71 protein-coding genes and 1 pseudogene (2 of these 72 cut by a window edge) are annotated in these 51,440 nt (G+C 69.1%); 41 read left to right on the forward strand and 31 right to left on the reverse strand.

The window, feature by feature from the left end; genetic code table 11:
- Positions 1 to 667 carry the 3' portion of a threonine ammonia-lyase gene (ilvA, locus tag GB932_RS03460; RefSeq protein WP_156759318.1) on the forward strand. Its footprint begins 569 nt before the window's first position, so 667 of the gene's 1,236 nt are visible here — the last part of the coding sequence; its start codon lies beyond the left edge, outside the window; its stop codon occupies positions 665 to 667.
- Between the two features lie 58 nt (positions 668 to 725).
- On the opposite strand, the gene greA is transcribed toward ilvA, so the two are convergent.
- Entirely contained in the window at positions 726 to 1,217 is a 492-nt protein-coding gene (gene greA, locus GB932_RS03465; RefSeq protein WP_156759319.1) for a transcription elongation factor GreA, read from the reverse strand.
- A gap of 49 nt (positions 1,218 to 1,266) precedes the next feature.
- Positions 1,267 to 1,659: a DUF4307 domain-containing protein gene (locus tag GB932_RS03470; RefSeq protein WP_156759320.1), complete on the reverse strand. Its 393-nt coding sequence runs from the start codon at positions 1,657 to 1,659 to the stop codon at positions 1,267 to 1,269.
- A 74-nt stretch (positions 1,660 to 1,733) separates the two neighbouring features.
- On the opposite strand from GB932_RS03470, the gene GB932_RS03475 reads away from it, so the two are divergent.
- On the forward strand, positions 1,734 to 2,036 hold the full coding sequence (locus GB932_RS03475) for a hypothetical protein (RefSeq protein WP_156759321.1): 303 nt from the start codon (positions 1,734 to 1,736) through the stop codon (positions 2,034 to 2,036).
- Here the strand turns inward: GB932_RS03475 and trhA are convergent.
- Positions 2,020 to 2,712, reverse strand: a complete 693-nt coding sequence (gene trhA, locus GB932_RS03480; protein WP_156759775.1) for a PAQR family membrane homeostasis protein TrhA — start codon at positions 2,710 to 2,712, stop codon at positions 2,020 to 2,022. The genes GB932_RS03475 and trhA overlap by 17 nt on opposite strands.
- A gap of 81 nt (positions 2,713 to 2,793) precedes the next feature.
- Here trhA and GB932_RS03485 point away from each other — a divergent pair, with 81 nt between their 5' ends.
- Together GB932_RS03485 and phoH2 are read left to right on the forward strand one after the other, a co-directional pair.
- Complete coding sequence (locus GB932_RS03485; RefSeq protein WP_156759322.1) at positions 2,794 to 3,633, forward strand: isoprenyl transferase; 840 nt, start codon at positions 2,794 to 2,796, stop codon at positions 3,631 to 3,633.
- A gap of 248 nt (positions 3,634 to 3,881) precedes the next feature.
- Positions 3,882 to 5,171: an RNA 5'-3' helicase PhoH2 gene (phoH2, locus tag GB932_RS03490; protein ID WP_231916021.1), complete on the forward strand. Its 1,290-nt coding sequence runs from the start codon at positions 3,882 to 3,884 to the stop codon at positions 5,169 to 5,171.
- A gap of 130 nt (positions 5,172 to 5,301) precedes the next feature.
- Here the strand turns inward: phoH2 and GB932_RS03495 are convergent, their stop codons facing one another.
- The 5 genes from GB932_RS03495 to xseA are packed head-to-tail and all read right to left on the reverse strand — an operon-like array spanning position 5,302 to position 9,554.
- Positions 5,302 to 6,690, reverse strand: a complete 1,389-nt coding sequence (locus GB932_RS03495) for a class II fumarate hydratase (RefSeq protein WP_156759324.1) — start codon at positions 6,688 to 6,690, stop codon at positions 5,302 to 5,304.
- 15 nt (positions 6,691 to 6,705) lie between these two features.
- Positions 6,706 to 7,365 (reverse strand): carbonic anhydrase, encoded by a 660-nt coding sequence (locus GB932_RS03500; RefSeq protein WP_231915982.1) that lies wholly within the window; start codon positions 7,363 to 7,365, stop codon positions 6,706 to 6,708.
- Positions 7,362 to 8,012 (reverse strand): DUF4245 family protein, encoded by a 651-nt coding sequence (locus tag GB932_RS03505; RefSeq protein WP_156759325.1) that lies wholly within the window; start codon positions 8,010 to 8,012, stop codon positions 7,362 to 7,364. The genes GB932_RS03500 and GB932_RS03505 overlap by 4 nt, the downstream gene beginning before the upstream one ends.
- Positions 8,012 to 8,260: an exodeoxyribonuclease VII small subunit gene (locus GB932_RS03510; RefSeq protein ID WP_197517280.1), complete on the reverse strand. Its 249-nt coding sequence runs from the start codon at positions 8,258 to 8,260 to the stop codon at positions 8,012 to 8,014. The genes GB932_RS03505 and GB932_RS03510 overlap by 1 nt, the downstream gene beginning before the upstream one ends.
- Position 8,261: 1 nt before the next feature.
- Positions 8,262 to 9,554 carry an exodeoxyribonuclease VII large subunit gene (xseA, locus tag GB932_RS03515; RefSeq protein WP_231915983.1) on the reverse strand — a complete coding sequence of 431 codons (1,293 nt, stop codon included), beginning with the start codon at positions 9,552 to 9,554 and terminating at the stop codon, positions 8,262 to 8,264.
- A gap of 52 nt (positions 9,555 to 9,606) precedes the next feature.
- On the opposite strand from xseA, the gene GB932_RS03520 reads away from it, so the two are divergent.
- The 3 genes from GB932_RS03520 to GB932_RS03525 all read left to right on the forward strand — a co-directional run bounded on the left by GB932_RS03520 (position 9,607) and on the right by GB932_RS03525 (position 12,229).
- On the forward strand, positions 9,607 to 10,650 hold the full coding sequence (locus tag GB932_RS03520; protein WP_156759328.1) for a 4-hydroxy-3-methylbut-2-enyl diphosphate reductase: 1,044 nt from the start codon (positions 9,607 to 9,609) through the stop codon (positions 10,648 to 10,650).
- Positions 10,647 to 11,186, forward strand: a complete 540-nt coding sequence (locus GB932_RS19135; protein ID WP_197517281.1) for a DUF6264 family protein — start codon at positions 10,647 to 10,649, stop codon at positions 11,184 to 11,186. The genes GB932_RS03520 and GB932_RS19135 overlap by 4 nt, the downstream gene beginning before the upstream one ends.
- Positions 11,187 to 11,257: 71 nt before the next feature.
- Complete coding sequence (locus tag GB932_RS03525) at positions 11,258 to 12,229, forward strand: D-alanyl-D-alanine carboxypeptidase family protein (protein ID WP_197517282.1); 972 nt, start codon at positions 11,258 to 11,260, stop codon at positions 12,227 to 12,229.
- 65 nt (positions 12,230 to 12,294) lie between these two features.
- Here the strand turns inward: GB932_RS03525 and fbaA are convergent, their stop codons facing one another.
- The 3 genes from fbaA to GB932_RS03540 form a co-directional block, all read right to left on the reverse strand.
- Complete coding sequence (fbaA, locus tag GB932_RS03530; protein ID WP_156759330.1) at positions 12,295 to 13,326, reverse strand: class II fructose-bisphosphate aldolase; 1,032 nt, start codon at positions 13,324 to 13,326, stop codon at positions 12,295 to 12,297.
- A gap of 97 nt (positions 13,327 to 13,423) precedes the next feature.
- Entirely contained in the window at positions 13,424 to 14,356 is a 933-nt protein-coding gene (locus GB932_RS03535; protein ID WP_156759331.1) for an SDR family oxidoreductase, read from the reverse strand.
- Positions 14,357 to 14,405: 49 nt separating this feature from the next.
- Positions 14,406 to 15,245, reverse strand: a complete 840-nt coding sequence (locus GB932_RS03540) for a helix-turn-helix transcriptional regulator (protein ID WP_156759332.1) — start codon at positions 15,243 to 15,245, stop codon at positions 14,406 to 14,408.
- A gap of 238 nt (positions 15,246 to 15,483) precedes the next feature.
- On the opposite strand from GB932_RS03540, the gene glpX reads away from it, so the two are divergent.
- Together glpX and GB932_RS03550 are read left to right on the forward strand one after the other, a co-directional pair.
- A complete protein-coding gene (glpX, locus tag GB932_RS03545) occupies positions 15,484 to 16,485 on the forward strand; it encodes a class II fructose-bisphosphatase (protein WP_156759333.1) in 1,002 nt (333 codons plus the stop codon).
- A 91-nt stretch (positions 16,486 to 16,576) separates the two neighbouring features.
- On the forward strand, positions 16,577 to 16,777 hold the full coding sequence (locus GB932_RS03550; protein ID WP_156759334.1) for a UDP-N-acetylmuramyl pentapeptide phosphotransferase: 201 nt from the start codon (positions 16,577 to 16,579) through the stop codon (positions 16,775 to 16,777).
- Here GB932_RS03550 and GB932_RS03555 read toward each other — a convergent pair.
- A complete protein-coding gene (locus tag GB932_RS03555; protein ID WP_156759335.1) occupies positions 16,758 to 18,014 on the reverse strand; it encodes a DNA recombination protein RmuC in 1,257 nt (418 codons plus the stop codon). The genes GB932_RS03550 and GB932_RS03555 overlap by 20 nt on opposite strands.
- Positions 18,015 to 18,088: 74 nt before the next feature.
- Between GB932_RS03555 and ychF the strand changes: the two genes are divergently transcribed.
- From ychF to GB932_RS03595, 8 genes are all read left to right on the forward strand, one after another.
- Positions 18,089 to 19,162 carry a redox-regulated ATPase YchF gene (gene ychF / locus GB932_RS03560; protein WP_156759336.1) on the forward strand — a complete coding sequence of 358 codons (1,074 nt, stop codon included), beginning with the start codon at positions 18,089 to 18,091 and terminating at the stop codon, positions 19,160 to 19,162.
- A gap of 21 nt (positions 19,163 to 19,183) precedes the next feature.
- Positions 19,184 to 19,513, forward strand: coding sequence for a nucleotidyltransferase family protein (locus tag GB932_RS03565; RefSeq protein ID WP_156759337.1), 330 nt, complete (start codon positions 19,184 to 19,186; stop codon positions 19,511 to 19,513).
- Positions 19,510 to 19,854 carry a HepT-like ribonuclease domain-containing protein gene (locus tag GB932_RS03570; RefSeq protein WP_156759338.1) on the forward strand — a complete coding sequence of 115 codons (345 nt, stop codon included), beginning with the start codon at positions 19,510 to 19,512 and terminating at the stop codon, positions 19,852 to 19,854. The genes GB932_RS03565 and GB932_RS03570 overlap by 4 nt, the downstream gene beginning before the upstream one ends.
- A 50-nt stretch (positions 19,855 to 19,904) precedes the next feature.
- A complete protein-coding gene (locus GB932_RS03575; protein ID WP_231915984.1) occupies positions 19,905 to 20,345 on the forward strand; it encodes an HIT family protein in 441 nt (146 codons plus the stop codon).
- 261 nt (positions 20,346 to 20,606) lie between these two features.
- On the forward strand, positions 20,607 to 21,041 hold the full coding sequence (locus GB932_RS03580; RefSeq protein WP_197517284.1) for a GNAT family N-acetyltransferase: 435 nt from the start codon (positions 20,607 to 20,609) through the stop codon (positions 21,039 to 21,041).
- Positions 21,042 to 21,144: 103 nt separating this feature from the next.
- Positions 21,145 to 21,798, forward strand: a complete 654-nt coding sequence (locus tag GB932_RS03585) for an HAD family hydrolase (protein WP_156759340.1) — start codon at positions 21,145 to 21,147, stop codon at positions 21,796 to 21,798.
- Positions 21,799 to 21,915: 117 nt separating this feature from the next.
- Positions 21,916 to 22,509: a winged helix-turn-helix domain-containing protein gene (locus tag GB932_RS03590; protein WP_156759341.1), complete on the forward strand. Its 594-nt coding sequence runs from the start codon at positions 21,916 to 21,918 to the stop codon at positions 22,507 to 22,509.
- The gene (locus tag GB932_RS03595) at positions 22,502 to 22,942 is read left to right on the forward strand and encodes a HEPN domain-containing protein (RefSeq protein ID WP_156759342.1); all 441 of its coding nucleotides are present in this window, start codon (positions 22,502 to 22,504) and stop codon (positions 22,940 to 22,942) included. The genes GB932_RS03590 and GB932_RS03595 overlap by 8 nt, the downstream gene beginning before the upstream one ends.
- Positions 22,943 to 23,086: 144 nt before the next feature.
- Here GB932_RS03595 and GB932_RS19140 read toward each other — a convergent pair whose 3' ends face one another.
- A complete protein-coding gene (locus GB932_RS19140) occupies positions 23,087 to 23,542 on the reverse strand; it encodes a bacteriocin immunity protein (protein WP_197517285.1) in 456 nt (151 codons plus the stop codon).
- Between the two features lie 276 nt (positions 23,543 to 23,818).
- Between GB932_RS19140 and GB932_RS03605 the strand changes: the two genes are divergently transcribed.
- Genes GB932_RS03605 through GB932_RS03615 form a run of 3 tightly spaced genes read left to right on the forward strand, consistent with a single transcriptional unit; the run spans position 23,819 to position 24,648 of the window.
- Complete coding sequence (locus tag GB932_RS03605; RefSeq protein WP_156759343.1) at positions 23,819 to 24,052, forward strand: FitA-like ribbon-helix-helix domain-containing protein; 234 nt, start codon at positions 23,819 to 23,821, stop codon at positions 24,050 to 24,052.
- Entirely contained in the window at positions 24,049 to 24,474 is a 426-nt protein-coding gene (locus GB932_RS03610; RefSeq protein ID WP_156759344.1) for a type II toxin-antitoxin system VapC family toxin, read from the forward strand. The genes GB932_RS03605 and GB932_RS03610 overlap by 4 nt, the downstream gene beginning before the upstream one ends.
- Before the next feature lie 24 nt (positions 24,475 to 24,498).
- The gene (locus tag GB932_RS03615; protein ID WP_156759345.1) at positions 24,499 to 24,648 is read left to right on the forward strand and encodes a hypothetical protein; all 150 of its coding nucleotides are present in this window, start codon (positions 24,499 to 24,501) and stop codon (positions 24,646 to 24,648) included.
- Between the two features lie 121 nt (positions 24,649 to 24,769).
- Here the strand turns inward: GB932_RS03615 and GB932_RS03620 are convergent, their stop codons facing one another.
- On the reverse strand, positions 24,770 to 25,441 hold the full coding sequence (locus tag GB932_RS03620) for a TetR/AcrR family transcriptional regulator (protein ID WP_156759346.1): 672 nt from the start codon (positions 25,439 to 25,441) through the stop codon (positions 24,770 to 24,772).
- Between the two features lie 48 nt (positions 25,442 to 25,489).
- On the opposite strand from GB932_RS03620, the gene GB932_RS03625 reads away from it, so the two are divergent.
- Positions 25,490 to 27,040 carry an MFS transporter gene (locus tag GB932_RS03625; protein ID WP_197517286.1) on the forward strand — a complete coding sequence of 517 codons (1,551 nt, stop codon included), beginning with the start codon at positions 25,490 to 25,492 and terminating at the stop codon, positions 27,038 to 27,040.
- Between the two features lie 118 nt (positions 27,041 to 27,158).
- On the opposite strand, the gene GB932_RS03630 is transcribed toward GB932_RS03625, so the two are convergent.
- Positions 27,159 to 27,917 carry an SDR family NAD(P)-dependent oxidoreductase gene (locus tag GB932_RS03630; RefSeq protein ID WP_156759348.1) on the reverse strand — a complete coding sequence of 253 codons (759 nt, stop codon included), beginning with the start codon at positions 27,915 to 27,917 and terminating at the stop codon, positions 27,159 to 27,161.
- Positions 27,914 to 28,339 (reverse strand): nitroreductase/quinone reductase family protein, encoded by a 426-nt coding sequence (locus tag GB932_RS03635; protein WP_156759349.1) that lies wholly within the window; start codon positions 28,337 to 28,339, stop codon positions 27,914 to 27,916. The genes GB932_RS03630 and GB932_RS03635 overlap by 4 nt, the downstream gene beginning before the upstream one ends.
- Before the next feature lie 92 nt (positions 28,340 to 28,431).
- Between GB932_RS03635 and GB932_RS03640 the strand changes: the two genes are divergently transcribed.
- Complete coding sequence (locus tag GB932_RS03640) at positions 28,432 to 29,013, forward strand: TetR/AcrR family transcriptional regulator (RefSeq protein WP_197517287.1); 582 nt, start codon at positions 28,432 to 28,434, stop codon at positions 29,011 to 29,013.
- Between the two features lie 432 nt (positions 29,014 to 29,445).
- Here GB932_RS03640 and GB932_RS03645 read toward each other — a convergent pair.
- From GB932_RS03645 to GB932_RS19145, 3 genes and pseudogenes are all read right to left on the reverse strand, one after another.
- Positions 29,446 to 30,417 (reverse strand): annotated as a pseudogene (locus tag GB932_RS03645) (DDE-type integrase/transposase/recombinase).
- A 58-nt stretch (positions 30,418 to 30,475) separates the two neighbouring features.
- Positions 30,476 to 30,826, reverse strand: a complete 351-nt coding sequence (locus tag GB932_RS03650) for a VOC family protein (protein ID WP_156759350.1) — start codon at positions 30,824 to 30,826, stop codon at positions 30,476 to 30,478.
- Positions 30,823 to 31,038, reverse strand: coding sequence for a hypothetical protein (locus GB932_RS19145; protein WP_197517288.1), 216 nt, complete (start codon positions 31,036 to 31,038; stop codon positions 30,823 to 30,825). The genes GB932_RS03650 and GB932_RS19145 overlap by 4 nt, the downstream gene beginning before the upstream one ends.
- Positions 31,039 to 31,177: 139 nt before the next feature.
- Between GB932_RS19145 and GB932_RS20635 the strand changes: the two genes are divergently transcribed.
- Together GB932_RS20635 and GB932_RS03660 are read left to right on the forward strand one after the other, a co-directional pair.
- Positions 31,178 to 31,417, forward strand: coding sequence for a helix-turn-helix domain-containing protein (locus tag GB932_RS20635; protein ID WP_368732396.1), 240 nt, complete (start codon positions 31,178 to 31,180; stop codon positions 31,415 to 31,417).
- Positions 31,353 to 31,970, forward strand: coding sequence for a WYL domain-containing protein (locus GB932_RS03660; protein WP_197517290.1), 618 nt, complete (start codon positions 31,353 to 31,355; stop codon positions 31,968 to 31,970). Before GB932_RS20635 ends, GB932_RS03660 begins: the two co-directional genes overlap by 65 nt.
- Before the next feature lie 72 nt (positions 31,971 to 32,042).
- Here GB932_RS03660 and GB932_RS22580 read toward each other — a convergent pair whose 3' ends face one another.
- A complete protein-coding gene (locus tag GB932_RS22580) occupies positions 32,043 to 32,177 on the reverse strand; it encodes a bacteriocin immunity protein (RefSeq protein ID WP_497755954.1) in 135 nt (44 codons plus the stop codon).
- A 368-nt stretch (positions 32,178 to 32,545) separates the two neighbouring features.
- Here GB932_RS22580 and GB932_RS03665 point away from each other — a divergent pair, with 368 nt between their 5' ends.
- Both GB932_RS03665 and GB932_RS03670 read left to right on the forward strand, forming a co-directional pair.
- Entirely contained in the window at positions 32,546 to 32,842 is a 297-nt protein-coding gene (locus GB932_RS03665; RefSeq protein ID WP_156759351.1) for a hypothetical protein, read from the forward strand.
- A gap of 101 nt (positions 32,843 to 32,943) precedes the next feature.
- Positions 32,944 to 33,414, forward strand: coding sequence for a hemerythrin domain-containing protein (locus GB932_RS03670; RefSeq protein ID WP_156759352.1), 471 nt, complete (start codon positions 32,944 to 32,946; stop codon positions 33,412 to 33,414).
- 147 nt (positions 33,415 to 33,561) lie between these two features.
- On the opposite strand, the gene GB932_RS03675 is transcribed toward GB932_RS03670, so the two are convergent.
- On the reverse strand, positions 33,562 to 33,960 hold the full coding sequence (locus GB932_RS03675) for a DUF4274 domain-containing protein (protein ID WP_197517291.1): 399 nt from the start codon (positions 33,958 to 33,960) through the stop codon (positions 33,562 to 33,564).
- Between the two features lie 263 nt (positions 33,961 to 34,223).
- On the opposite strand from GB932_RS03675, the gene GB932_RS03680 reads away from it, so the two are divergent.
- The 4 genes from GB932_RS03680 (at position 34,224) to GB932_RS03695 (ending at position 36,623) form a co-directional block, all read left to right on the forward strand.
- A complete protein-coding gene (locus tag GB932_RS03680) occupies positions 34,224 to 34,883 on the forward strand; it encodes an AraC family transcriptional regulator (protein ID WP_156759779.1) in 660 nt (219 codons plus the stop codon).
- A 100-nt stretch (positions 34,884 to 34,983) separates the two neighbouring features.
- On the forward strand, positions 34,984 to 35,514 hold the full coding sequence (locus GB932_RS03685) for a VOC family protein (RefSeq protein ID WP_156759353.1): 531 nt from the start codon (positions 34,984 to 34,986) through the stop codon (positions 35,512 to 35,514).
- A gap of 60 nt (positions 35,515 to 35,574) precedes the next feature.
- Positions 35,575 to 35,934, forward strand: a complete 360-nt coding sequence (gene cmtR / locus GB932_RS03690; RefSeq protein ID WP_156759354.1) for a Cd(II)/Pb(II)-sensing metalloregulatory transcriptional regulator CmtR — start codon at positions 35,575 to 35,577, stop codon at positions 35,932 to 35,934.
- Positions 35,931 to 36,623, forward strand: a complete 693-nt coding sequence (locus GB932_RS03695) for a cation efflux transmembrane domain-containing protein (RefSeq protein WP_156759355.1) — start codon at positions 35,931 to 35,933, stop codon at positions 36,621 to 36,623. The genes cmtR and GB932_RS03695 overlap by 4 nt, the downstream gene beginning before the upstream one ends.
- A 43-nt stretch (positions 36,624 to 36,666) precedes the next feature.
- Here the strand turns inward: GB932_RS03695 and GB932_RS03700 are convergent, their stop codons facing one another.
- The 3 genes from GB932_RS03700 to GB932_RS03710 are packed head-to-tail and all read right to left on the reverse strand — an operon-like array spanning position 36,667 to position 38,151.
- Positions 36,667 to 37,512: an alpha/beta fold hydrolase gene (locus GB932_RS03700; protein ID WP_156759356.1), complete on the reverse strand. Its 846-nt coding sequence runs from the start codon at positions 37,510 to 37,512 to the stop codon at positions 36,667 to 36,669.
- A 9-nt stretch (positions 37,513 to 37,521) separates the two neighbouring features.
- Complete coding sequence (locus tag GB932_RS03705) at positions 37,522 to 37,761, reverse strand: hypothetical protein (protein WP_156759357.1); 240 nt, start codon at positions 37,759 to 37,761, stop codon at positions 37,522 to 37,524.
- 15 nt (positions 37,762 to 37,776) lie between these two features.
- Entirely contained in the window at positions 37,777 to 38,151 is a 375-nt protein-coding gene (locus GB932_RS03710; protein WP_156759358.1) for a cupin domain-containing protein, read from the reverse strand.
- 51 nt (positions 38,152 to 38,202) lie between these two features.
- Between GB932_RS03710 and GB932_RS03715 the strand changes: the two genes are divergently transcribed.
- Positions 38,203 to 39,192: a helix-turn-helix domain-containing protein gene (locus GB932_RS03715; RefSeq protein WP_156759359.1), complete on the forward strand. Its 990-nt coding sequence runs from the start codon at positions 38,203 to 38,205 to the stop codon at positions 39,190 to 39,192.
- Positions 39,193 to 39,198: 6 nt separating this feature from the next.
- On the opposite strand, the gene GB932_RS03720 is transcribed toward GB932_RS03715, so the two are convergent.
- Both GB932_RS03720 and GB932_RS03725 read right to left on the reverse strand, forming a co-directional pair.
- Entirely contained in the window at positions 39,199 to 40,110 is a 912-nt protein-coding gene (locus GB932_RS03720) for a DUF808 domain-containing protein (RefSeq protein ID WP_156759360.1), read from the reverse strand.
- A 79-nt stretch (positions 40,111 to 40,189) separates the two neighbouring features.
- Positions 40,190 to 40,426 carry a ferredoxin gene (locus GB932_RS03725; protein WP_156759361.1) on the reverse strand — a complete coding sequence of 79 codons (237 nt, stop codon included), beginning with the start codon at positions 40,424 to 40,426 and terminating at the stop codon, positions 40,190 to 40,192.
- Between the two features lie 146 nt (positions 40,427 to 40,572).
- Here GB932_RS03725 and GB932_RS03730 point away from each other — a divergent pair, with 146 nt between their 5' ends.
- The 9 genes from GB932_RS03730 to GB932_RS03770 all read left to right on the forward strand — a co-directional run bounded on the left by GB932_RS03730 (position 40,573) and on the right by GB932_RS03770 (position 47,639).
- Positions 40,573 to 42,021, forward strand: a complete 1,449-nt coding sequence (locus tag GB932_RS03730) for a dihydrolipoyl dehydrogenase family protein (RefSeq protein ID WP_156759362.1) — start codon at positions 40,573 to 40,575, stop codon at positions 42,019 to 42,021.
- 45 nt (positions 42,022 to 42,066) lie between these two features.
- Positions 42,067 to 42,432 carry a hypothetical protein gene (locus GB932_RS03735; RefSeq protein ID WP_156759363.1) on the forward strand — a complete coding sequence of 122 codons (366 nt, stop codon included), beginning with the start codon at positions 42,067 to 42,069 and terminating at the stop codon, positions 42,430 to 42,432.
- Between the two features lie 197 nt (positions 42,433 to 42,629).
- Positions 42,630 to 43,181, forward strand: a complete 552-nt coding sequence (locus GB932_RS03740; protein WP_156759364.1) for a pyridoxine/pyridoxamine 5'-phosphate oxidase — start codon at positions 42,630 to 42,632, stop codon at positions 43,179 to 43,181.
- A gap of 147 nt (positions 43,182 to 43,328) precedes the next feature.
- Positions 43,329 to 43,712, forward strand: a complete 384-nt coding sequence (locus tag GB932_RS03745; protein ID WP_156759365.1) for a VOC family protein — start codon at positions 43,329 to 43,331, stop codon at positions 43,710 to 43,712.
- A 109-nt stretch (positions 43,713 to 43,821) separates the two neighbouring features.
- Entirely contained in the window at positions 43,822 to 44,487 is a 666-nt protein-coding gene (locus tag GB932_RS03750; protein WP_156759366.1) for a DUF6891 domain-containing protein, read from the forward strand.
- An 11-nt stretch (positions 44,488 to 44,498) separates the two neighbouring features.
- Positions 44,499 to 44,906: an SRPBCC family protein gene (locus GB932_RS03755; protein WP_156759367.1), complete on the forward strand. Its 408-nt coding sequence runs from the start codon at positions 44,499 to 44,501 to the stop codon at positions 44,904 to 44,906.
- A 27-nt stretch (positions 44,907 to 44,933) separates the two neighbouring features.
- Positions 44,934 to 46,220 (forward strand): ATP-binding protein, encoded by a 1,287-nt coding sequence (locus GB932_RS03760; protein ID WP_156759368.1) that lies wholly within the window; start codon positions 44,934 to 44,936, stop codon positions 46,218 to 46,220.
- A gap of 15 nt (positions 46,221 to 46,235) precedes the next feature.
- Positions 46,236 to 47,096, forward strand: a complete 861-nt coding sequence (locus GB932_RS03765) for an alpha/beta fold hydrolase (RefSeq protein WP_156759369.1) — start codon at positions 46,236 to 46,238, stop codon at positions 47,094 to 47,096.
- Between the two features lie 24 nt (positions 47,097 to 47,120).
- Positions 47,121 to 47,639 (forward strand): GNAT family N-acetyltransferase, encoded by a 519-nt coding sequence (locus GB932_RS03770; RefSeq protein WP_156759370.1) that lies wholly within the window; start codon positions 47,121 to 47,123, stop codon positions 47,637 to 47,639.
- A 13-nt stretch (positions 47,640 to 47,652) separates the two neighbouring features.
- On the opposite strand, the gene GB932_RS03775 is transcribed toward GB932_RS03770, so the two are convergent.
- Positions 47,653 to 48,150 carry a MarR family winged helix-turn-helix transcriptional regulator gene (locus tag GB932_RS03775; protein WP_156759371.1) on the reverse strand — a complete coding sequence of 166 codons (498 nt, stop codon included), beginning with the start codon at positions 48,148 to 48,150 and terminating at the stop codon, positions 47,653 to 47,655.
- 99 nt (positions 48,151 to 48,249) lie between these two features.
- Here GB932_RS03775 and GB932_RS03780 point away from each other — a divergent pair, with 99 nt between their 5' ends.
- Complete coding sequence (locus GB932_RS03780) at positions 48,250 to 49,041, forward strand: SDR family NAD(P)-dependent oxidoreductase (RefSeq protein WP_156759372.1); 792 nt, start codon at positions 48,250 to 48,252, stop codon at positions 49,039 to 49,041.
- A 58-nt stretch (positions 49,042 to 49,099) separates the two neighbouring features.
- Here the strand turns inward: GB932_RS03780 and GB932_RS03785 are convergent, their stop codons facing one another.
- The 4 genes from GB932_RS03785 to GB932_RS03800 all read right to left on the reverse strand — a co-directional run.
- A complete protein-coding gene (locus GB932_RS03785; protein WP_156759373.1) occupies positions 49,100 to 49,681 on the reverse strand; it encodes a DUF6990 domain-containing protein in 582 nt (193 codons plus the stop codon).
- Positions 49,682 to 49,771: 90 nt separating this feature from the next.
- A complete protein-coding gene (locus GB932_RS03790; protein WP_156759374.1) occupies positions 49,772 to 49,993 on the reverse strand; it encodes a hypothetical protein in 222 nt (73 codons plus the stop codon).
- A gap of 72 nt (positions 49,994 to 50,065) precedes the next feature.
- Positions 50,066 to 50,743 (reverse strand): response regulator, encoded by a 678-nt coding sequence (locus GB932_RS03795; RefSeq protein ID WP_156759375.1) that lies wholly within the window; start codon positions 50,741 to 50,743, stop codon positions 50,066 to 50,068.
- Positions 50,740 to 51,440 carry the 3' portion of a sensor histidine kinase gene (locus GB932_RS03800; protein ID WP_231915986.1) on the reverse strand. 457 nt of this gene lie beyond the right edge of the window, so 701 of the gene's 1,158 nt are visible here — the last part of the coding sequence; its start codon lies beyond the right edge, outside the window; it ends in the stop codon at positions 50,740 to 50,742. The genes GB932_RS03795 and GB932_RS03800 overlap by 4 nt, the downstream gene beginning before the upstream one ends.

A 51,440-nucleotide genomic window follows, 5' to 3' on the forward strand; every position in this document is an offset into this window, starting at 1 on the left:
CGCGGCGGCCGCGAAGGCGAAGGCTGCGGCCGAGGGGCGTCAGGTGCGCATCATCGGCGTGCAGGCGGAGAACTCCGCCGCGTATCCCGTGTCGCTCGAGGCGGGCGAACCCGTCACGATCACGACGCAGCCGACGATCGCCGACGGCATCTTCGTCTCCCGACCGGGAGACGCGCCGTTCGCCATCATCCGGGAGCTCGTCGACGAGGTCGTCACCGTCAGCGACGACGACATCGCCCGCGCGCTCCTGTCGCTGCTCGAGCGCGCGAAGCAGGTCGTCGAGCCGGCCGGCGCCGTGGGCGTCGCCGCGATCCTCGCCGGGAAGATCCGCGCGCACGGCAAGACGGCCGTCATCCTCTCCGGGGGGAACATCGACCCGCTCCTCATGCAGCGCGTCATCGCCCACGGTCTCGCCGCGGCGGGCCGCTACATGACGATCCGGATCCCGCTCCCGGACCGGCCGGGTCAGCTCGTGCAGGTGTCCGAGCTCCTGGCCCAGACAGGCGCGAACGTCATCGAGGTGCTGCACACCCGCCACGGTCAGGGCATGCAGATCAGCGAGGTCGTCCTGCAGATCTCGGTCGAGACCCGTGGTGAGGAGCATCGCGCGCTCGTACTCGAGGCCCTGCGATCGGGCGGCTTCCGGCCCGACATCGTCCCCGACTGATCGCAGACGCGACGAGGGGCCCATCGCGTGATGGGCCCCTCGTCGCGACTGCGGGGGATCAGCCCGTGAAGGTGTCGACGGCGACGATCTCGACGGGGATGCTCTTGCCGTTCGGCGCCTCGTAGGACCCCTTGTCGCCGACCTTCATGCCGATGATCGACGAGCCGAGCGGGCTCTTCTCGCTGTAGACGTCGAGCTCGGTGCCGCCCGCGATCTCGCGGCTGCCGAGGAGGAACCGCTCCTCATCGCCGAGGATCAGCGCCGTGATGACCGTCCCGGGGCGCACCGTCCCGTCGGCCTCGGGCGCATCGCTGATCTGGGCGTCCTTGAGGATCGCGGCCAGCTGGCGGATCCGCGCCTCCTGCTTGCCCTGTTCGTCCTTGGCGGCGTGATAGCCGCCGTTCTCCTTCAAGTCGCCCTCTTCTCGGGCCGCCTCGATGCGCTTCGCGATCTCCTCGCGCCCGACGGTCGAGAGAGTCTCGAGCTCGGCGGCCAGGCGGTCGTAGGCCTCCTGGGTGAGGAAGGGCACGGTCTCATTCGACACGATCATTCTCCTTACACAGATCCGTGGATCCGAGAGCCAGCGTATCCGGACGAATCTACCGGAGGGAGCAGCTGTTGACGTAACCTGTCGTCGCCGTGTCGACGGTCCGGACAGTGCGCGTGTAGTCGGCGCCGATCGACTCCGTCGCAGGGATCTCGACGACCTGCCACCCGACCACGCCGAAGCTCTCGTCGAGAGCCTCGAGGATGCAGACGACATCGGATCCGCTCGTCGAGGTGATGCGGAATGACACATCGACCGTGCCGTCGCTCGTCACCTCGTACCCGAGATCGTCGGCGTCGACCTCGGCCGCGCTGCTCGCGAACACCATCCAGCCCGCGAGACCCACGATGCAGACGGCGACGATCGCCACGGCGATCCACCAGCCGCGCACGACGCCGCGGCGCGTGCGGCCGTAGCGGTCGTCGAGCTGCTCTCGGGTCGTCACGCGCACCTCTCAGGCGGGGGAGGAATAGGGTGGGGAGGTTCCACATTAACCGCCCTCACCTCGGGAGCAGCTCGATGCCGACCATCTTCGTCGTCCCCACCGGCCTCGAGGAGACTCCCGTGCCCACGCCGACCGTCGACCCCGACAGCGTCACGCCCGGACCGATGGGATTCCTGGTCGTCGCGCTCCTCGTGGTGGTCGTCGTGCTGCTCGTGCTCGACATGCTGCGCCGCGTGCGCAGGGTGCGCTACCGCGCGGAGGTGCAGGAGATGCTCGACGCCGAGGAGGCCGCGGCACAGGCGGACGACGGCGGTGACACGCGGATCGCCGACGAGGACGCCGACGACGCGGATCCGGGGTCTACGACCCCGCGTTGAACGCGGGGTCGAGCGCGATCAGCAGGGACCCCGCCCAGTGGCACAGGAACGCGAGGACCGTGCACACATGGAAGATCTCGTGGAACCCGAAGTGGCTCGGCCATGGGTTGGGGCGCTTGAGCGCGTAGACGACCGCGCCCACCGAGTAGAGCACGCCGCCGACGATGACGAGCACCATCATCGCGAGGTTCGCGGCGAGCAGGTCCGGCATGTACATGACCGCCGCCCAGCCGAGCACGAGGTAGAGCGCGACGTACAGCCAGCGCGGCGCGCCGATCCACAGCACGCGGAAGAGGATGCCGAGTGCGGCTCCCGCCCACACGAGGCAGAGGAGGATCACGCCCTTCTCCGGCGGGAGCGCGAGGACGCCGATCGGCGTGTACGTGCCGGCGATCAGCAGCAGGATGTTGGCGTGATCGATGCGCTTGAGCACGCCCTTGACCCGCGGACCCCAGTGGAACCGGTGATAGACGGCGGAGTTCCCGAACAGCAGCAGCGACGACAGCACGAAGACGGCTGACGCCCACTTGGCCGGGGCGCCCTGCGCGAGGCTGATCAGGACGATGCCTGCCACGAGGGCGACGGGCGCGGTCCCGGCGTGGATCCAGCCGCGCCAACTCGGTTTCACCTCGGCCGGAACGGCCGCGTCGGCCTCGATGAGGGGGAGCCGGGGCATCTGAGCACCGTCGTCGGAGGGCGACGTCTCGGGCGAGGTCATCCGCCGAGCCTACGCGGCCGCGTATTCCAGGAGCGACACATGACGTCGCACGACGCCGCGCGGGCATCGGCCGCGCGGTATCGTCGTCGAGTGGTCAGCAGCTCGCGGTCGAACGAGGGGACGGGTCCCCTCTATCGCGTCTACGCGACGCGCCTGCGTCGACAGATCGACACCGAGCGGGTGCCGCATCACGTCGCGATGATGATCGACGGCAACCGGCGGTGGGCACGGCAGCTCGGATTCGAGACCCCCGCACACGGCCACAGGGCGGGCGCGGACAAGATGGTCGAGTTCCTCGGCTGGTGCGACGAGCTGGGGGTCGACGTCGTCACCCTCTACCTGCTGTCGAACGACAACGTGATCAAGCGCGACAGCGGCGAGCTGCAGGACCTCATCGAGATCATCGCGGGGCTCGCGGGGCGCCTGTCCCGACGCGGTGACTGGCGGGTCCAGCACGTGGGGCGTGAGGACAACCTGCCCGACTTCCTGCTGAGCGCGCTGCGTGACGCCGCCGTGCGCACGAAGGACAACGGCGGCCTTCACGTGAATCTCGCCGTCGGGTACGGCGGGCGTTACGAGATCGTCGACGCCGTGCGCAAGATCATCCAGAAGCACGACTCCCGAGGCGGCACGCTCGAAGAGCTCGCGGCCAGCCTCACGCCGGAGGTCATCGGCGAGCACCTGTACACGGGCGGCCAGCGCGACCCGGATCTCGTGATCCGCACCTCGGGGGAGCAGCGGCTGAGCGACTTCCTGCTCTGGCAGAGCGCCCATAGCGAGTTCTACTTCGTCGAGGCGCTCGGGCCGGACCTGCGCGAGGTCGACTTCCTGCGCGCGATCCGCGACTACGGATCGCGAGACCGACGCTTCGGCAAGTGACCCGCTGTGTGAACGGCGGGTGAAATCCGCGCGGGGTCCTTCCGAATCACACCCATGTGATTTACGTTCGTCCCATCGGGCAGAGTGCCCGGTCGGGTCGGCCTCACGGATCGCGACTCGTGGCCCACAGGTCGACTCGTGAAACCGGGCGACAGCCCGGCTGAGGGGAGTGGGCCGTGACCGCATCCACCACGAAGACCACCCGCAGGCGCGCCGCCGCGCCGACGTCGGCGAAGCAGGATTCGGACCTGCGCACCTACGTTCTCGACACCTCCGTCCTGCTGAGCGACCCACGCGCCCTGTTCCGCTTCGCGGAGCACTCGGTGGTGATCCCCGTCGTCGTCATCACGGAGCTCGAGAACAAGCGACACGATCCCGAGATCGGCTACTTCGCGCGGCAGGCGCTGCGGTACCTCGACGACATGCGCGTCGAGCACGGGCGCCTCGACTTCCCCGTGCCGACCTCGTCGGGCGGCACGGTGCGGGTCGAGCTGAACAACTCGGATCAGTCGGTGCTGCCGAGCGGGATGCGGCAGGGGGACAACGATTCGCGGATCCTCGCGGTCGCCGCGAACATCGCCTCCGACGGTCAGACGGTCACGATCGTCTCGAAGGACATGCCGATGCGGGTCAAGGCGGCGTCGCTCGGCCTCACGGCCGAGGAGTACCTCGCCGAGCAGGCGGTCGACTCGGGATGGACGGGGATCACTTCCCTCGCTGTGTCGGGAGACGACATGTCCGACCTCTACGAAGCCGAGGTCGCCATGCACGAGGACGCGCGCGGGCTGCCGCTGAACACGGGGCTCGTGATCTCGTCCGAACGGGGATCGGCGCTCGGACGCGTGACGGGGACGGACGGTGAGTTCCGGCTCGTGCGCGGCGATCGCGACGTGTTCGGCCTGCACGGCCGATCCGCCGAACAGCGCATCGCGATCGACCTCCTGCTCGACGAGAAGGTCGGCATCGTCTCTCTCGGCGGGCGCGCCGGAACCGGCAAGTCGGCTCTCGCGCTGTGCGCCGGTCTGGAGGCGGTCCTCGAGCGCCAGCAGCAGAAGCGGATCATCGTCTTTCGGCCTCTGTTCGCGGTCGGCGGCCAGGAGCTCGGCTACCTGCCGGGCGACCAGGGCGAGAAGATGACCCCGTGGGGGCAGGCCGTGTTCGACACGCTGGGTTCGGTCGTCTCGGAGAACGTGCTCGACGAGGTCGTCGAGCGGGGCATGCTCGAGGTCCTGCCGCTCACTCACATCCGCGGGCGCTCCCTGCACGACGCCTTCGTGATCGTCGACGAGGCGCAGTCGCTCGAGCGGAACGTGCTCCTGACCGTCCTGAGCCGCATCGGTCAGAACTCGAAGGTCGTCCTCACGCACGACGTGCAGCAGCGCGACAACCTGCGCGTGGGGCGGCACGACGGCGTCGCGAGCGTGATCGAGACGCTCAAGGGTCAGGAGCTGTTCGGTCACGTCACTCTCACCCGCTCCGAGCGCAGCGAGATCGCGGCGCTCGTGACCAGCCTGCTGGAGGGCGACGAGCTCAGCTGATCGACCGACGACGAGGGGCGCATGGCCATCGGCCATGCGCCCCTCGTCGCAGCGGCGAAGTCCGGCGGACGGCGGAGCCGGATCCGCCCATCGGGTCAGGTGAACTTCGTCGCCCCTCTGGCGGCGAAGTTCACCCGGGGTGCGTCATGGAGAGCAGGTCGAGCTTCTCGTCGAGCTGCTCTTCGGTGAGCTCGCCGCGCTCGACGTAGCCGAGGTCGAGGACGGCTTCGCGCACGGTGATGCCCTTCGCGACCGAGTGCTTCGCGATCTTCGCGGCCGCCTCGTAGCCGATGAGCTTGTTGAGCGGTGTGACGATCGATGGGCTCATGCCGGCGAGCGCGGCGACGCGCTCGTAGTTGACCTCGAGGCCGTCGATCGTCTTGTCGGCGAGCACGCGCGTCGCGTTGGCGAGCAGGCGGATCGACTCGAGGAGCGCCGTGCCCATGACGGGGATCGCGACGTTGAGCTCGAACGCACCCGATGCGCCGCCGTAGGCGATCGTCGCGTCGTTGCCGATGACGCGCGCGCAGACCATGAGGGTCGCCTCGGGGATCACCGGATTGACCTTGCCGGGCATGATCGACGAGCCGGGCTGCAGGTCGGGTAGGCGCAGCTCGCCGAGGCCCGTGTTGGGCCCGGACCCCATCCAGCGCAGGTCGTTGTTGATCTTGGTGAGCGAGACGGCGATCGTGCGCAGCGCGCCCGAGGCCTCGACGAGTCCGTCGCGGTTCGCCTGCGCCTCGAAGTGGTCGACGGCCTCGGTCAGCGGCAGGCCCGTCTCAGCGACGAGGTTCGCGATGACCTTCTGCGGGAAGCCCTTGGGCGTGTTGATGCCGGTGCCGGTCGCGGTACCGCCCTGCGGCACCTCGGCGACGCGCGGGAGGGCGGCTTCGACGCGCTCGATGCCGAGCCGCATCTGGCGTGCGTATCCGCCGAACTCCTGGCCGAGCGTGACGGGGGTGGCGTCCATCAGGTGGGTGCGCCCCGCCTTGACGACGTCCTTCCATGCCACGGCCTTCTTCTCGAACGCCTTCGCGATGTGGTCGAGCGCCGGGACGAGGTCGGTGATGAGCGCCTCGGTCACCGCGACGTGCACCGAGGTGGGGAAGACGTCGTTCGACGACTGCGACGCGTTGACGTGGTCGTTCGGGTGCACTTCGGATCCGAGCTTCTCGGTCGCGAGCGACGAGAGCACCTCGTTCATGTTCATGTTCGACGAGGTGCCGGAGCCGGTCTGGTAGGTGTCGACGGGGAACTGGTCGTCGTACTCGCCGGTGACGACCTGGTCGGCGGCCCAGGCGATGGCGTCGGCGACGTCGCCGTCGAGGGTGCCCAGGTCTTTGTTCGCGAGGGCGGCGGCCTTCTTGATGCGGGCGAGCGCTGCGATGTGGCGCGACTCGAGACCCGACCCGGAGATCGGGAAGTTCTCGACGGCGCGCTGCGTCTGGGCGCGGTAGAGCGCGTCGACGGGGACGCGCACCTCACCCATCGTGTCGTGTTCGATGCGGTACTCGGTCACTTGCGTCTCCTCCGATCAATCGGTCGCGGTGTCGTCCGCGACTCCCAGCGTGACGTCGGGCACGGCCGTGCCCTCAGCAAGTCGATAGTTGGCACCCACGAGCCCGAGGCGTCCGCTCGCGACGGCGTCGCTGATGAGCTCGGACGAGTGCAGGATCGCGGTGATCGTGTCGCGCAGGTGCAGCTGGCCGACGCGCCACGAGCTGATCTCGGTCGCATCGTCGCCGCGTTCGACCTGCTCCTGACGGGCCCTGCGCACGGCGGGGACGATCGGGGAGACCTGGCGCCAGATGGCAGGCGCGAGAAGGGGCGCGTCGGGCTGGACGCTGTCGATCGCGGCGCGCACGGCCCCGCACTCGTCGTGCCCGAGGACGACGATGAGGGGCACCTTCAGCACGTCGACGGCGTACTCTAGCGAGCCCATGATCGACTCGCCCGTGACCTGACCGGCGTTGCGCACGACGAACAGGTCGCCGAGGCCCATGTCGAAGATGATCTCGGCGGCGAGTCGAGAGTCGCTGCAGCCGAAGAGGGCGGCGGTCGGGCGCTGGGCGACCGCGATCTTCTGCCGGCGCTGCACGTCCTGGTGCGGATGGCTCGGCTCGCCGGCGACGAAGCGGGCGTTGCCGTCCCGCATGCGCTGCCAGGCCTGTGCGGGGGTCAGGTCGTCGGTCACGGGGTGTCCTCCTTCTGCAGGGTGGCGATGTCGTCAGCGACGGCGGACGCGATGATCGCGGCCGTGTCGGCTTCGGCCGCGCCGTAGATCAGCACATGATCGGGCCCGGCCTGTGCGCCGAGCGCGTATGACACATTGCCCGCCGAGTCGGGATCGCCGATCTCGTACTCGTCCCACTCGACGCCATCGATCGTGACGGCCCCCGTCGGGGCCGCGCCGCGGAGCGTCTGCGCGGCCCACGCGTCGTCGGCATCGAAGGCCTGGGCGAAGCGCAGGAACGATCGCGCGGCGTCGGGTATGTCGTTGAAGTTCACGGTCCACACTGCGGGTGTGCCGGCGTCGATCTCGGCGAGGTTGACTCCCCAGCCGTCTGGCGCGTCGGGCACGATGACGGTGCGATCGAACTGCTCGGACGCCTGCGCCGCGATGCCGCCGACATCGGGCTGGGCGGGCTCGGCGAGGTCGCCGCGCGGCACGACGAAGTAGACGACGGCGACGACCGCGAGGCTGACCACGAGCGCGATGATCAGGTTGCGGAAGCTCTGACTCTGGCGATAGCGACGCGAGTTCTCGGCCTTGCGCGCGGCCGTCTCCTCGGCCGTCTCGGGTCGACCCAGGTGGGCGACGACGCGCGGCGCGCGCGCCATCACGAGTCGGACCCGTCGGCGGCCGCGGCATCGGCGTCGTCCCGCGCCGCGTCGAGGCGCCGCTTGGCGCCGAGCAGCCATTCCTCGCAGCGCGCGGCGAGCGCCTCGCCGCGCTCCCAGAGCGCGAGCGAGTGCTCGAGCGTGGGCGCGCCCTGTTCGAGTTCGGACACGACGCGCACGAGTTCGTCGCGTGCCTGCTCGAACGAGAGCGTGGAGACGTCGGGGGCCTGATCGGTCATCGTGTCCATCCTACTTTTCGGTTCGGGAGGTGACGGACGCGGTCTCGCCGCGCGAGGTCGCGGAGATCGCTCCGCGGTCGAGGACGACGGTGAGGGGCGCGCCTTCGGGCGCCTGGGCGGCGTCTCGAATGACGGATCCGTCCTCGCCCTGCGCGATCGCGTACCCGCGCGCGAGCGTCGCGGCGGGCGACAGGGCGCGCACGGAGGCGCGCAGCTCGGCGGCGCGGCGCTCGGCCCGGTCGATCAGGCGCACCGTGAGGTCGCGGCCTCGCGAGACGGCGAGGTAGATCTCCTGCTGGCGGTCGCGCACGATCGACTCGGGGTCGCGCAGCGACGGGCGCGAGCGCACCTGCTCGAGCTGCTGGATCCCGTGCTGCACCTGCTGCTGCAGGCGCATCGTCAGCCGCGAGCGCAGCTGGTCGACGAGCGCGCGCTGCTCGCCCACATCGGGGACGACGCGCTTCGCCGCGTCGGTGGGGGTCGACGCGCGAACGTCCGCCACCTCGTCGAGCAGCGGGCGGTCGTTCTCGTGGCCGATCGCGCTGATGACGGGTGTCGCAGCGGCCGCGACGGCGCGCACGAGGCGCTCGTCGCTGAAGCCGAGCAGGGTCTGGGGATCGCCGCCCCCGCGGGCGATGATGATGACGTCGACCTCGGGATCCGCATCGAGCGCCGCGAGGGCGTCGAGGATCTCGGGCACGCTGCGCTCGCCCTGCACGGCCGCGTGGATCGTGCGGAACCGCACCTGCGGCCAGCGCAGCTGTGCGTTGCGCAGGACGTCCTTCTCGGCATCGGACTGCGCGCCCGTGATGAGGCCGATGCAGTCGGGGAGGAACGGGGGAGGCGTCTTGCGCGCCTGATCGAACAGCCCTTCCGCGTGCAGCTGGCGGCGCAGCCGCTCGAGCCGCTCGAGTTGGGCGCCGAGGCCGACGTGCTTCATCGAGGTGACCTGGAAGGCGAACGAGCCGCGCTTCGTGAAGTAGTCGGCCTTGAGACATGCGACGACGTGGTCGCCGACGGCGAACTCGTCGCCCATCCGCTGCAGGACGCTCGACCAGATCTGCAGGCTCACCTGGGCGTCGGAGGCGAGATCCTTCAGACCGCCGAACACGTTCCGCCCGCGGCGATTCCACTGCGTGATCTCGCCCTCGACCCACACGGCACCCCACGTGTCGATCGCGGCTTTGATGGTCTGGTTGAGCCGCCCGACCGACGTCGGGCGGTCGGGGCCGGATTCGCGCGGCGCGACCGCGTCGCCGGACGGCGCGTCGTCGGGGCTCGGATTCGGCTGGAAGGAGGTCACGGTTTCAGCGTATTCGGGCGGTCTGACAAACGAAGACACGTACCCTGGTGGGATGAGCGCAACCGCCGTCTCGCTGCCCGTCCCGCGCATCCCCGTGCGACGCGAACCACTCCGCGACCTCCCCGTCGAGGGTCGGAAGAAGGTGCTGCTCGCGGCGCCGCGCGGCTACTGCGCCGGCGTCGATCGCGCCGTGATCACGGTCGAGAAGGCGCTCGAGCGCTACGGCGCACCCGTGTATGTGCGCAAGCAGATCGTGCACAACATCCATGTCGTGCGCGAGCTCGAGGCGGAGGGGGCGATCTTCGTCGAGGAGGTCGACGAGGTGCCCGAGGGCGCCCACGTCGTGTTCAGCGCGCACGGCGTCTCGCCAGCGGTCGTGGACTCGGCCGCCGAGCGCGGCCTGCAGGCGATCGACGCGACGTGCCCGCTCGTGACGAAGGTGCACCGCGAGGCCGTGCGCTTCGCGCGCGACGACTACCAGATCCTGCTCGTCGGCCATGAGGGCCACGAGGAGGTCGAAGGCACCGCCGGCGAGGCCCCCGACAACGTCACCATCGTCAACAGCCCCGACGAGGCCGACTCGGTCGAGGTCGACGACCCCTCGCGGCTCGTGTGGCTGTCGCAGACCACGCTGTCGGTCGACGAGACGATGGAGACGGTCCACCGCCTCCGCGCGCGGTTCCCCGAGCTGCAGGATCCGCCGTCCGACGACATCTGCTACGCGACGCAGAACCGTCAGGTCGCGATCAAGAAGGTCGCCGAGGGGGCGGATCTCGTGATCGTCGTCGGCTCGGCGAACTCGTCCAACAGCGTGCGCCTCGTCGAGGTCGCGCTGCAGTACGGCGCGAAGGCGGCGTACCGGATCGACTACCCCGACGAGGTGCGACAGGAGTGGCTCGACGGCGTGCGGACGGTCGGCATCACGAGCGGCGCCAGCGTTCCCGACGTGCTCGTGCAGGAGCTCATGCGCGAGCTCGCCCGCGCGGGCTACGCGGAGGTCGAGGAGGTGCGCACGGCGGAGGAGGACCTGATGTTCTCGCTGCCGAAGGAGCTCCGCGGCGACCGTCCGCGCGGCGGTCGAGGGGGGCAGCAGTGAACGACGGAGCGCCCGCGGAGCGCCCTCGGCCGCAGTTCGGCGAATACGCTCGCCCCGAGGAGCAGGCGGTGCGCGCGGGGCACCCCGCGCCCGAGATCGACCCGGCGCTCGTCCCGCAGGACGGTCCGCCCGACGTCGACCCGCCGAAGCGCGCCGCGCCGCGCTCGCGCCTCGGCGACCGCGTCGTGACGATCGCCCTGCTCGCGTTCGGCCTGTACAACGTCATCAGCGGGATCGGGCTCTACACGGATCCGTCGGCCCTCCTCGAGGCCATGAGGATCGGCGACGTCGAGTTCGCCGACTACGACGCTCTGCGCTCGGCCGGTGTCGCGGCCATCGTCGTCATGATGGCCGGATGGCTGGCGACCACGTGGTTCGTCTGGCGGCGCGGATCGGCCGGGAAGTCCATGTGGTGGATCGCACTGCTCGCGGGGATCGTGTTCAGCCTCGTGGGCGCGCTGATCGTCGCGATCCCGTTCGCGACGGATCCGAACGTCATGAGCGCGATCCTGGAGATGCAGGGCATCGACCAGTAGGGATCCTCCGCAGGAGGAGATCGGGGATCTCCCGGATGCGGATCGTGCGCCGGATCGGCGAGCATGGGGGAATGGACGTTCCCCCGCGCGGTGCCCCTCGTCGGCGCCGGCTCCGCCCGACGAGGATCCTCGCCGTGGTCGCCCTGGTGGCGGTCGTCGTCGCGGGCGGCACGGCGCTGGCGGTGCAGATCGTCGAGCAGGTCTCGGATCCGCCTGCCGCGTCATCGAGCGCCCCGGCGGCAGGCGGTTCCGCAGAGACGCCGCAGGCCGACTCCGGTGGCGCCGAGATCGCGTGGCCGAGCACCGGCGCGGCCGCCTACGCGGTCGGCGACGCGGATCCCGTCGCGTCGTCGGGCGGGCCGCTCCCGATGGCGTCGGTCAGCAAGGTGATCACGGCGCTCGTCGTGCTCGAGGCGCGCCCCCTCGAGCCAGGGCAGCAGGGCGGCGACTACTGGTTCACGGACCAGTGGCAGCGCGAATACGAGGAGTACCTCGCGCGCGGCGAGTCGGCGCTGAAGGTGCCGGTCGACGGGATGCTCACGCAGTACCAGCTCATGCAGGGCATGCTCCTCGGGTCCGCGTGCAACTACGCCGACATCCTCGTGGAGAGCATCTGGGGCGATCAGGCGTCGTTCGCCGCGGCGGCGGCCGACTACCTCGCTGCGCGCGGGATCGACGGCATCACGATGGCCGAGGCGACGGGGATCGACCCGCGCAACACGGCGACGGCTGCCGCGCTCATCGAGGTCGGCCGGCTGGCGCTCGCGCATCCCGTGGTCGCCGAGATCGTCGCGACGCGGGAGGTCGACCTCCCGGGCGCGGGGCACGTCGAGAACACGAATGATCTCCTCGCGGATCCGGGCGTGGTCGGGGTGAAGACGGGCACGCTCGACGGCAGCAACCTGCTGTCGGCGAAGGACGTCGAGGTGGCAGGGGAGATGATCCGCGTCTTCGTGGTCGTGCTCGGCCAGCCGGACGACGACGCGCGCTTCGCCGCGTCGCGCGCGCTGTATGCGTCGATCGAGCGCGAGCTCGCCGGGTAGGCGGACCCCCAGACGACGAACACCCCGCGGATTCCTCCGCGGGGTGTTCGTCGTGACTGCGTCGGTCAGGCGCTGATCGAGCGGCCGTGCGAGCCGAGCTGGCGCGTCGCCTCGATCACTCGCGTGGCCATGGCTGCCTCGGCGACCTTGCCCCACGCGCGGGGGTCGTACTGCTTCTTGTTGCCGACCTCGCCGTCGACCTTGAGCACGCCCGCGTAGTTCTCGAGCATGTAGCCGGCGACTGAGCGCGTGAACGCGTACTGCGTGTCGGTGTCGATGTTCATCTTGATGACGCCGTTGGCGACCGCGGTCGCGATCTCCTCGTCGGTGGATCCGGATCCACCGTGGAAGACGAGGTCGAGCGGCTTCTCGCCCGTGCCGAACTTCGAGGCGATGCCCTCCTGGATCTCGCCGAGCAGCTCGGGACGCAGCTTGACGTTGCCGGGCTTGTACACGCCGTGCACGTTGCCGAAGGTGAGGGCGGAGATGTACTTGCCCTTCTCGCCGAGACCGAGCGCCTCGACGGCCTTCGTGACGTCGCCGACGGTCGTGTAGAGGGCGTCGTTCGAGCCCTCGTGCTTGACGCCGTCCTCTTCGCCGCCGACGACGCCGACCTCGATCTCGAGGATCGAGCCGATCGCGTGCGTGCGGGGGAGGAGGTCCTGGGCGATGGCGATGTTCTCGTCGAGGGGCACGGCCGAGCCGTCCCACATGTGCGAGTTGAAGATCGGCTCGCCGCCGGCCTTCACCTGCTCCTCGCTCGCGTCGAGGAGGGGGAGGAGGAAGGTGTCGAGCGCGTCCTTCGGGCAGTGGTCGGTGTGGACGGCGACCGTGACGGGGTAGCTCTTCGCGACCTGGCGCACGTACTGCGCCATCGCGATGGCGCCGGTCGCGCGGGCCTTGACGGTGTGGCCGGCGAAGTAGTCGGCGCCGCCCGTCGTGACCTGGATGATGCCGTCGGAACCGGCCTCCGTCAGGCCCTGGAGGACGGCGTTGATCGTCTGCGAGCTCGAGACGTTGAACGCGGGGAAGGCGTAGCCGCCCTCCTTCGCGCGCGTGAACATCTCGGCGTACTGGTCCGGGGTTGCGACCGGCATGGCGCGGCTCCTTCGTGTCGAGTGGTGAGAGCCCTCACAGCCTAGACGCTCTGCGGTCAGGTGCCGAGGCGCGTTCCGGGCCGCGCGGGTCCAGCGGTCAGTCGCCCTGCAGGGAGAAGCGCTCGCCCACCAGGCGTTCCGACATCTGCCAGAGCCGTGTCGCATCGTCCAGATCGGCGAACGTCGACCAGTGCCGCCGCCGTGAGGGAGGGCCTGCCGTGAGCCGGCGCGGCCCGTAGAACTCGTCGCCACGGGCCTCGGGTCCTGTCGAGGCGAGCAGCGCCGGCTGCGCCGCGCCCTCGACTGTGCCGGCGAGGCCGATCCTGGACAGAAGACCGATCATCCGCCGCCCCGATGTCGCTCTGTCTCGGCCCATTCCCGGCTGCGCGGCCAACAGATTGGTGGGGCTCACCCCGGGGTGGGAGATGTTGCTCGTGACGCCCCACCCCTCGGCCCTGCTCCGCGCATCGAGCGCGCGCGCGAACAGAGCGACGGCGATCTTCGACTGCACGTACGCCTTCATTGCGTCGTACTCCCTCTCGGAGTTCAGGTCGTCCCAGTCGATCTCTCCGGAGCGGGCGGCGATGCTCGTCTGGTGGGTCACGCGGGCGCGGCCCGCACGCAGCAAGGGGAGCAGGCCGATCGTCAGGGCGAAGTGCCCGAGGTGGTTGGTCCCGAGCTGGAGCTCGAAGCCATCGCCGGTCGTCTGTCGTGTCGGAGGCTGCATCACACCGGCGTTGTTGACGAGGATGTCGATCGGACGCCCCTCTGCGTCGAGATCGCGGGTCAGCGCCGCGACCGAATCCAACGACGAGAGGTCGAGCGCCCGCGTCGCGACGTCGGCACCGGGCGCCCGCTGGCGGATCCGATCCGCTGCGGCGGCGCCCTTGGCTGGTGAGCGCACGGGCATGATGACATCGGCGCCTGCCATCGCGAGTCGGGTGGCGATCACCTGACCGATCCCGTCGCTCGCTCCGGTGACGATCGCGAGCTTCCCGCGGAGGTCGGGGATGTCGATGGTGCGAGGCATGGTCTGCCCTCTCTTCTGCGGTGGTGTGTGCGGGGGAACGGCTGCGCGGTCAGCGCAGCGACTGCGTGCCGATGACGGAGAGGAGCCGGAGCCTGTCCTGGCTCTCGCTTCCGGGGAGGGCGGTGTAGACGAGCAGTCGATGGGACTGCTCGGGATCGAGCAGCGTCTGGCAGGCCAGTTCGAGCGGCCCGACCTCGGGATGCGTGAAGCGCTTGATGTCCGGCGGTGCGACGCCGACCTCGTGGGCGGCCCACAGCGAACGGAATTCCTCGCTTTCGTCGACGAGGGCGTCGACGAAGTGCGAGGCGCGCGAGTGGGGGCCCCGCATGGCGACGATCTCGCGCAGGCCCGCGACGTATACGCGGGAGAGCACGCGGCGTTCCCGCGGAGGATAGGCATCCTGGGCGGCGGGATCGGTGAACCAGCGATAGCCCGAACTGCGCGCGAGCCCGGTGAAGCGAGATGCGTCGCCCGTGAGCGCGACGCTCATCGGAGTCTGTCGCAGGGTCTCGCCGAGTTCGGTGACGATCTCGGCAGGTGTGTCGTGGAGGCGGTCGAGGATCCGCGCAAGACCCGGGCTGATGTGGTCGCTCGTCGTGCCCCGCGGCGGGGGATTGTGACCGGCGAGGACGAACACATGGTCGCGTTCGTCGAGGGAGAGGCGGAGGCCCTGAGCGATGGACGCCATCATCTCCGGTGATGGGCGTGGGCCAGTTCCGCGTTCCAGGCGCGCGTAGTAGTCGGTGGACATATGGGAGAGGGCGGCGACCTCCTCCCGACGGAGGCCGATCGTGCGTCGGCGTCGATCGCGCGGCAGCGCCAGGTCCTCGGGCTGCAGTGATTCTCTCCGGGCGCGCAGAAAGCGCCCCAACTCGACTCTGTCGATCACGGTGCGGTCCTTCCTCGGCGAGCGTCTCACCTGCATCCGTTCTACGCGAGCCGAACCGTCTGAACCACGACTTGACGATCCACCCCTCGCGGGATCTCGCTCGAATCGGTGGGATCGAGGCAACGATGGACGGGATACGTGCGATCGAATCCGCGAATCGGAAAGAATCGAGATTCCTTCGTGCACATCGGTGCAGATCGCGTGATCCGCGGGCGCCCTCGCCGCTACTGTCGGGAGCATGACCGCCGATCACGAGATCCATGACACCGACGACCTGATCCCGCTGCAGCCGGATCGCAACATCGCCCTCGAGCTCGTGCGTGCGACGGAGGCCGCCGCGATCCGCTCCGTGCCGTTCATCGGGCGGGGTCAGAAGGAGCTCGCCGACGGCGCAGCCGTGGACGGGATGCGCGCCTTCCTCTCGACGGTCGAGTTCGACGGGGTCATCGTCATCGGCGAGGGCGAGAAGGACAACGCGCCGATGCTGTTCAACGGCGAGCACGTCGGCACGGGGCGCGGGCGCTCCTACGACATCGCGGTGGATCCGATCGACGGCACGACGCTGACGGCGGAGGGCCGCAACAACGCCCTGTCGGTGATCGCGATGTCCGATCGCGGCACGATGCTCGACGCGTCGAGCGTGTTCTACATGGACAAGATCGTGACGGGGCCCGCGGGCGTCGGCGTCGTCGACATCCGCAGGCCGGTCCAGGAGAACATCGCGCTGCTCGCGAAGGAGCTCGGGAAGCCGATCGAGGAGATGGTCGTCTCGGTCCTCAACAGGCCGCGGCACGAGCAGCTGATCGCGGACATCCGTGCGACGGGCGCGGGGACGCGGCTCATGAGCGACGGCGATGTCGCGGGCGGGATCAACGCGGCGCGTCATGGCGCACCGACCGACATGTGCGTGGGCGTCGGCGGCAGCCCCGAGGGCATCGTCACGGCGTGTGCGATCAAGGCGCTCGGCGGACACATCCAGGGCCGCATGTGGCCGCGTGATGACGACGAGCACCAGCGGGGCGTCGACGCGGGCCTGCCGATGGGCGAGGTTCTCGAGGCCGAGGACATGGTCACGGGCAGCAACACGATCTTCGTCGCGACGGGTGTGACGGATGGCGCGCTCGTCGCGGGGGTGAAGCGTCAGGGCGGGTATCTCTACACCGAGAGCGTCGTCCTCCGCGGGCATTCGGGCACGCTGCGGCGCATCTCGAGCGACCACCTCGAGTCGAAGTGGCTCTGACGCGGCGGAGCGTTCTGCGCGCCGCGGCGCGCGAGGTTCACGAGTCGATCACGGTCCGGGAACACGCCGCTTGCCGTGACATAATCACCGCATGAGCGAGCAGTCGGAGAAGTCACCGTCGGCAGGAGCGCGCGCCGTCGTCGCCGACGCGCAGGATCCTGCCCGGCGCCCCGATGTGCTCTTCCGTGTACGGCGTCCCGCTGGCACGGAGCCGAGCGTCTGGTGGTCGATCGGCGGCTTCGTCGTCGTGTCCGCGGGCGTGCTCGCCGCTCTCAATCTGCTGCCGGGCTGATCACCTCCTGGTCGACTGCGTTCGCAGTCTCGTCGTTCGGTGATCCGGGCAGCAGTTCGGGCGCGGACACGCGCCGCACGGATGCCTCGATCGGGGCGGGCGCGGCGGTCTGCTCGAGCTTCGAGGCGTCGATCCCGGGGAACTTGCGCGCGGTGACGAGCACACGCGATTCGAGGGATCCGACGAGGCCGTTGTAGGCGTCGACGGTGCGCTCGATCGCCCGTCGCATGCCCTGTGCATGCCCGGCGAGGGCGCCGAGTCGGTCGTAGAGCTGATTTCCGAGGTCGAAGAGGGCCTTCGCCTCCTGAGAGACCTCCTGCTGTGTCCAGGCGTAGGCGACGGTCTTCAGGACCGCCCAGAGGTTGACGGGCGAGGCGAGCGCGACGCGTTTGCCGAACGCGTATTCGAGCAGCGACGGATCCTGGGCGAGGGCGGTCGAGAGGATCGATTCGCTCGGGATGAAGCAGATGACGAACTCGGGGCTCGCATCGAGACCCGACCAGTAGGACTTCTTCGCCAGCGTGTCGACGTGTGCACGGACGGCCTTGACGTGCCTCTGCAGGAGGTCGATGCGCCGCGCGGCGTCGTCGCCGATGGCAGTCTCTGGGATCGCCGAGGCGTCGAGGAACGCCGCCAGCGGCACCTTCGCGTCGATGGCGATGGACGTGCCGCCCGGGAGGTGCACGAGCATGTCGGGGCGGCCGCCGCCGGCGTCCGACGAGATCGACGACTGCTCGTCGAAGTCGACGCGCGCGACGAGCCCCTCCGACTCGACGATGCGCCGCAGCTGCGTCTCGCCCCACACGCCGCGCGCCTGGTTCGACCGGAGCGCGCCCGCGAGCGACTCGGTCGTCGCGCGGAGCTGCTCGTCGAGCGCGTGGGCGCTGCGCAGCTGCTCTGCCACCTGCCCGAACTGCTCCTGACGCTCACGCTGCATCTCGTCGACGCGCTGCTGCATGCGATGCAGCGTCTCGCGCACGGGGGAGAGGGCCTCGAGCACGGCGCTTTCGCGCTGGGCCCGCAGCGCCTGATCCTGGCGCTCGACCCGCTCTCGGTCGATCGCCGCCTGCGTCTGCCGCTCCTGGCGGTCGAGCGCCTCGCGCGCGCCGCGGGCCTCGGCCTCGGCGCGCGCGAGATCGGCGTGCAGGGAGGCACTGCGCGATGCGCGCGCGAACCAGCCGGTCCCCGCCCCGGCTGCGAGGGCGATGATCACGACGACGATCCAGATGAGGTCCATGGATCCAGTCTCGATGGGACCTCTGACATTCGAACATCAGGTCGGGCGAGCTCGCCCGCGTAGACTGCTCTCCCGTGGCTCTGACTATCGGCATCGTGGGACTGCCCAATGTGGGCAAGTCGACCCTCTTCAACGCTCTGACCAAGAACACCGTGCTCGCGGCGAACTATCCGTTCGCGACGATCGAGCCGAACGTCGGCGTCGTCGAGCTGCCGGATCCGCGCCTCGATCGACTCTCGGAGATCTTCGGATCCCAGAAGATCCTCCCGGCGCCCGTGTCCTTCGTCGACATCGCCGGCATCGTGCGCGGCGCGAGCGAGGGCGAGGGCCTCGGCAACCAGTTCCTCGCGAACATCCGCGAGGCGGACGCGATCGCGCAGGTCGTGCGCGGCTTCACGGACGGCGACGTCACGCACGTCGACGGCAAGGTGGATCCCGCCGGCGACATGGACACGATCAACACCGAGCTCATGATCGCCGACATGCAGACGCTCGAGAAGGCGATCCCGCGCGTCGAGAAGGAAGTCAAGGGCAAGAAGGCCGACCCGGCCATCCTCGACGCGGCCAAGGAGGCGCTCGCGATCCTCGAGTCGGGCAGGACGCTGTTCCAGGCGGGCTTCGACACGACGCAGGTGCGCGAGCTCGGGCTGCTCACGGCGAAGCCGACCCTGTTCGTCTTCAACGTCGACGAGGGCGTCCTGACCGACGAGGCGCGCATGGCCGAGCTCGCGGCGCTCGTGGCGCCCGCGAAGGCCGTATTCCTCGACGCGAAGGTCGAGTCGGAGCTCATCGGCCTCGACGCCGATGAGGCGCTCGAGCTGCTGCAGTCGCTCGGCCAGGAGGAGTCGGGCCTCGACCAGCTCGCCCGGATCGGCTTCGAGACCCTGGGCCTGCAGACCTACCTCACGGCGGGGCCGAAGGAGGCGCGCGCCTGGACGATCCGCAAGGGCTGGACCGCGCCGCAGGCCGCAGGCGTGATCCACACGGACTTCGAGCGCGGCTTCATCAAGGCCGAGATCGTGTCATACGCCGACCTCGACCAGTACGGATCCATGGCCGACGCGAAGGCCGCCGGCAAGGTCCGCATGGAGGGCAAGGACTACGTCATGGCCGATGGAGACGTGGTGGAGTTCCGCTTCAACGTGTGACGCTAGTCGTACCCTGGGTACATGGAAGCTCGGGTTGTTACTTCAGAGGCGCGTGCGCTGCGTGCGCTCCTCGACGAGCACGCCGACGAGTTCCATGCGCTGCTCGCGAAGTACGGGGCGGCGAACCCGCGCCTCTTCGGGTCCGTCGCTCGAGGTGATGCGCACGCGGGCAGTGACATCGACATCCTGGTCGAGATGGATCCCGCTGAGGGGAACGTCCTGATGCGAGCGTCGGGGCTCTTGGAAGAGACGCGACAGCTCTTCGGGCGTGATGACGTGGACGTCTTCCCGGTTCAGCTGCTGAAAGAGCCGGTGTCGCGTACCGCACTCGCGGAAGCCGTTGCGCTGTGAGCCGCGAACCGGCGAAGCGTGTTGCGGACATCCTCGGTGCGATCGCGAAGTGCGAGCGGTACGTTCGCGCATTGGATGGCGATCGCGGTCTCGCTGAGATGGCTGAAGACGCCATCGAGCACAACCTTCAGATCATCGGCGAGGCCGCGAATCACCTTCCTGCCCTGATCATCGACGAGCACCCGGAGATCGCCTGGCCGCAGATCCGTGGGTTCCGGAACATCCTCGTGCACCAGTACTTCGGTGTCGACGCTGACGTGGTGCGCGACGTGGTCGACACCCATCTTCCTCCCCTCGCCGAGGCGCTGCGACAATACGCCGACGGGGAATACGGCCGATGACCGATTGGCGTGAGGATCGCGTCGCGGCAGCGTTGGCAGGGGACAACCCCATGGTGCTCGCCGAGCTCGACGCCGCGTTCGCCGTGATCGGCGACGTTCAGTGGCTCCCGGGGTACTCGCTCGCATTGACGAAGGTGCCGGGCGTCGACCGCCTGGGTGATCTGCCGCGCGCGGAGAGGATCCGCTACCTCGCGGACGTCGACCTGGTCGCCACGGCAGTCGAGAACGTCTGCCGGCGTCGCGACGACGCGTTCCGACGCGTCAACGTCGAGATCCTCGGGAACCATGATGCGTTCCTTCACGCGCACGTCTGGCCGCGGTACGAGTGGGAGCCGCCTGACCTCGTCACGAAACCTGTGTGGCTGTACTCGTCCGACCACTGGACGGATTCGTGTTTCGCGCTGCGGCGCGACCACGAAGACCTGCGTGCCGACTTGGAGGCAGAGGTTATTCGGTTACGGGATGCGGTCGAATTCCGGTTCGGTGTGTGAGCTGAGCTGACCCTGCGGGCCCCGCCGATCTTCGTGATCGGTGAGGCCTCGTCGTCTCCTACAGGTGTTCCTGCTTCGGGATGTGAGGGCAACTCGGTCATAGGGCCCGGGAGATTTCGGCGTCGACGAGTTCCGTACGGCGGGTCTCATGACGCAATCGGTCTCACCAGTCCTTCGAACCCTCTGTCCGGAGGCTGCCGGGTATGTGCAACAGGCGTTCGCCTCGAACATCGACATGCAGCGACAGGGTGATGGGGTCTGGTGACGACGCTCGACGATGCGGAACAGTACGTATCCCGTCTGCTCTCGGCCGGATCCACGCAATTGCCGTGGGCGATCTGCATCGACGATCGCCTTGTCGGTCTCGTGAACATCGGCGTCGGTGAGGCGAACCGAAACGGGTGGTTCTCATATTGGATGCACGCGGATGGGCGTGGTCGGCGATGGACATCGTGTGCCGCCGCGACGGTCGCCAATTGGGCGCTCGACGGCGGTGGACTGGAACGGCTGGAACTCGGGCATCGCACGAACAATCCCGCTTCGGAGGCTGTGGCCCATGCCGCTGGCTTCGTCCGCGAAGGGACCGAACGCGGCAAGTTCCTGATCGCCGGCGACCGCATCGACGTCGCGACGTACGGTCGACTAGGTTCCGATCCGATCCCCGACACTGACGTGCTACCGATGTCTACTGCGTGAGGTTGGTCCGTGCCGGAACTTGGTGGAGTTCCGCTTCAACGTGTGATCACGCCCACCCCGGATGCCGGGCGTGCTCCTGCCGAAGGGCGGCTAGCCTGACCTGATGGCTTCCTCGCTTGGCATCGTGCGTGACCTTATTCGTACGCATTCCGTGGTCGCGATCGTGAGTGACCTGGACGGCGTGCTTCGCGTGTTCGACGACGCACTGTGGGTGGAACTCGACGTCAGTCTCGGATTGGTTTCGGGTGCCTCGCTGGGTGCAGTCCTCGGAAACCCTCTGCTTCGCGATGTCGTGCGAGGCCGAGCGTCCTTTGCGGAGTGGCGGTCGGCGGCGGTGTCGTCGCTTGTGGACGCCGGCGCGGACCCTTCGGCGGCTGAGCACGCGGTGGAGCGTTGGGCAGAGACGCCTGGGCGAGTCGATGAGGCCGTGCGCTCCTTCCTGGTCGATGCCCGAGACCTTGGACTCGAGGTGTTCGTTCTGACGAACGGCACAGACCGTATTCGCAGCGAGGTCACCGATCTCGGGGTGAAGAACGTTCTGGGCGAGGGTTTAGAACGATTGCTGAGTTCGCACGAGATCGGGTTCGCGAAGCCAGAGCGAGAGGCCTACGAGATCGCACATGCGCGCATCGTGCAGTTGGTCGGCACCATCGTGGATCCACGGCGCGTAGTGTTCCTCGATGACACGGCGCGGAACGTGGAAGCTGCGCGAGCGTTCGGGTGGCGTGCTGTCCTGCATCGCTCTGCACGCGCGTAGACGCTTCGTCGAACTTGCACAGGGGGAAGTCTGTGCCGGCACCCGGTTGCGTTCCGGTTCAACGTGTGACGCCGAACTCTTGACACTTCCTATAACTGGAAGATATCTTCCTGTTCTGTGAAGACTCTCGCGCCGCAATTGACGCCGTTCGTGCGTTCCGACGCGGTCGGGGCGATCCTCGCAGAGTTGCTGGGGCATCCCGATCGCGAGTTCTCGCTGTCCGAGGTCGGGCGTCGGACGGGAGTGAGCGGGCCGGTCGTCCATCGTGAAATCGGTCGGTTGATCGAGAGCGATGTGCTTCGCGATCGCCACGAGGGCCGCAATCGACTGGTGCGGGCGAACGAGGACCACCCGCTTTTCGGTCTTATGCGCGATCTCATCGCGGCCACGTATGGGCCTGTCCCCGTGCTGCGCGAACTCTTCGACGGCGTCGACGGTGTCGACGAGGTGTTGATCTATGGTTCGTGGGCCGCGCGCCGCGCGGGGGAGGGCGGGGCGTTTCCGAACGATATCGATGTGCTCGTCATCGGATCCGCATCGCGCCGTGCGCTGTCGACGATCGCGACCGAAGCGGGCGGGCGTCTCGACCTGCCTGTGAATGTGACTCGGCTCGGGCGTGTCGATTGGGAAGCAGAGGAGCCCTCGCCGTTCGTCTCGACGATCAGGTCGCGTCCGATCGTCGATGTGCTGACCGGTGACGTGCATGCCTGACGTGATCGAGCAGATGCTGACGAGTCGTCGTCTGGAGCGCATCGAGCCGAATGTCGAGCACTCGCTTGCCGTCGTGCAGATGGCGGAGCGTCATGTCGCCACCGCGAAGGTGCTGGAAGCGACGGAGGATCACGGGATGGCCTTCACTGCTGCGTATGACGGCGCGCGGAAGGCGCTCACGGCCGTTCTGGCGATCGAGGGGCTGCGCGTGCGCCCGGTGGGCGGAGCCCACCGGAATACGGGAATCGCCGCTGCCGCATTCGTCGACGATCCATCGTTCGACGAGTTCGATTGGATGCGGCAGGTGCGCAACGCGACAGAGTATCCGGATCTCGATCGCCCGACGGCGACTGCTCAAGACGTCGCAGAGGCGATCGATGCAGGCGGCGCGATCGTCGCCGCCTGCGCTGTACATGTTCGGGGACGGGGCTGACGTCGCCAGAGGTGACTCGGCTGCAGAACGCGGTGGAGTTCAGGTTCAACGTCTGACGCCGCGGTCGCTCGGAGCGAGTGGGAGGCGCATTCGTTCTGCGATCGTGGATCGAGCCGGTCGGGGCGGTGGCGCTCGTCGGGCGCGTCAGCCTGTCGTCTCGTGGGGTGTGTACGACAGCGCGGCGTCGACGATCTGTGCGCTCGAGGCGTCTTGCAGCTCTTCGGGAGGCCAGAAGATGAGATCGCTCGCTTCCGGGTGCGGGACGTTCATCTCGAAGAGCTCGAGGTAGAAGTCGCCGCTGTCGTCTGCGGCAGAGATTCTGTCGACGATCTCGATCAGTTCCTCTCGCGTGATGTCGGGTACCCGCTCTGGCCGGTTCATGACGCGTCGGACGAAATCTTGCGGATCCTCCGCGGCGTGGATACCGCGGAGATCAGTGGGATCGATTTCTGTTCCGACGGCGGCATTGAATGCAGCGAGCTGCTCGGCGTAGGGTCTGGCGAACTCGATCAGCGAAGCAATGGCGTTGGCCTGCGCGCCAAGCGTCGCCAAAAGGTTTGGAGGTATCGATCGCGGCGTCAGTGCGCTGCGGAGCTCCATGTCGCGACGCTATCAGCAGTCGCGGGCGTAGCGCTGGGCGGGATGATACTCGCTTCTGCAGCTGCGCCGCGTAGATCTCGCACGCGCGGTTGGTCGGCGGCGGAACGTGGTGGAGCTCAGGTTCAACGTGTGAGCAGCGCTCTCGATCCCTGAGCCGTACGCCGACCGGTCACCTCGTGCTGAGGTGGCCGGGGCGGTTTCGTGCGGGGGTCCTCACCTCTGGCAAGGTCGCGTGCAAATCGCTATCATGATTGATAGCAGAGGAGGTGATCGCCGATGTCATCCATCATCGTTCGCGGTCTCGACGACGCCGTGAAACAGCAGCTCGCCGCGCAGGCGAAGGAGCATGGCCGGTCCATGGAGGCTGAAGTCCGGGAGATCCTCACGAAGGCCGCGAGGCGGCCACACATCGGGATGGCGCTGCTGGCCGCGGCGCAGGACATCGGCGGTGTCGATGAGCTGATGATCCCAGAGCGCGGTGACGTCGCGCGGGTGGCGGACTTCGAGTGATCGTCCTCGACACGAACGTCATCTCGGAGATCTTCCGGCCGTCGCCGGAGCCGCGTGTGGTGGACTGGCTCGCGTCGTTGGCGGGTGATGTTGCGATCACGTCTGTCACGCTCGCGGAGCTGTTGGCGGGCGTGCGGCGGCTGCCGGATGGCCGGCGCAAGGGTGAGTTGACCAGGCGCATCGACGCAGCGCTCGAGCCGTACCGGGGCAGTCGCGCTGTGTTGCCGTTCGATGACGTGGCGGCCGACCGCTATGCAGACGTGCTCGTGGCTCGAGAGAACACGGGCGCGCCGATCAGCACAGCCGACGCGCAGATCGCCGCGATCTGCCTGGCGCACGGAGCGACCTGTGCGACGCGCAACGTGAAGGACTTCGTGTACATCGGCGTCGAGCTGGTCGATCCGTGGAAGGTCGACGCGTGAAGCATCATTAGCAGGGATCGTGGCATGGCCTTGGTGGGCGAGCTGACCTGGGCGGAGGTGCAGCGCCGTCGCGCTGACTACGCCGCGTGGTCTGATGAGGTTCTGGAGTTCGACACATCTGGTCGTACTCCGGGCGAGGTCGCGGAGACGCTCATCGCTCTCCTCGAACAGTGATGACGTGATGGTCTCGCTGATGGTTCTCCGTGTAGCGACGTGGTGGAGTTCAGGTTTAACGGCTGACCGCGCGGCCGCGCCGTCGAGTCGGGTTCGAGCTCGGCTGAAAGGCACTCCGTCGTTACGGGTGGTGTCGATGGTCCGATTCAGTGGACGTGGTCGTCCGCTCAACTGCGCGACTGTGTGCGACGAGCGCCTCGTAGTCGACCGCGGCTCCGCGGAGTAGCATCTCGACCGCGTGCTCCGCCTCGGTGTCGGTGATGTGGCGGTCGCCGAAGAGTGCGAGGTAGTGCACCAGCGCTCCCACCATGTCGAGCAGGATCTCCAGATCGGCGTCGGGGTGAAGGTTGCCACGCGCGACCGCTCGATCGATGGTGCGCGCAACGGCACCGCGCGCGGGCTCGATCAGCGTTTCGAGGTACTGATTTCTCAAGTCGTGGTCGGTCGCGCATTCAGCTAGGAGAGCCACCAGGACGTCTGGGCGGATTCGCCGGTACGCGGCGAGGAACACCGAGATGCTCTCATCGAGATCGCAGAGCGTGCACCCGGTGTCAGGCGATGTCGGCGTCTCCAGCCGTGAGCCGATCGCTGCCAGCGCCAGATGAGCGCGGCCCGGCCATCGCCGGTAGATCGCCGGACGTGAGGTCCCTGCACCGCGGGCTACCGCTTCGAACGACAGACCCTGATACCCCGACTCGTCCAGGATGGCGAGCGTCGCTGTGAGGATCGCCCGGTCGAGCTGTGCGTCGCGGGGGCGTCCGCTGGTGACTGTGCGCGAGGAGGGTGTCGACATGTAACGAGTTTAACCGTAGCATTACGTGACATGATGGAACGTAATCGAATGACGTCGCCTTCTCCCCAGAAGGCGTCGACGCGCGCCTGGTCCGGCCTTGCCCTCCTCGTCGCGCCGATGCTGACCCTGTCGACCGACCTCACCGCGCTCTTCTTCGCCATGCCGACACTCGTCGCGGACCTCGACGCGTCGGCGACAGAGTCGCTCTGGATCGTGCACGCCTATGGGTTCCTCATCGTGGGCCTCCTGATCACGATGGGGCGCGTCTCCGATCGCGTCGGTGCCCGCAGGCTCCTGCTCTGCGGTGCCTCAGTGTTCGCCGTTCTCTCGGTCGTCGCCGCCTTCGCAGACACGCCTGGCGCGCTCATCGCCGCGAGAGCGCTTCTCGGTGCCGCCGGTGCGACGCTGATGCCCTCGCTCTACTCGCTGCTGCGGGTGATGTTCCGCAACGAGGGTCAGCGCCGTCTCGCGATCGCGATCATGTTCAGTGCCTTCACGATCGGCGGCGCGATAGGTCCGCTGCTCGGCGGCGTCCTGCTCGACGCGTTCTGGTGGGGCACGATCTTCCTCGTCAACGTGCCACCGATGCTGGTCCTCGTCGCGCTCGGCAGATTCGTTCTGCCGGAGCGGCACGAGCCCACAGCGAGCCGGATCGACGTCGCCAGCGTGGGGTTGTCGATCGTGGGAATGCTGGTCTTGGTCTACGGGCTCCAGGAGATCGCGGCGGGCTCGGGGGGAGAGGCAGAGGCGCTCCCTCCGTGGGTCGCCGTTGCCCTGATCGCAGCCGGCCTCGGTCTGCTCGCAGCGTTCGTACGTAGGCAGCGACGACTGGCTGACCCGCTGTTCGATTTCGCGCTGTTGAGGAACCGCCGCTTCGCGGTGTCATTGCTGACGCTGCTGGTGACCGGGGTCGGCACTGTCGGGCTGTTCTTCCTCTTCACCCAGCACCTGCAGTGGGTCGGGGGTTGCACGCCGGTCGTCGCCGGCCTGCTGACGCTGCCGTACATCGCGATGGACATCCTCGGTGCGCTCGTGGCTCCAGCCATGGCCCGCCGCTGGCCCTCATCGCGCGTCGTCACATGCGGTCTGGGGACTCTCACCCTCGGCGCGGGACTCACAGCGCTCGCCGTCGCTGACGGCACGGTCGTCTTCCTCGTCGTCGCTGTGTCGGTCATGGGCGTTGGACACGGGGCCGCGCTGGTCTTGATCAGCGACGCCCTCATCTCTATCGCGCCCGAGGAGCGCGTCGGTTCCGCAGCAGCCGCGCAGGAGGTCGGCGGCGAACTCGGTACGGCGCTCGGCGTCGCGGCGGGCGGGACCGTCGGGATCGCGGTCTTCCGGAGATCGCTCGAGCGGCCATCCCCTGGCGGTACGCCGGCCGAGGCGGTCGAGGCGATGCGCTCGAGCATTCATGAGGGGTTCACCATCGCGCACTCGCGCACGGACGGATCCGCAACGCTCGTCGAGATCGTCCGTGACGCAATGTCGAGCGGACTTCTGGTGTATGCGCTGGTCGCCGCCGCGCTCGTCGGCTCTGCTGCATGCGTCTTCGCCGTCGTGCACGCCGAGCGTCCACCGTCCCGGCGGACGACGGGCTGAATCGCGGCGGGTCGTCGGCAGGCGAGGTCGATGAGACGTTCGTCCGTGTCGGAACGTGGTGGAGTTCCGATTCAACGTGTGATGAGGTTCGGTGCGCGCCGAGGAGCGAACGTCGACGTCAGAGGAACGCGCCGCCGGATACTTCGAGGCGCTCACCGGTCACCCAGCGCATCTGCGGGGACGCGAGAGCGGACACGGCGTCGCCGATCTCGACGGGGTCAGCGACCCGCCCGAGTGCGGTGTGCACAGCGATCTCGGACCGCATGTCGGCGCTGTCGCGCATCGCGCCGCCGTTGAAATCTGTTGCCGTGGGGCCGGGGGCGATGCTGTTCACGCGGATTCCCCGCGGCCCGAGTTCGCTGGCGAGGCTGCGCGACAGCGTCTCGACTGCGGCCTTCGACGCAGCGTAGAGCGCTGTTGCCGGGCTCACATGCCGGGTGAGCGAAGTGGAGACGTTGATGACGTGACCATCGCCGTCGAGGAGCGGCAGGAGTGCCTGGGTCAGGAAGAAGGTGCCGCGAAGGTTGGTGCCGATCTGTGCGTCGAAGTCTTCCTGCGTCACGGCCTCGACGCTGCCGAACACGCCGATGCCGGCGTTGTTGACGAGGACGTCGAGGTGAGATGAGCTCCACTGCTGCGTGAGCAGGTCGCCGAGCGAGACGACGGCCCGTCGGAGACGGGTGACATCGGAGAGGTCGAGCGTGATCGAGAGCGCATCACCGCCCGCGTCGGCGATGCGGGTCAATGTCTCCGAGACGTCGCTCCCGGGGCGATGAGCTGCGATGACTCGGTGTCCGCTCCGGGCGAGGGCGAGGGCGATGCTCTGCCCGAGTCCACGGTTGGCTCCGGTGACCAGGGCTGTGGGTGTGCGGGTCATGCGGGACGTCCTTCCGAGAATGTGATGTGCATGAGCGGGCTGCCGGTCATCCACTCCTCAAGCGGCGGAACCGGTTGAGGGATGCCGGCCGGGTTGCGCGGGTGGTTGAGATCATCGATGACCGATGTGAGAACTCGAGTTCGATGTTCGTGGTCGCCGACTGGACGGGCGAACGCATCGAGATCGGCGCGGACGCCGTGCTTCAGATGGAACGTGAACCGGGGCTGATGCAGCAGGTTGGCGTACCAGCTGCGCCGCGCGGGGCTGGTCGTGAGATAGATCTCCTCGTCTACTCGATAGAACCAGATCTCGATCCGGCGCGGTTTCCCGGTGCGGGCGCCGATCGTGGTGATGTCGATGGTGCGCTCGCGCGCCGACGACATCGGCGTGATCGTAAGCGCGCGAGCGATGTCCTGTCTCATGCTGTCCGCCCGTCATAAGTAAGTGATTATTTACTTGTACTCTAGATCGGACCCTGCATCACGTCAACCAGACGCAGCAGGGAGAGGGGAACATGATGTCGATACGCGATGCGGACGCGACGCGGGCGCGGATCCTGGATTCGGCGCTCGCCGAGTTCGCGGCAGTTGGGCATGCGGGCGGGCGCGTGGAGCGCATCGCGGGCAACGCCGGCACGAACGTGCGGATGATCTACGCCTACTTCGGCAGCAAGGCTGGCCTATTCGACTCGGCTGTGCGGTTCGCGGTCGAGCGCATGGCTGTCGAGGTGCCGCCCGAGCCCGAGGCGCTGGCGCACTGGGCGGGGCGGTTGTTCGACTATCATCAGGCGGACCAGACCGCGTTGCGGGTGAGCCTGTGGGCGCAACTGGAGCGGCCGGAGGTGGCTGCGGAGCCGATGGAGACCTACTTGGCCAAGACAGCTTCCCTCGCCGAGGGCCGCGACGGCATGGTCTCCGCGGTCGACCTTCTCGTCATCATCTACGCGATCGCTCAGGCATGGACGCTCACGCCCGTCGGTCTGCTCCAAGCCGACGGGTCCGATCCCTCATCCCCTGAACGGATCGCCCGGCACAGGCGCGCGGTGATGACGGCCGTCGCGGCGATCGCCGCGGTGCCTGACGGCTCTTCTGTGTGACGTTCTCGAACTGAACCATTCGAACCTGCGAGGCGCGTTCTTGTGCGGCGGTGGCGGGCGGCGCTGTACGGCGCGACCTGACCTCGCACTGATGCTCGTGGCGTCGGCCGACGATGGCGCGTGTCGCGTCAGGGAAGGAGGCCGGAACGTATCCGCCTCGCGCCTGCTCGCCGCGTATGAGCTCACCGGTCTCGGTCTCGGCGGAACCCAGCACGCCTCACGGGTCCACGATGCGCACATCGTGGCCATCGAGGTTGAGCCGCCGGATGCCTTCGAGAAGCACGCGCCGAGCGATGTCGTCGGCGCGGCGCACGTGGTCGAGATCGATGACGAATGGTGCGTCCCCTGGCCGACTCCTCGGGGAAGACGCGCAGGACCGGCTCGGCCTCGATGAAATGCGGGTCTGCTGAATGGATCGATGGCGGAGATCGGTCAGGCCGCGAGGCCCATGGAGGGTCTCATCGTGCCCTCAAACTCGACCGGGGTCGACTTTCCCAGACGCTCCTGCCGCCTGCGCCGGTGGTAGGTGCGTTCGATCCACGTCACGATCGCGATGCGCAGCTGCTCGCGTGTCGCCCAGGAGCGCCGGTTGAGGACGTTCTTCTACCGGAGCGCGGACGGTCTTCCGAGCGCGAAACTGACTGCCTCTATCGCTGCGAAAGACGCGGCCGGCGACGTCACCGCGCCACGCGGCGGCGTTGTCGATCGCGTTCACGACCAGGCGGGGCTTCATCCGCGAGCCGATCGAGCAACCGACGATCTTGCCGCTGAAGACGTCCTTGATCGCGCTGTGGGAGGGCTTGCCCTCGACCGTCTTGTGCTCGGTGATGTCCGTCAGCCACAGGCGGTTCGGCGGATCGGCAGTGAACTCACGCTGGACGAGATCGTCGCGCATGGGCGGGCCGGGTTTCTTGCCCTTCCCACGTGCCTTCTTCTTGCCGAACGTCGACCACCAGCCGTTCTCGGACGTGATCTTCCACGCTGTCCGGTCCGACATCGACTCTCCCTCCTCGCGGGCTTCGTCGGCGAGAGAACGATGCCTGAACTCGGGATCGTCGCGGTGGGCGTCGTACAGGACGTTCGCGCGATACGTCTCGTCCAGCTCCGCAGCGGTGATCGGGTTGCGCAGCCACCGATAGGAGGGCAGGCGGGCGAACCCCCGAACCCGACACGTCACCGTGACGGGGATCCCATCACCGGCGAGCTCAGTCACGAGCGGGTAGATCCTTGTCCCGGCAGATGCGCCTGCGACAGATACGCGGCCGCGCGTCGGAGCCACTTCGGAGGCGTCATGGGGTGAACGCCGAAGTCCTTCGCGATCTGATCGATCGTGACGCCGGGCTCACGGCTCTCCGCGACCCGCACGACGTCGTCGCGGAACTCCTGAGAGCAGGGAGCGGGTATGGTGTCATCACTCGAGGCGCACCCTACGGGCACGCCATCTCAGATGTCACGAACTCGTTCAGCAGCCCCAATGCATCCCGACGTTGATCACATTTCCTGATGCATCGCGGTAGAAGAATCGCGTGACGCCCCACGCCTCCTCCGTGAGCGGGTGCACGATGTCGACGCCTGCCGCGAGGGCGCGGGCGTACGTGTCTCGGACGTCATCGACGAAGACGGAGACATCGGGGTTCTCGGGAGCCGACGCGTCTGCCTCGACGAAGTTCAGCTGGTGGCCGTCGGAATCAGCGAGAGTAACGATCCATCCGTGATCCATCACCAACTCGAGTCCCAGGACTGCGACATGCTCTTCGACGGTGCGGCGGAGGTGTGAGGCTTTCAGGTCGGGCGCTACGCGCTCAATGTTCATAGCCGCAGTCTCCCCGTACGCGGAGCGCCGTACAAGGGGTTGGTCCGTGCCGGAACACGGGGGAGGTCCGCTTCAGCGTCTGAGACGTCGGGTGTCCGTGCTGCGGCGTACAGCGGGCGAAGCCGCTCGGCGGTGATTCTTGTGACCGTCTCGTAGAACGCGACGAGTGCGTCGACGTCGTCGGTGATGATGCGGGTGGCGGCGAGCTGCATGGCCTTCTCCTTCTGTCGTGGACGTGGTTCACAGGGGCGGCCACGGACAACACGGTATGAGCGATACTGGGCGGAGACTGTCCTGTATGCGGGCGAGAATGGCTGTGTCATGGCCGATACGACCGCTCGGGCGCTGCAGATGCTCGAGCTCCTCCAGCTCGCGCAGCAGCGCAGCGTCGCCGAGCTGGCCGATCGGCTCGGCGTCGACGGGCGCACCATTCGCAGAGACATGGCGCGGCTGATCGATCTGGGGCTGCCCGTGGAGGCGCTACGGCGGCTATCGGCTCGCGCCCGGCCGGCGTGTGCTCCCGTTCATGGTCACCGCCGAGGAGGCCGTCGCGCTTCGACAGGCGATCGACCGGCGCTACGTCAGCCATGAGGGCGTCTCCTCCAGGCGCGTGGTCCAGCCCTACAGCCTGGTCCCGCACTCGGATCGGTGGTATCTCGTCGCATTCGATACGGATCAGCAGGAGGAGCGGACGTTCCGGGTCGACAGGGTTCGGTCGGCGCGATCTCTGCGTGAGACCTTCACTCCGCCTCACCGCCCGGACGCGCAAGGGCACCTGCTCGATCTATTCGCCCGTGCGCAGCGTCGGTGGCATTTCGTGTTGCGCATCCGAACGACCGAGGATCGCATCCGGCTTCACCTGCCGCGGAGCGTGTCCCTTCTCGGGCGGTTGGACAGCGGCGAGGCCGGAACGGGCGAGCGCGGTCTGCCCTGGTACCGGGCCGAGATCCATGCCGAGAGCCTCGACTGGCTGCCGTCCGTGATCGAGGCTCTCGACTGCGAGGTGGCCATCGACGGTCCTGACGAGCTCCGAGACCGCGTCAGAGCCGCGGCGGCGAGGATGTTGCGCGCGACACGGAGCGGGAGCGTGGCCGGGAGATTCCCGAATGAGTCACGCGCGGCCGCAGCACCGGTCGCAAGCTGAGCTGATGCCGTCGGCAGCGCGGGTGCTCCCGCGGCGATCGAGCCGGTCGCGGCGGTGATGCTCGTGGGGCTGTCAGTCTGTCGACTCGTGCGGTGCGTACGACAGCGCGGCGTCGACGATCTCTGCGCTCGAAGCGTCCTGCAGGTCTGCGGGAGGCCAGAAGATGAGATCGCTTGACTCCGGGTGCGGGACGTTCCTCTCGAACACTGCGAAGCTTCATGTCGCGGCGCTATCAGCAGCTGCGAGCCCACCACGGGGTGGGGCAGCGCGTCCTTCCGCAGGTGGGCCGCGCACAGGCTGCCGCACCGGCGCGGTGTCGCCTCATCTGCATCACCCCGTGAGAACGCGGAGCTGCCGCCTCATCGCCGACGCGGGCCCCTCGGAGTGGCAGCGAGGGTCGGTGCGAAGCCGCGATCCCGGCGGGCGCGATGCAGGGGCGCTCTCGGCCGGCGGTCGCGACCGAACGTAGAGTGTGGGGCTGCCGACATCGGCGCCGCGTCGTCATGGCTGGTTCGCATCATCCGCCGCGCCGCCGAGAAGCGGGGATCTGCGAGCCGCACCGGAGGAGATGCAGAATGCCGCAGCACGATGAGCGACGCGCGCAGAACGCGGATCCGCACGGTGGTGGGTCCGAGGTGCGCACATGGAGAATCAACCTGGTCCCCGCCGTGCTGTGGGTGCTCGGCGCGACGCTCGGCATGGTCGCCTGCATCGCGATGTCGATCGCGGTGCTCGGCAGGGGCGACGCAGGCCGGCTCATGGTCGTGTTCTGGATGTTCGCCGTCGTCTGCGGGCTCATCGCGGCGATCAACGTGGCCGTCATCGTCGTGCAGATGCGTGCGCGGCGAGTGGATCGCGACGCGGCTCGCTAGGGTGGCCTCAGCGTCGCGTGCCGATGGCAGTCTGTGTCAGGTATGGAGGCGTGGAACTCGAAGGAGATGGATGATGATCTCGTCTCTCCCCTCGCCCTCTCGTGACTGAGGGCGAGCAGAACAGGCTGGTCGCCTGGAGCGGTGAGCTGCGAAGCGTGCATGCGCGACTGCGCCGAGCGCTGGGGCTCGTCCAGAAGGCGGTCGGCGATGGCGAGCCAGCTCAGCAGGCGAGCCGTGACCTGCTGCTCTTCTGCCATGGGTTCTGCTCGGCGCTCACCGGACATCACACAGGTGAGGATCACGAGCTGTTCCCCGCCATCGCGGTGGCGCATCCGGAGCTGCGCGAGACGTTGCGGAAGCTCGAGCAGGATCATTCGATGATCGCCTACCTGGTCGTCGGGCTGCAGTCCGCGATCGACTCGGGCGCGAAGGCTGCGGAGCTCTCGCGGCATCTGGAGGGCATCGCGGCGATCATGGAGAGCCACTTCCGATACGAGGAGCGCCAGCTGCTCGTCGTGCTCGAGGCGCTCGAGCTCGATGCCGACCCGCGCCGCGTGCTCGGGCCGCTGTGAGGCGGCGCTTCTCGCCCGCGCTCGGTCTCGGGCGCGTCGATCGGACCAGCGGTTCGGGCACGGCCGGTGTTGTCTCGGTGGCCTCGCGGCGGTCATTCGCCCGGCGTGATCACGACGATCGAGCGATTCGCGGACAGCGTGCGTCGATCACCTGCGCCGCGTCGGCCGGACGGCCGGCCGGAGGAACGCGTCGTCGTATTCCGACCGGGCGCGTCTCGTGCGGAGCGCACGGATCCGGCGCTGCTGCTCGGTCTGTCCGGGTGCGTCGAGCTCCATGAAACCGGTGTCGTATTCGTTCGCCCCATCCGGGTAGGAGCCCGCCCGAAGCCGATCGACCAGCGTCGTCGCGTAGGCGACGATGCGCTCGAACTCCTCGGGTTCACGGGTCGCCTCAGTGCTGAAGCTCTCGTGGAGCGCACCGGCCTCGTCGGAGAGGTGGATGCGGGCCGTGTCGTCGAGGTCCCAGAAGAGCCGGAGCGCGAGGGCGCGATCACAACGCGGATGCCGCGCGACGGCGAGGGGGATGGCGTATCCGTCATCCCTCATCCCAGTTGTACTCGCTCATCAGAACCCACAGGGCGACGTCGTCGGCATCGGGTGGGACGACGGATTCGTCGGCTGTCATCTGGATCCCTCCTCTGGGCGCGGATGCGCGCCTTCGAGCCTGCCGCAGGTTCAGGATCGCCGCACTCACATCGACCCGTGGGCGGTCGCCTCGCGGGTCGAGGAGATCCTCGCTCCGGAGTCCGGGGACGTCGACCGGACGGAACGTGGTCGAATGTTCGAGGAGAGGGGTGCGCGTGGAGCACATGTACGAGGAGCATCACCCGGACTCGCCCATCGTCGAGTGCGTGTGGCAGGCGCGGGCGATGAAGGACGAGCGCTATCTCGTCGCCGCCGTCGAGTACTGGGACCTGTGGTTCGCCCGCCAGGCGAGCGGAGAGCTGATCACGGGGCTCTCGGGGCCTGCCCTCGGTCACCGTTGGATCCGCTCGACGATCGGGGAGCACAGCTGGGGCGTCCAGCTGAGGCCCCACGTCGTCCTCCCGGGGGTGAGCAAGGAGATGCTTCGCGGAGGGGAACGGCGGCTTGAGGTCCACGAGGGGAACATCGCACTGGGGCAGCAGGTCGTTCGGTTTCCGGAGTTCGAAGAACTCGACGACTTCGTCGAGCGCCTCCTGGCGCTCGACGTGCTGCGGTGCGATGACGATGTCCGACGGATGCTCTCCGGCGACGGCACCGCCTATTCGGAGCGGCACCGCCAGCGCCGAGTCCGCGCCGTGACGGGGCTCACGCGCAAGCAGATCGAGCAGTTGTCGCGGGCCCGCGACGCCTTCGCCCTGCTGCTGCAGGGCGTGCCCCCGATCGAATGCGCCGCGCGGTGCGGGTTCGCCGACCAGGCCCACCTCACCCGAGCGCTGAAGGCCTTCCACGGCCAGACGCCGGCTCGGGTCCTGTCCGGCCGGTGATGGCGGAAACGTTCAAGACGGCGACGAGTGCGCGGTGATGGACTGACGGCACCGGATCCCCCACAATCCCATCGGATCCGCCTCAACCACAGGAGTCACGATGCCTGCACCCGCTGCGCCCGAGGGCTACGCCACGGTCAACCCCTTCATCATCACGAGCGACGCCGACGATCTCTCTCGATTCGTCGTCGATGTCTTCGACGGCGAGGTGCGCGCGGAGGCGCGCACGGTCGACGAGGATGGCCTGCTGCTGCAGGCCGAGGTGCGTGTCGGCACGACGACCATCATGTTCGCTGAGCGCAAGCCGGGCTGGCCGTTCACGCCGAGCCTTCTTCAGGTCTACGTCGAGGAGATCGACGTGGCCCTCCAGCGCGCCCTCGCCCGTGGCGCGCGGATCATCACGGAGCCGACCGACTTCTTCGGGACGCGATTCGCGCGGATCCAGGACGCGAGTGCGAACATCTGGTGGATCTGGCAGCACGGTGAGCTCGCATGGGACGATTCCTCCGCGGAGGGCGATTGGGTGAACGTCGAGCAGAGCGACGGATGGAGCGAGGTCTCGCCCGAGCTCGGCTATATCCACGACACGCTGCTCGAGGCGATGACCGCGCTGCGCGACCCGAGGGCCTGAGAGGCGTCGCGAGTCGCAGCTGACCGTCGATCAGTTCACCAGGCGCTGTATAGTCAGCACATGCTGACCATTGCCTCGCGCCTCGACGCCATGAATCGCCTCGGCCGGGCGATGGCAGATGCTACACGCTCGCGGATCCTCCTCGCCCTCCTCGAGGCACCGGGCTACCCGGCGCGGCTCGCCCGCGAGCTGGAGCTCACCCGCTCGAACGTGTCGAACCACCTGACGTGTCTGCGCGGCTGCGGCATCGTCGTCGCCGAGCCCGAGGGCAGGCAGACCCGCTACGAGATCGCGGATCCGCATATCGCGGCGGCGCTGACGGCGCTCGTGGACGTGACCCTCGCCGTCGACGAGAGTGAGCCGTGCATGGATCCGGAGTGCGCGGTCGCCGGCTGCTGCGATGCGGAAGGCCCACGATGACGGCCGGGGTGCTGGACGCCGCGCGCATCGCGATCCTGCGCCGGCGGATCCGGATCGTCGTCGCCATCACGATCACCTGGAACGTCGTCGAGGCCATCGTCGCCGTGACCGCGGGCCACATCGCGTCCTCCGCCGCCCTCATCGGCTTCGGGCTCGACTCGATCGTGGAGGTGCTGTCCGCGGCGGCGGTGGCCTGGCAGTTCGCCGGCGCGGATCCCGAGAGACGGGAGAAGGTCGCGCTCCGGATCATCGCGGTGTCGTTCTTCGCGCTCGCCGCGTATGTGAGCGTCGACGCGATCCTGTCGCTGACCGGGCTGCGCGAGCCGCAGCATTCGCCGATCGGGATCGCGCTCGCCGCGCTCAGCCTCGTCGTGATGCCGTTCCTCAGCTGGTTCGAGCGCCGCACGGGGCGCGAGCTCGGCTCGGCATCCGCGGTCGCGGACTCCAAGCAGACCCTGATCTGCACCTACCTCTCGGCCGCGCTGCTGGCCGGGCTCCTGCTGAACAGTCTGTTGGGCTGGGCGTGGGCCGACTCTGTCGCCGCGCTCGCGATCGCCGTGTTCGCGGTGCGCGAGGGAATCGAGGCGTGGCGCGGCGATGCGTGCTGCGCCGCGCCGGTGTCCGTGCTCACGGGCGAACGCGAAGCCGACGGCTGCGCGGATGGCTGCTGCGGCGCCGACGACCACTGAGCGGCGGCGGCGCGCTCCGTGACGTGCGCCGGCACGATCGCCGTCAGCGCAGCCAGTCGAGGGCGTCCTCGCCGAGGGCCGCCGTCGCTTCGAGGGGCGCGAGGTGGCCCGAATCGGGGAACGTGATGACGTCGACCGGACAGGGGAGGAGCGCGGCGAGCTCCGTCGCCTGGCTGACGGGGATCCATGGGTCGCGTTCACCCCAGCCGATTCGCGTGCGACAGCGCACCCGGCCGAGCTCCCTGACGATGGGCTCCGTGTGCTTCTGGCTCAGCTGGGCGATCTGGCGGTAGAACGCGCTCTGGCCCGCGCGAGAACGCCACGGCTCGACGAGCGCGTCGATCCACCTCGCGTCGAGTCCCTCCCCGCCCGCGCCGATGATGTACTCGCGGACGAGTGCGGCGTGGAGATTCGAGGGCAGGGCCGCGAAGACTTCCTCGTGCTGAGCGACGAGGCGGAAGAAGGGGGATCCCCACGGTGCGAGCGTGACGATGTCGACGAGATAGAGCGATGCGAACTCGACGCCCTCGAGCAGATGGGCTCCCAGCGCGACGGCACCCCCGATGTCGTGGGCGAGGACGTGCGGTCGGTCGAGACCCCAGAGCGCGATCAGCGCGGCGAGCCGCTCGCGCTGGTGGACGAGGTCGGCCGGCGGCGCGTCGTCGGAGATCGAGGATCCGTATCCCGGCATGTCCCACAGGAACACGCGGTGCCGTTCGGCGAGCATCCGCGCGATGGGCATCCACGACCGGGCGGACCAGGGCGTTCCGTGGCAGAGGACCACATCGCCTGCGGACGTGGCGTGCTCGGGGCCCAGGCGGTAGGTCGCGATCTCGGCGCCGCCGACGAGGACGCGCGTGGGATCCGGCAGCGAGGTGTCGTGGTCCATGCGCCCAGGCTACGGCCAGGAGGGCACCGGTTCTGTGTGCTTCCGTGCTGCCACGCTGATGCCGCCGCCCTCCAGGATGAGCGCGCTCAATCCACTGGGTGAGATGGTCGTGTGATCTTCGCCCGCCTGCCAGAGGACGGCCTCTCCGGGGCCGATCCTGACGGAGGTGCTGAATCCGGACCCTGAGACCTCTGCCTCGCCGACGAGCGGGATCAGCATCTGAGCGACGACCGCCGGATCCTTCGGCACCGCCCCTCTGTGCCGTCAGCGAGCCGGATCGACAGCGGGAGAGCCCCCGGACCAGCTCCACTCGGGTTTGCCGCCGGCGGCGTTCGACGTCACGGTCCTCCCGAGGATCACGAATCGCGCTTCTTCGGGAGCGACCGGGCAGTGGTCGACGCCCTGCGGCACTGTGAAGAGATCGCCGGGCGCGAGGTCGACGTCTCCGTCTCGCATCTGGATGACGAGTCGGCCGGTGAGCAGCAGGAACGTCTCGTCCTGATCGTCGTGCCGGTGCCAGTGCGTCGAGTCGATGCCCTTCGCGACCTTCAGCAGAGTCCCGTTGGACTCCTGAAGGATCCGTTGCGACCAGAATTCCGTCAGTGAGGAGGCTTCGTCGAACACGTTGTGCTTCGTCATGGTTCGATCCTCGCGCCGGTGCGCGCGGGCTGTCGATGAGAGAATGCGCAGATGTCGCAAGGATCCTCTCATCTTCCGCATCGCGTCACGATCATCGCTGATGAAGGATCCAATCCCTTCGAGCTCGCGTGTGCGTGCGAGGTGTTCGGGGCGCGACGCGCCTCCGAACTGGGGTACGAGATCTATGACACGAAGGTCGCGACAGCGCCTGGGAGCGTCCGCATGCGCGACGGGATCTTCGTGCTCGCGGGAAGCGCGGACCTCACGGCGCTGGACGACGCCGACACGATCGTCGTCCCGAACAGGCCGGATTTCGACACCCCATCGGATCCCCAGATCCTGGATTCGGTCCGTGCGGCCCACGCGCGAGGTGCCCGACTGATCGGGCTGTGCACCGGCGCGTTCACGCTCGCCGAGGCGGGGCTGCTCGACGACCGGCCGGCGACGGTCCACTGGCAGCTCCTCGACGAGTTCACGGCTCGATATCCACGCGTCGACGTCCGCGCGGACGTGCTGTTCGTCGACGACGGCGACATCCTGACATCTGCCGGCGGTGCCGCCGCGCTCGATCTCGCGCTTCACGTCGTTCGACGCGATCACGGCGCGCAGATCGCGAATACGGTCAGCCGGAGGCTGGTGTTCTCCGGGCTTCGAAGCGGAGGACAGAAGCAGTTCATCGATCGCCCGGTGCCGGCCATCCGTGGAACCGAGCTCGGGCCGATCCTCGACTGGATGCGGATGCACCTGACGAGCCCGCTTCGCGTGCGCGCGATCGCAGAGCGGGCACGGGTCAGCCCCGCGACGTTGTTCCGCCGATTCCAGCAGGAACTGGGGATGACGCCGACGGCGTGGCTCACACAGGAGCGCGTCCACCTGGCCCGCCGCATGCTCGAGGAGACCTCGCTCGGTGTCGACGACGTGGCGCATCGGAGCGGTCTCGGGTCCGCCGCGAATCTCCGGGCTGTCTTCAGGAGGAGTACGGGCCTGTCGCCGCTGGCCTATCGCCAGCAGTTCTCCACGACACGAACAGACGCCGCATGAGGAACCTCAGGCGCGTACCGGTGTCTCCCCGCCCTCGGTGAAGCTCGGGCGCTTCCCGAGAAGCCGCCCGATCACCAGCACGGCTCCGACGATCACCAGTCCCTCGGCGAGGCCCGCGATCGCCGACGCGAGCGTGTCGCCGAGCCAGACGACGAACGCGCCTGCGGGCTCGAGCGCGTGCTCGATGGAGTGGATGAGGTCGCTGAAGAACGTCAGGCCGATCTCGCCGAGGTTCGCGAGCACGAGGTGTCCGCCGACCCAGAGCATCGCGACCGTGCCGATGACGCTGATCACGCGGAAGACGGCGGGCATCGAGCGGGCGATGCGTGCGCCGGTGTGCCGCACGCGCGGATCGTCGTCCTTCGCCATCTTCAGGCCGACGTCGTCGACCTTGACGAGGATCGCGACGGCGCCGTACACGACGACCGTCATGATGAGCGCGATGACGGCGAGCGCGCCGAGCGTCATCCAGATCCCCAGATCGGGGTCGAGGTTCGAGAGCGAGATGAGCATGATCTCGGTCGACAGGATGAGGTCGGTGCGCACGGCTCCCGCGACGAGCTTCTTCTCGTCGCGCGCGCCCTCATCGACGTGCCCGTGATGCAGGCCGAACCACTCGAGCACCTTCTCGGCGCCCTCGAAGCAGAGATACGACCCCCCGAGGATCAGCAGATACGGCAGCACCCACGGCGCGAACGCCGTGAGGAGCAGCGCGATCGGGATGATGATCACGAACTTGTTCAGGATCGATCCGAGCGCGATCTTCATGACGACCGGCAGCTCGCGCGCGGGTGAGAGCCCCTGCACGTACTGCGGAGTCACGGCGGCGTCGTCGATCACGACCCCGGCGGCCTTCGACGACGCCTTGACGGCGGCGCTCAGGATGTCGTCGACGACGGCGAGCAGACCGACGGACATGGATCCCCCTGTGAGAGTCGAGTGTCTCGGCGCACCCGCGTCGCGGGGCACACATGCCTATCGTCGCATTCTGCCCGACTCAGCCGTGGGCGCCCTCGGACGGATCCGTGTCGTCCGCGTCCTCCTCGATCCAGATCGTCGCGGACGGGCACAGATCCCGCGCCTCGCGTGCGGCGGCCCACTCGGAGCGCGGTGGATGCGCGTCGATGACGCTGACGAATCCGTCGTCCTCCTCCCGGTTCGCGAACACTCGCGGTGCGATCAAGCTGCAGTTCTCGGACGCGACGCAGGTCGTCGGATTGATGGTCACCTTCATGGATCCCTCCGTTTCATGGATCCCTCCGTCTCGAGCTCGACGAGGATCCCTGCTGACATCCGTCGTCGTATGTGCGATTCTCGGCGATATGGCTCTCAACGTCACCACCGTCCGCCGAATCACCTGCTCGAGGGAGGGACGCTGACATGGCCGATTCCCCGACCTTCGACGTCATCGTGATCGGCGCGGGGCCCGTCGGCGAGAACGTCGCCGACCGCGCTGTGCAGGGCGGTCTGACCGCCGCGATCGTCGAGAGCGAGCTCGTCGGGGGCGAGTGCTCGTATTGGGCGTGCATGCCGACCAAGGCGCTCCTGCGCGACGCCGCGGCCCTCCGGGCGGCGCGGAGCCTCCCGGGCGCGAGCGCCGCCGTATCGGGGGAACTCGACGTCGCCGCGGTGCTCGCGCGTCGTGACGCGTTCGCATCGCACTGGCGGGACGACGGCCAGGTCGACTGGCTCTCCAGCGCGGGGATCGCGCTGTTTCGCGGCGTCGGGCGGATCCGCGCGCCGCGCGCCGTCGAGGTCGTCGGCGCCGAGGGGGAGGTGACCGTCCTCGAGGCGCGCCACGCCGTCGTCGTCGCGACGGGCAGCCGCGCCGCGATCCCTCAGATCCCCGGGGCCGCCGACGCGGATCCGTGGACGAGCCGCGAGGCGGCCGCCGCCCAGTCCGTTCCCGGGCGGCTGGCGATCGTCGGCGGTGGGGTCGTCGCCGCCGAGATGGCGACGGCGTTCGCGGATCTCGGATCGCGCGTGACGCTCATCGCCCGCAGCGGGCTCCTGCCGGCCGTCGAGCCGTTCGCGCGCGACCTGCTCGCCGAAACCCTCGAACGCAAGGGCGTCGACCTGCGCCTGTCGACGTCGCCGGAGAGTGTTCGCCGCGGTGCCGACGGCACGGTGCGCATCGCGCTCGGGAGCGGCGGGACGGTCGACGCCGACGAGTTCCTCGTCGCGACCGGCCGCGCGCCGCGCACGGACGACATCGGGCTCGAGAACGTCGGGCTCGAGGCGGGCGCGTGGCTGGACGTCGATGAGTCGCTGCGTGTCGTCGACCGGGCGGGAGCGGTCATCGACGACGGCTGGCTGTACGCGGTCGGCGACGTCAACCACCGCGCCCTCCTCACCCACCAGGGCAAGTATCAGGCGCGTGCGGCGGGTGACGCGATCGTCGCCCGCGCGCGGGGTGCGTCCGTCGACGACGCGGCCTGGGGCGCGCACGCGGCCACGGCGGATCACCGCGCCATGCCGCAGGTGATCTTCGCGGATCCGGAGATCGCGTCGGTCGGCCACACGGCCGCGTCCGCCGCGGACGCGGGGATCCGCGCGCGCTCGGTCGAATACGACCTCGCTTCCGTGGCCGGATCCTCGCTGCACGCCGACGGCTACGAGGGCCGCGCGGGGATGGTCGTCGACGAGGACAGGAAGGTGCTCGTCGGCTTCACCATCGTCGGCGCGGACGTCGCCGAGCTGCTCCACGCGGCGACGATCGCGATCGCCGGCGAGGTGTCGATCGACCGGCTCTGGCACGCGACCGCCCCGTATCCGACGATGAGCGAGGTCTGGCTGCGGCTCCTCGAGGCCTACGGCCGGCCCGGGTAGCGCGCCGCTCAGCCCGCTCCTCAGGTCCGCGGCTACCCTCGTCGCATGCGCCGACTCGCCATCCTCCCGGTTCTCGCCGTGACCCTCCTCGCCGGCTGCTCGCAGGTCACGCAGTTCGCGGGCGAGACCGTCGGCGTGCCGGTCGAGAAGATCTGCACGACCTTCGACGACGCGTATGCGCAGTACGAGACCCTGCTCGAGACGGGCGATGCGACCGAGGAGCAGGTCGAGGCCGCGCGCGACGACCTCGTGGCGATCCTCGAGGATCTCGCCGAGGACGTGGATGGCCAGGTCGGCGACGTCATCCGAACGAACGCCGAGCGGCTCTCCGAGACGGCCGACATCCAGTCGCCCGACGCCGTCGCGGCGATCGAGCAGGCACGGGACTCCGTCTCCGCGTTCTGCGGCTGAACGGCCTACCGCGCCCGCGCGCTAGGGCATGTCTCACAATTGGAGCCGCAACGAGCAAGGTCGCGAGTGCGTGCATCGCAAGGCGGAAGAGGGAGGCGATGCGCGCATCGTCGACCGATGACAACGCCGCGAGGCGCGTGCTCGCGACCTGCGCAGTAGGCGATCAATTGTGAGACATGCCCTAGTGTGCAGGGGTGATGGCGAACCACACCAGGGCGATGCTGCGGAATCTTCCTTCGCTCGCGGGCGATGCCCCTGCGCTCGATCGCGACGCGCTGCCGGAGGACCCCGTGACGCTGTTCCTCGACTGGCTCGGCGTCGCCGTGCGACAGGGCGTGCCCGAACCACATGCGATGACGCTGTCGACCGTCGATGCCGAAGGGATCCCCGACGCCAGGGCGCTCCTCCTCAAAGACGTCGACGTGCGCGGGTGGGCATTCGCCAGCGAGGCGTCGAGCCCCAAAGGGCGGCAGCTGCGCGACCGGCCGGCGGCCGCCCTGAGCTTCTGGTGGCAGCCCCTCGTCCGGGCGGTGCGCGTGCGGGGCGCCGTCATCGAGGCATCGCGTGAGGAGAGCGAGGCCGACCTTCGTGAGCGCGGCGAGGAGGCCCGCCGCCGCGTCGATGCCGACGACTGGACGCTCTGGCGCGTGAGGCCGACGCGCGTCGAGTTCTGGCAGGGATCCTCGGATCGTGCCCACCACCGCATCGAATACCTCGCGGACGGCGACGGCTGGCGGATCCGCGCATGACGGGACGACGCGCCACGGTACCGACCGTTCACGCGGTCCGCCGCGGCTGACGCCCCAACCCCCTTGTGCCCCGCGTCCGTGCGGCGGAGCATCGTCCTGGGGCCGCGCTCTCTCCGAACGCGGCCCATGTCGAACAGGGGAGAGCACATGAAGATCCGCAGCCGCGCCGACGTGCCGTTCAGCGGATTCGCCGTGGACGACACGGCGGCGGCTCAGGCGTTCTATTCGGAGGTGCTCGGGCTCGCGGTCACGGAGGAGCACGGCATGCTCACGATCGAGCTCGGGCCGGGATCGAGCGTCCTCGCGTACCCGAAGCCTGGTCACGTGCCAGCGCAGCACACGATCCTCAACGTCCCGGTCCGCGACATCGACGACGCCGTCGCGAGTCTCGAGGAGGCGGGCGTCGGCATGCTGCGCTACGACGGGTTCGGGCAGGACGACCACGGCATCGTTCGGATGGACGGCGGCCCGCCCATCGCGTGGTTCACGGACCCCGCGGGCAACGTCCTGTCCGTGCTGCAGCTCGACTGAGATCCCGCGTCGGGTGCGCTCATCCGTCTCGGATCTGCGCGGGAACCCGCAAACGGATCGCCCGTCGGCACCCATACCCGTGCCGCGATCGCGCTGATACGCTCGCGCCATGGATCCCAATGCGCGCCCCGAGATCGCCCTTCCGGACGGCCGAGATGCCGTGGACGTGTTCGGTGAGACGACGGTCGACGGGATCTGGCCGCACCTGCTCGTGCCGCGCGACGGCGACAGCGCCGAGACCCTCGCGACGTCGCTGCATTCGCTCGCCTCGTCGGACGTGATCCCGGTCGCGCCCGACTCGTCGAGCTTCGAAGACCTCGCCCGCGCGCTCTGGGACGCGCGGCGCGCGCAGCAGGAGGCGTGGCCCGCCGAGGGGTGGGTGCTCGACCGGATCACCGCGCGGCTGCGCGCGAACGGCATCGCCGCGGTGTGGACGCTGCAGGTCGAGTCGGACGGCGCCGCCGTCGACGCCCTCGATCACCTGCGCGCCGAGGGCATGCGCGGCGCCGTCTTCCTCTCGGAATCGGAGGCCGTCGAACTGGCGCTCGAGCCGGGGGAGGCGCACGTCGGCACCGAGGGCTTCGTCCAGCCGCGGCGCCACGGGCTGCTCGGCCGGCGCGAGATCGACGTCGACGAGTACCGCACAGCGTGCGAGGCCGTCTCCGGTGAGCTCGTCGCCGCTGCGCGCGCGGAAGGGGTCGAGGCGATCTGGGACGGCGACTGGGAGCGCCGCGTCGTGCTCGAGAACGTGCAGTTCGTCGCACGGCTGCCGTGAGCGGATCCGCGATGGAGTCACGTCATATCAGCGTCATCATCGCCGCGGATCCCGACGACGTGTACGCGTTCGCCGCGGATCCCGCGAATCTCCCACGGTGGGCATCCGGTCTCGCGCAGTCCGACGTGGAGGTGCGCGGCGACGAGCTCGTCGTCGCCTCGCCCATGGGCGAGGTGGTCGTGCGATTCGCGCCGCGCAACGCGTACGGGATCCTGGATCACGCGGTCACGCTGCCGTCCGGCGAGACGGTCGACAACCCGCTGCGCGTCGTCGCGCATCCGGGCGGCGCGGAGGTCGTGTTCACCGTTCGGCGGCGCGCGATGACGGACGATGAGTTCGCGCGCGACTGCGGTGCGGTCGCGGAGGATCTCGCGCGCCTGCGTGGGATCCTCGAGGCGGAGCGTTCGCCGCGCGACTGAGATCGCGCCGAGGAATCGAGGACGATCATGGCAGCAGTCATCCGGGACATCCGCAGCGACGACCTGGGGCGCATCGTCACGCTCTGGGATGCGACGCTGTCACCCGGCGATGAACCCGTCTATGGGCTGTCGGAGGTGCTCGCCTCGTGTCAGGCCGACGAGGCCGTCGTCGCCGTCGGCGACGACGGGGAGCGGCTGCTCGGCGCGGCGGTCGGACGCGCCGCGCACGAGCAGGGCTGGATCGTGTATCTCGCTGTGCTGCCGGAGGTGCAGGGGCAGGACCTCGGGGGGCGTCTCCTCGACGCGCTCGAGCGGCGCCTCGCCGCGAGCGGCATCAGCACACTGTGCAGCCTGGTGCCGTCGCGGGAGTCGGCGACCCTGGAGGCCTTCACGGCGAACGGCTTCACCCTCGAGCACGAGCTGCGTTACGCCGAGCGCCGGATCCCGGTGCAGGGACGCGACCTCGCTCTGCTGCGCGAGCTCGGCGGCCGGATGCTCCCGCGGGGGCACTGGGAGGCCGTGGGCGGCATGCGACGGGAGAAGGAGCTGCTCGAGCGGCGCCTGGTGATGCCCCTCGCCCATCCGGAGCTCGCCGAGCGATACGGCGTGGTTCCGCCGCGGGCCGCCGTGCTGTTCGGACCGCCGGGAACGGGCAAGACGACCTTCGCGAAGGCCGTCGCGTCGCGCCTCCAGTGGCCGTTCGTCGAGGTGTTCCCCTCGCGTCTGGGCGGCGACCCCGCCGGCCTCGCCGCCGCGCTGCGCGAGACCTTCTCGCAGATCGCGGAGCTCGAGCGGGCGGTGATCTTCATCGACGAGGTGGAGGAGATCGCCTCGCACCGCAAGGGGGATCCGCCGTCGCCGCTGCAGGGCGTGACGAACGAGCTGCTGAAGATCATCCCCGACGTGCGGGAGCAGAGCGACCGGCTGCTGATCTGCGCCACCAACTTCATCCGCTCCCTCGACTCCGCGCTGCTGCGGCACGGGCGTTTCGACTACGTGCTGCCGATCGGGCTGCCCGATGAGGAGGCCCGCGAGGCGATCTGGTCGCGCTACATCTCCGCCGAGGTGCGGTCGGAGGTGGATGCGCATGCGCTGGTCCTCGCGAGCGAGGGCCTCACGCCGGCCGACATCGAGCACGCGGCGCGCCGTGCCGCGCAGGGCGCATTCGAGCGCGCCGTCGCGGAGGGCGGGGCGGCCGCCCACGGGCCGACCACGGAGGACTTCCTGCAGGCGCTGCGCGGCATCCGGCCGACCGTCGGCGAGGACGTCGTGGCCGAGTTCCTCGAGGACATCGAGACGCTCGGCCGCACCTGAACGAAGGGGAGGACGATGAGACAGGAGACCGTGCGCACCAACGGCGTCGATCTGGCGACGGAGGTGCACGGCGATCCCAGCGATCCCGCCGTCCTCCTCCTGCACGGCGCGGGGCAGTGCCTCGTGTCGTGGCCCGATGACCTCGTGCGGATGCTCGTCGACGCGCGCCGATGCGTCGTCCGCTACGACAGCCGCGACGCGGGGATCTCGACGATGTTCCCCGCCGGAGAACCCGGATATGGGCTGCCCGACGTCGTCGCCGACGCCTCCGGACTGCTGCTCGCGCTCGGGATCGACCGCGCCCACCTCGTCGGCGTATCCGGCGGCACGGCCGTCGCGCAGCTGATGGCGCTCGACCACCCCGAACAGGTCGCGTCGCTCACCCTCATGGAAGGCACCCCGGGCGGCCCCGGGCACGAGACCCCCGACCTGCCGCCGATGACGTCCGAGCTGCTCGCGCTCTTCTCGGAGGAGCAGCCCATCCCGGATCTCTCCGACCGCGTCGCCGCCGTCGAGTATCTCGTCGACGCCGAGCGTCCCTTCGCGGCGACGTCGCGCCCGTTCGACGAGGCCGGCGTCCGAGCGATCGCCGAGCGCGTCGCCGAGCACGCCGCCGACCTCGAGACGATGATGGCGAACGCGTTCCTCGCGGATCCCGGTCCGCCGTGGCGCGAACGTCTCCCCGACATCGAGGTGCCGACGCTCGTGCTGCACGGCACCGAGGATCCGCTGTTCCCGATCGAGCACGGGCGCGCGCTCGCCGCAGAGATCCCTTCGGCGCGCCTCATCGAGCTTCCGCAGACGGGCCATGAGATCGTCCCGCGGCACCTCTGGGATCGCGTCGTGCCGGAGATCGTCGCGCATACGCGCCCCTGACGACGAGCATGGCATCATCGGGAGATGCCAGAGCTCCTCGTGCCCGACGCGCGCCTCCACGAATCATTCCTCGACTCGCACCGCGAGTGGGCCGGAGCGACGCAGGACGGCGCAGGGATCCACGACGATGATGACGTCGTGAGCTCGGAGGGATTCGCGAGGTATGTGGCAGAGCTCGTGGCGAGCGAGCACACGCCGCGTCGGCCGGGGCTCGTGACCGACACCTATCGCTGGATCGTCGAGGGCGACGAATACCTCGGCGCGATCTCGTTCCGACACGAGCTGACCGAGTACCTCGAGAGCTTCGGCGGCCACATCGGCTACGGGATCCGTCCTTCCGCGCGCCGGCGCGGCCTCGCGACCTGGGCCCTCGCCCGCACCCTCGACATGGCCCGCGAGCGCGGCTACGACCGCGTGCTCGTCACGTGTCGCGACGACAACGCGGCCTCGGCCCGCACGATCGAGAAGAGCGGCGGCGTCCTCGAGGATCGGCGCGCGCACGGCGACGTGCTCATGCGCCGCTACTGGATCCTGCTCGGCTGATCGCGACGAGTGCTCATCCGGACTGCGTCGGCGGTCGCCACGGCTCTGCGGGGTCGATCGCCGCGTTGATCGCACGGCTGATCGCGCCGAGCTGGCGCACCTGGGATTCGCTGAGGGGCTCGAAGACGAGCCTCTCGACAAGCGCGTGGTGCCCGGGTGTCGACCGGGCGAGCGCGTCGCCACCCGCATCGGTCAGCACGGCGAGAGAGACGCGACCATCCTCCGGATCGACGTCGCGCCGCACCAGCCCCTTCTTCTCCAGGCGCGTGATCGCACGCGACAGGCGTGAGAGCGTGCAGCTCGCGTAACCAGCGAGCGTGCTCATCCGCAGCGCACGATCGGATGCGGTGCCGAGCGCGAACAGGAGTCCGTGTTCGAAGTGGCTCAGATCGCTGTCGCGCTGCAGCTGGGCGTCGAGCGCCGCAGGCAGTCGCTCGAGGAGCGTCGCGATGGCGGCCCAGGCCTCCAGGTGTGCGGCGTCGAGGCCGGGTGGGGGAGAAGGTCGCGTCACAGTTCGAGGCTAGCGCATTCACTTGCGCAGGCAAGTGATCTGATAGGTTTACTTGCCCAGGCAAGTAAAGGCGGCGCTGGGTCGCCGGAAGGAGACGAGATGGATCTGGGACTCGAAGGCAGGACGGCGTTCGTGAGCGGTTCGACGCAGGGGATCGGCTTCGCGATCGCCTCCGAGCTCGCGGCTGAAGGTGCGCGGGTGATCGTCAATGGGCGCACAGCGGAGCGCGTGGAGGAAGCCGTCGCGACGCTCCGCGACGTCCACCCCGACGCGGACCATGCCGGTCTCGCTGCTGACTTCGCGCGGCGCGCTGATGTCACGCGCCTGCTCGAGCAGCTGGATGGCGTCGACATCCTCGTCAACAATGTCGGCCTGTTCGGGGTGGCGGAGTTCGGGTCGATCTCCGACGAGGAGTGGGCGCGATACCTCGAGGTCAACCTCATGAGCGGCGTGCGCCTGTCGCGACACCTCCTCCCGGCGATGCTCGAACGGGGGTGGGGCCGCGTGCTGTTCATCGCCAGCGAATCGGGGGTGAACGTCCCGGAGGACATGGTGCACTACGGCGTCACCAAGTCGGCGATGATCGCCCTCGGCAACGGCCTGTCGAAGCTCACGCGCGGCACCGCCGTCACCGTCAACACCGTGCTCGGCGGCCCGACCTACTCCGATGGTGTCGCCGCGATCGTCGAATCGATCGCGGGCGCGAAGTCGGCCCCCGTCGAGGCGGTCAAAGAGGCGATCATCGGCGAGAACGCGACGACCCTTCTCGAGCGCTTCCTCGACCCGTCCGAGATCGCCCACCTCGTCGCGTATCTCGCGAGCCCGGCGGCATCCGCGACGAACGGCGCGGCCATCCGGGCCGACGGCGGCGTGCTGACATCGGTGCTGTAGCGCGCGGTCGGCTGCGAGTTGACCGTCTGACGAGGTTCGTGAGCGCCTGACGAGACCTCTACGCAACCGGTGCGTCCCGCTCATCAGCGGCTCTCGGCATCGCGTGCGAGATGGCTCGCTCCAGATGGCCACGGTCGATGTACGGCACGAACCCGAGGCGGTCCCCACGGGCGAACGACGCAGCGTACTCGCGAAGCCGGTCCAGTTGGCCGGTGAGGGCGAGCGCGGCGAGATGCATCACGGGGAGATTTCCGGGGCTGTCCGTCGGAGCCTCGCTCAGTCGGCGCACCTCCTGGTCGAGGTCCTGCGCGGCGGCCCAGTCGAGGATGCGCGCGCAGGCGGAGCGGACGTCGCCTTCCGAGAGCCGGTCGGTGCGGATCGTCCCCGTGTCGCCGAAGTCGTGGAGGAACGGGTGGGTGACGCGGTCGCGATCGCCGGACACAGCATCGTACGCCCGGTCGAATGCGGCGGTGCCTACCCCCGGGTTCAGGCGAAGCGTCTGCACGGATCCCGTCCGCACGCGGGGCGTGATCGTGAGCATGCGATCGAGCAGGGTGAATCGGCACTCCGGACCACCCGCGACGCGGTGGACGGACCAGCCCAGGCCGCGGACCGTCTCGATCACGTCGGGCTGCGTCATCGCCATACGGTCGCGCCTCTCTCCATGCGGGGTCCCACCAGCGTATGCCCGGCCCTGCGGCGTCATGTTGACGCTGGCGTCGCGCCTTGGTCAGCACCCCTGCAGGGAACAGAAGGTGCTGGCGGCGTCGAGGCACCGGATGACGACCTCCAGCTCGTCGTCACCGAACTGTCGGCTCATCTCGTCGAACTGCTCGTCCGCGCGACCGTAGAGCGTCTCGAGCGGAGAGATCGCCTCGGGAACGATCTCGAGCATCGTTCTGCGACGGCTCTGCTCGACTCGGTCGAGCGAGAGGATCTCGGCCGCCGGCACGTCTACGTCGCGAACTGACGGGGCCGGACGAGTGTGTTCCCGTACGCCGTGGCGCAGGCGCACCCCAGGCCGCTACGGGATCCCGCTCGGCTGATCGCCCGGTCGCACGAGCCCCGTCTCGTAGGCGAGGACGATGAGCGCGGCGCGGTCGCGCGCGCCGAGCTTCGCGAGCAGCCGGCTCACATACGTGCGCGCCGTCGCGGGGCTGAGGAACAGGTCCGCCGCGATCTCGTCGTTCGTGAGGCCGCGGCCGACCCGCTCGAGCACCTCCCGCTCGCGATCCGTGAGGTCCGAGAGCGCACCGTCGTCGGGGGATCCGCCCTCGGCGACAGCGCCCATCACGCGGGCCGTGACCTGGGGCGACAGCAGCGAGTCGCCCGCGGCGACGACCCGGATCGCGTCGCGCAGCCCCTCGGGCGAGACGTCTTTGAGCAGGTAGCCGGCCGCGCCCGCGCGGATCGCCTCGAACACGTGCTCGTCCTCATCGAAGGTCGTGAGGATGAGCACGCGCACGCCCGCAAGCGCCGGATCCGCGACGATCCCGCGCGTCGCCTCGAGCCCGTCCATCTCGGGCATGCGGATGTCCATCAGCACGACGTCGGGACGCGTCTCGCGCACGACGCTCAGCCCCTGCCGGCCCGTCGCGGCCTCGCCCACGACGGCGATGTCGCGGTCCCGCTCAGCGAGCGCCCGCAGGCCGGTGCGGACGAGCTCCTGATCGTCGACGAGCACGACGCTGATCCCGCTCACGACGCCTCCAGTCTCGCGGGCAGGCGCGCCGCCACGCGGAAGCCGCCGAACCGCCCATCGCCGGCCTCGAGCGAGCCGCCGAGCAGGTGCGCGCGCTCGCGCATGCCGGCGAGCCCGGCGCCGTCGGTCGACGCCACCCCGCGGCCGCGGCCGTCGTCGGCCACGGTGACCGAGAGCTCGTCGCCGTCGATCCGGGCGCGGATGTCGACCCGGCGCGCTCCCGCATGCCGGATCACGTTCGTCAGCGACTCCTGCACGATGCGGTATGCGGCGGCGTCGATCGCGGCGTCGACGGATCCGGCGGGCACGTCGATGTCAGCGCTGACCTCGAGACCCGTCGCCGTGGCCGGTCCGATGAGCGCGTCAAGCGCTCCGAGTCCGTTGCCCATGCGTGCCGCCTCGCCGGGAGACCGCAGGAGGCGCACCGTCGTCCGGAGGTCGTGAAGCGTCTGCGAGCTCGCATCGCGCACGTGCGCAATGGCGGCGCTCGCCGCGGAATCGTCGCGTCCGATCGACTCCGCCGCGACGCCGGCGTGGACCGACACGACCGAGAGCGCGTGCCCGACGGTGTCGTGCAGCTCGCGGGCGATGCGGACGCGCTCGTCCTGCAGCGTCCGGGCGGACGCCTGTGCCTGCTCGGCCTCAGTGAGCATGCGGATCCGCTCCGTCTGCTCGCGCGCCTCGCGCGTGCGCCGGA

The organism is Microbacterium karelineae, from assembly GCF_009745985.1.
Taxonomy (GTDB): domain Bacteria; phylum Actinomycetota; class Actinomycetes; order Actinomycetales; family Microbacteriaceae; genus Microbacterium; species Microbacterium karelineae.

Excerpts from the sequence above, each read along its gene's own strand:
- greA (WP_156759319.1), bottom strand. The coding sequence starts at position 1,217 with ATGATCGTGTCGAATGAGACCGTGCCCTTCCTCACCCAGGAGGCCTAC.
- GB932_RS03475 (WP_156759321.1), top strand. The coding sequence starts at position 1,734 with ATGCCGACCATCTTCGTCGTCCCCACCGGCCTCGAGGAGACTCCCGTG.
- trhA (WP_156759775.1), bottom strand. The coding sequence starts at position 2,712 with ATGCCCCGGCTCCCCCTCATCGAGGCCGACGCGGCCGTTCCGGCCGAG.
- GB932_RS03485 (WP_156759322.1), top strand. The coding sequence starts at position 2,794 with ATGACGTCGCACGACGCCGCGCGGGCATCGGCCGCGCGGTATCGTCGT.
- GB932_RS03505 (WP_156759325.1), bottom strand. The coding sequence starts at position 8,012 with ATGGCGCGCGCGCCGCGCGTCGTCGCCCACCTGGGTCGACCCGAGACG.
- GB932_RS03510 (WP_197517280.1), bottom strand. The coding sequence starts at position 8,260 with ATGGACACGATGACCGATCAGGCCCCCGACGTCTCCACGCTCTCGTTC.
- GB932_RS03520 (WP_156759328.1), top strand. The coding sequence starts at position 9,607 with ATGAGCGCAACCGCCGTCTCGCTGCCCGTCCCGCGCATCCCCGTGCGA.
- GB932_RS03525 (WP_197517282.1), top strand. The coding sequence starts at position 11,258 with ATGGACGTTCCCCCGCGCGGTGCCCCTCGTCGGCGCCGGCTCCGCCCG.
- fbaA (WP_156759330.1), bottom strand. The coding sequence starts at position 13,326 with ATGCCGGTCGCAACCCCGGACCAGTACGCCGAGATGTTCACGCGCGCG.
- GB932_RS03535 (WP_156759331.1), bottom strand. The coding sequence starts at position 14,356 with ATGCCTCGCACCATCGACATCCCCGACCTCCGCGGGAAGCTCGCGATC.
- glpX (WP_156759333.1), top strand. The coding sequence starts at position 15,484 with ATGACCGCCGATCACGAGATCCATGACACCGACGACCTGATCCCGCTG.
- GB932_RS03550 (WP_156759334.1), top strand. The coding sequence starts at position 16,577 with ATGAGCGAGCAGTCGGAGAAGTCACCGTCGGCAGGAGCGCGCGCCGTC.
- GB932_RS03555 (WP_156759335.1), bottom strand. The coding sequence starts at position 18,014 with ATGGACCTCATCTGGATCGTCGTCGTGATCATCGCCCTCGCAGCCGGG.
- GB932_RS03565 (WP_156759337.1), top strand. The coding sequence starts at position 19,184 with ATGGAAGCTCGGGTTGTTACTTCAGAGGCGCGTGCGCTGCGTGCGCTC.
- GB932_RS03575 (WP_231915984.1), top strand. The coding sequence starts at position 19,905 with ATGGTGCTCGCCGAGCTCGACGCCGCGTTCGCCGTGATCGGCGACGTT.
- GB932_RS03585 (WP_156759340.1), top strand. The coding sequence starts at position 21,145 with ATGGCTTCCTCGCTTGGCATCGTGCGTGACCTTATTCGTACGCATTCC.
- GB932_RS03595 (WP_156759342.1), top strand. The coding sequence starts at position 22,502 with ATGCCTGACGTGATCGAGCAGATGCTGACGAGTCGTCGTCTGGAGCGC.
- GB932_RS19140 (WP_197517285.1), bottom strand. The coding sequence starts at position 23,542 with ATGGAGCTCCGCAGCGCACTGACGCCGCGATCGATACCTCCAAACCTT.
- GB932_RS03605 (WP_156759343.1), top strand. The coding sequence starts at position 23,819 with ATGTCATCCATCATCGTTCGCGGTCTCGACGACGCCGTGAAACAGCAG.
- GB932_RS03615 (WP_156759345.1), top strand. The coding sequence starts at position 24,499 with ATGGCCTTGGTGGGCGAGCTGACCTGGGCGGAGGTGCAGCGCCGTCGC.
- GB932_RS03620 (WP_156759346.1), bottom strand. The coding sequence starts at position 25,441 with ATGTCGACACCCTCCTCGCGCACAGTCACCAGCGGACGCCCCCGCGAC.
- GB932_RS03625 (WP_197517286.1), top strand. The coding sequence starts at position 25,490 with ATGACGTCGCCTTCTCCCCAGAAGGCGTCGACGCGCGCCTGGTCCGGC.
- GB932_RS03630 (WP_156759348.1), bottom strand. The coding sequence starts at position 27,917 with ATGACCCGCACACCCACAGCCCTGGTCACCGGAGCCAACCGTGGACTC.
- GB932_RS03635 (WP_156759349.1), bottom strand. The coding sequence starts at position 28,339 with ATGAGACAGGACATCGCTCGCGCGCTTACGATCACGCCGATGTCGTCG.
- GB932_RS03640 (WP_197517287.1), top strand. The coding sequence starts at position 28,432 with ATGATGTCGATACGCGATGCGGACGCGACGCGGGCGCGGATCCTGGAT.
- GB932_RS03650 (WP_156759350.1), bottom strand. The coding sequence starts at position 30,826 with ATGAACATTGAGCGCGTAGCGCCCGACCTGAAAGCCTCACACCTCCGC.
- GB932_RS19145 (WP_197517288.1), bottom strand. The coding sequence starts at position 31,038 with ATGCAGCTCGCCGCCACCCGCATCATCACCGACGACGTCGACGCACTC.
- GB932_RS20635 (WP_368732396.1), top strand. The coding sequence starts at position 31,178 with ATGCTCGAGCTCCTCCAGCTCGCGCAGCAGCGCAGCGTCGCCGAGCTG.
- GB932_RS03660 (WP_197517290.1), top strand. The coding sequence starts at position 31,353 with ATGGTCACCGCCGAGGAGGCCGTCGCGCTTCGACAGGCGATCGACCGG.
- GB932_RS03665 (WP_156759351.1), top strand. The coding sequence starts at position 32,546 with ATGCCGCAGCACGATGAGCGACGCGCGCAGAACGCGGATCCGCACGGT.
- GB932_RS03675 (WP_197517291.1), bottom strand. The coding sequence starts at position 33,960 with ATGAGGGATGACGGATACGCCATCCCCCTCGCCGTCGCGCGGCATCCG.
- GB932_RS03680 (WP_156759779.1), top strand. The coding sequence starts at position 34,224 with ATGTACGAGGAGCATCACCCGGACTCGCCCATCGTCGAGTGCGTGTGG.
- GB932_RS03685 (WP_156759353.1), top strand. The coding sequence starts at position 34,984 with ATGCCTGCACCCGCTGCGCCCGAGGGCTACGCCACGGTCAACCCCTTC.
- cmtR (WP_156759354.1), top strand. The coding sequence starts at position 35,575 with ATGCTGACCATTGCCTCGCGCCTCGACGCCATGAATCGCCTCGGCCGG.
- GB932_RS03695 (WP_156759355.1), top strand. The coding sequence starts at position 35,931 with ATGACGGCCGGGGTGCTGGACGCCGCGCGCATCGCGATCCTGCGCCGG.
- GB932_RS03700 (WP_156759356.1), bottom strand. The coding sequence starts at position 37,512 with ATGGACCACGACACCTCGCTGCCGGATCCCACGCGCGTCCTCGTCGGC.
- GB932_RS03710 (WP_156759358.1), bottom strand. The coding sequence starts at position 38,151 with ATGACGAAGCACAACGTGTTCGACGAAGCCTCCTCACTGACGGAATTC.
- GB932_RS03715 (WP_156759359.1), top strand. The coding sequence starts at position 38,203 with ATGTCGCAAGGATCCTCTCATCTTCCGCATCGCGTCACGATCATCGCT.
- GB932_RS03720 (WP_156759360.1), bottom strand. The coding sequence starts at position 40,110 with ATGTCCGTCGGTCTGCTCGCCGTCGTCGACGACATCCTGAGCGCCGCC.
- GB932_RS03725 (WP_156759361.1), bottom strand. The coding sequence starts at position 40,426 with ATGAAGGTGACCATCAATCCGACGACCTGCGTCGCGTCCGAGAACTGC.
- GB932_RS03730 (WP_156759362.1), top strand. The coding sequence starts at position 40,573 with ATGGCCGATTCCCCGACCTTCGACGTCATCGTGATCGGCGCGGGGCCC.
- GB932_RS03735 (WP_156759363.1), top strand. The coding sequence starts at position 42,067 with ATGCGCCGACTCGCCATCCTCCCGGTTCTCGCCGTGACCCTCCTCGCC.
- GB932_RS03740 (WP_156759364.1), top strand. The coding sequence starts at position 42,630 with ATGGCGAACCACACCAGGGCGATGCTGCGGAATCTTCCTTCGCTCGCG.
- GB932_RS03745 (WP_156759365.1), top strand. The coding sequence starts at position 43,329 with ATGAAGATCCGCAGCCGCGCCGACGTGCCGTTCAGCGGATTCGCCGTG.
- GB932_RS03750 (WP_156759366.1), top strand. The coding sequence starts at position 43,822 with ATGGATCCCAATGCGCGCCCCGAGATCGCCCTTCCGGACGGCCGAGAT.
- GB932_RS03755 (WP_156759367.1), top strand. The coding sequence starts at position 44,499 with ATGGAGTCACGTCATATCAGCGTCATCATCGCCGCGGATCCCGACGAC.
- GB932_RS03760 (WP_156759368.1), top strand. The coding sequence starts at position 44,934 with ATGGCAGCAGTCATCCGGGACATCCGCAGCGACGACCTGGGGCGCATC.
- GB932_RS03765 (WP_156759369.1), top strand. The coding sequence starts at position 46,236 with ATGAGACAGGAGACCGTGCGCACCAACGGCGTCGATCTGGCGACGGAG.
- GB932_RS03770 (WP_156759370.1), top strand. The coding sequence starts at position 47,121 with ATGCCAGAGCTCCTCGTGCCCGACGCGCGCCTCCACGAATCATTCCTC.
- GB932_RS03780 (WP_156759372.1), top strand. The coding sequence starts at position 48,250 with ATGGATCTGGGACTCGAAGGCAGGACGGCGTTCGTGAGCGGTTCGACG.
- GB932_RS03785 (WP_156759373.1), bottom strand. The coding sequence starts at position 49,681 with ATGACGCAGCCCGACGTGATCGAGACGGTCCGCGGCCTGGGCTGGTCC.